Source organism: Desulfovibrio sp. (assembly GCA_016208105.1).
Lineage (GTDB): Bacteria > Desulfobacterota > Desulfovibrionia > Desulfovibrionales > Desulfovibrionaceae > Fundidesulfovibrio.
The window spans coordinates 1-57,671 of the sequence record JACQYS010000002.1 but is presented as its reverse complement, the minus strand read 5'-3'; the positions used below and the strand labels follow the sequence as shown (position 1 = coordinate 57,671).

Annotated in this window: 45 protein-coding genes, 1 tRNA gene and 2 pseudogenes (1 of these 48 running past the window's edge); 38 read left to right on the top strand and 10 right to left on the bottom strand. The window is 54.9% G+C overall.

All coding sequences use genetic code 11. From position 1 onward, the window contains the following. On the top strand, positions 1-641 hold the 3' portion of the coding sequence (locus HY795_01020; protein ID MBI4803796.1) for an IS4 family transposase. The gene continues 505 nt to the left of window position 1, outside the view; the window shows 641 of its 1,146 coding nt (coding positions 506-1,146); its start codon lies beyond the left edge, outside the window; the stop codon is at positions 639-641. A 200-nt stretch (positions 642-841) separates the two neighbouring features. Here the strand turns inward: HY795_01020 and HY795_01015 are convergent, their stop codons facing one another. The 4 genes from HY795_01015 to HY795_01000 all read right to left on the bottom strand — a co-directional run bounded on the left by HY795_01015 (position 842) and on the right by HY795_01000 (position 6,236). Beyond that, entirely contained in the window at positions 842-1,279 is a 438-nt protein-coding gene (locus HY795_01015) for a DUF3010 family protein (GenBank protein ID MBI4803795.1), read from the bottom strand. A 244-nt stretch (positions 1,280-1,523) separates the two neighbouring features. Beyond that, positions 1,524-3,557 carry a DEAD/DEAH box helicase family protein gene (locus HY795_01010; GenBank protein ID MBI4803794.1) on the bottom strand — a complete coding sequence of 678 codons (2,034 nt, stop codon included), beginning with the start codon at positions 3,555-3,557 and terminating at the stop codon, positions 1,524-1,526. Positions 3,558-3,642: 85 nt separating this feature from the next. Next, positions 3,643-5,907 (bottom strand): relaxase/mobilization nuclease domain-containing protein, encoded by a 2,265-nt coding sequence (locus HY795_01005; protein ID MBI4803793.1) that lies wholly within the window; start codon positions 5,905-5,907, stop codon positions 3,643-3,645. Continuing rightward, a complete protein-coding gene (locus HY795_01000; GenBank protein MBI4803792.1) occupies positions 5,904-6,236 on the bottom strand; it encodes a hypothetical protein in 333 nt (110 codons plus the stop codon). The genes HY795_01005 and HY795_01000 overlap by 4 nt, the downstream gene beginning before the upstream one ends. A 218-nt stretch (positions 6,237-6,454) precedes the next feature. On the opposite strand from HY795_01000, the gene HY795_00995 reads away from it, so the two are divergent. The 16 genes and pseudogenes from HY795_00995 to HY795_00920 all read left to right on the top strand — a co-directional run bounded on the left by HY795_00995 (position 6,455) and on the right by HY795_00920 (position 28,436). Further along, a complete protein-coding gene (locus HY795_00995; GenBank protein MBI4803791.1) occupies positions 6,455-6,676 on the top strand; it encodes a hypothetical protein in 222 nt (73 codons plus the stop codon). A gap of 175 nt (positions 6,677-6,851) precedes the next feature. After that, positions 6,852-7,055: a helix-turn-helix domain-containing protein gene (locus HY795_00990; protein MBI4803790.1), complete on the top strand. Its 204-nt coding sequence runs from the start codon at positions 6,852-6,854 to the stop codon at positions 7,053-7,055. Further along, positions 7,039-7,830: a hypothetical protein gene (locus HY795_00985; GenBank protein ID MBI4803789.1), complete on the top strand. Its 792-nt coding sequence runs from the start codon at positions 7,039-7,041 to the stop codon at positions 7,828-7,830. Before HY795_00990 ends, HY795_00985 begins: the two co-directional genes overlap by 17 nt. Further along, the gene (locus tag HY795_00980) at positions 7,817-8,368 is read left to right on the top strand and encodes a DUF1788 domain-containing protein (protein MBI4803788.1); all 552 of its coding nucleotides are present in this window, start codon (positions 7,817-7,819) and stop codon (positions 8,366-8,368) included. The genes HY795_00985 and HY795_00980 overlap by 14 nt, the downstream gene beginning before the upstream one ends. A 14-nt stretch (positions 8,369-8,382) precedes the next feature. Further along, positions 8,383-11,820, top strand: a complete 3,438-nt coding sequence (brxC, locus tag HY795_00975) for a BREX system P-loop protein BrxC (GenBank protein MBI4803787.1) — start codon at positions 8,383-8,385, stop codon at positions 11,818-11,820. Positions 11,821-11,828: 8 nt separating this feature from the next. Continuing rightward, on the top strand, positions 11,829-13,160 hold the full coding sequence (locus HY795_00970; protein MBI4803786.1) for an AAA family ATPase: 1,332 nt from the start codon (positions 11,829-11,831) through the stop codon (positions 13,158-13,160). Further along, positions 13,157-13,618, top strand: a complete 462-nt coding sequence (locus HY795_00965; GenBank protein MBI4803785.1) for a hypothetical protein — start codon at positions 13,157-13,159, stop codon at positions 13,616-13,618. Before HY795_00970 ends, HY795_00965 begins: the two co-directional genes overlap by 4 nt. A 3-nt stretch (positions 13,619-13,621) precedes the next feature. After that, positions 13,622-16,742: pseudogene (locus HY795_00960) on the top strand (N-6 DNA methylase). 142 nt (positions 16,743-16,884) lie between these two features. Continuing rightward, positions 16,885-17,775 (top strand): DDE-type integrase/transposase/recombinase, encoded by an 891-nt coding sequence (locus tag HY795_00955; protein ID MBI4803784.1) that lies wholly within the window; start codon positions 16,885-16,887, stop codon positions 17,773-17,775. Positions 17,776-17,818: 43 nt separating this feature from the next. Beyond that, positions 17,819-18,463 (top strand): annotated as a pseudogene (locus HY795_00950) (SAM-dependent DNA methyltransferase). Between the two features lies 1 nt (position 18,464). Beyond that, positions 18,465-21,287 (top strand): AAA family ATPase, encoded by a 2,823-nt coding sequence (locus HY795_00945; GenBank protein ID MBI4803783.1) that lies wholly within the window; start codon positions 18,465-18,467, stop codon positions 21,285-21,287. 8 nt (positions 21,288-21,295) lie between these two features. Continuing rightward, complete coding sequence (locus HY795_00940) at positions 21,296-23,092, top strand: DUF262 domain-containing protein (GenBank protein MBI4803782.1); 1,797 nt, start codon at positions 21,296-21,298, stop codon at positions 23,090-23,092. After that, complete coding sequence (pglZ, locus tag HY795_00935; GenBank protein ID MBI4803781.1) at positions 23,089-25,440, top strand: BREX-1 system phosphatase PglZ type B; 2,352 nt, start codon at positions 23,089-23,091, stop codon at positions 25,438-25,440. The genes HY795_00940 and pglZ overlap by 4 nt, the downstream gene beginning before the upstream one ends. Further along, positions 25,440-27,482, top strand: a complete 2,043-nt coding sequence (gene brxL / locus HY795_00930) for a BREX system Lon protease-like protein BrxL (GenBank protein ID MBI4803780.1) — start codon at positions 25,440-25,442, stop codon at positions 27,480-27,482. The genes pglZ and brxL overlap by 1 nt, the downstream gene beginning before the upstream one ends. Positions 27,483-27,744: 262 nt before the next feature. Then, positions 27,745-28,119 (top strand): hypothetical protein, encoded by a 375-nt coding sequence (locus HY795_00925; protein MBI4803779.1) that lies wholly within the window; start codon positions 27,745-27,747, stop codon positions 28,117-28,119. 47 nt (positions 28,120-28,166) lie between these two features. Further along, positions 28,167-28,436: a hypothetical protein gene (locus tag HY795_00920; GenBank protein MBI4803778.1), complete on the top strand. Its 270-nt coding sequence runs from the start codon at positions 28,167-28,169 to the stop codon at positions 28,434-28,436. On the opposite strand, the gene HY795_00915 is transcribed toward HY795_00920, so the two are convergent. Next, positions 28,423-29,649 carry a site-specific integrase gene (locus HY795_00915; GenBank protein ID MBI4803777.1) on the bottom strand — a complete coding sequence of 409 codons (1,227 nt, stop codon included), beginning with the start codon at positions 29,647-29,649 and terminating at the stop codon, positions 28,423-28,425. The genes HY795_00920 and HY795_00915 overlap by 14 nt on opposite strands. Before the next feature lie 337 nt (positions 29,650-29,986). On the opposite strand from HY795_00915, the gene HY795_00910 reads away from it, so the two are divergent. The 3 genes from HY795_00910 to HY795_00900 all read left to right on the top strand — a co-directional run bounded on the left by HY795_00910 (position 29,987) and on the right by HY795_00900 (position 34,648). Further along, positions 29,987-32,320 (top strand): PAS domain S-box protein, encoded by a 2,334-nt coding sequence (locus HY795_00910; protein ID MBI4803776.1) that lies wholly within the window; start codon positions 29,987-29,989, stop codon positions 32,318-32,320. A 166-nt stretch (positions 32,321-32,486) separates the two neighbouring features. After that, entirely contained in the window at positions 32,487-32,702 is a 216-nt protein-coding gene (locus HY795_00905; GenBank protein ID MBI4803775.1) for a hypothetical protein, read from the top strand. Between the two features lie 122 nt (positions 32,703-32,824). After that, positions 32,825-34,648: an ABC-F family ATP-binding cassette domain-containing protein gene (locus HY795_00900; protein MBI4803774.1), complete on the top strand. Its 1,824-nt coding sequence runs from the start codon at positions 32,825-32,827 to the stop codon at positions 34,646-34,648. Positions 34,649-34,672: 24 nt separating this feature from the next. On the opposite strand, the gene HY795_00895 is transcribed toward HY795_00900, so the two are convergent. Beyond that, positions 34,673-34,912 carry a hypothetical protein gene (locus HY795_00895; GenBank protein ID MBI4803773.1) on the bottom strand — a complete coding sequence of 80 codons (240 nt, stop codon included), beginning with the start codon at positions 34,910-34,912 and terminating at the stop codon, positions 34,673-34,675. A gap of 371 nt (positions 34,913-35,283) precedes the next feature. Between HY795_00895 and HY795_00890 the strand changes: the two genes are divergently transcribed. From HY795_00890 to HY795_00855, 8 genes are all read left to right on the top strand, one after another. Next, a complete protein-coding gene (locus tag HY795_00890; protein ID MBI4803772.1) occupies positions 35,284-37,098 on the top strand; it encodes a sensor histidine kinase in 1,815 nt (604 codons plus the stop codon). Between the two features lie 95 nt (positions 37,099-37,193). Then, positions 37,194-37,268, top strand: a tRNA-Val gene (locus HY795_00885). 56 nt (positions 37,269-37,324) lie between these two features. Beyond that, on the top strand, positions 37,325-39,262 hold the full coding sequence (gene thrS / locus HY795_00880; GenBank protein ID MBI4803771.1) for a threonine--tRNA ligase: 1,938 nt from the start codon (positions 37,325-37,327) through the stop codon (positions 39,260-39,262). Beyond that, the gene (locus HY795_00875) at positions 39,246-39,776 is read left to right on the top strand and encodes a translation initiation factor IF-3 (protein MBI4803770.1); all 531 of its coding nucleotides are present in this window, start codon (positions 39,246-39,248) and stop codon (positions 39,774-39,776) included. The genes thrS and HY795_00875 overlap by 17 nt, the downstream gene beginning before the upstream one ends. A gap of 79 nt (positions 39,777-39,855) precedes the next feature. After that, on the top strand, positions 39,856-40,053 hold the full coding sequence (gene rpmI / locus HY795_00870; GenBank protein MBI4803769.1) for a 50S ribosomal protein L35: 198 nt from the start codon (positions 39,856-39,858) through the stop codon (positions 40,051-40,053). Positions 40,054-40,248: 195 nt separating this feature from the next. Next, positions 40,249-40,605 carry a 50S ribosomal protein L20 gene (rplT, locus tag HY795_00865; protein ID MBI4803768.1) on the top strand — a complete coding sequence of 119 codons (357 nt, stop codon included), beginning with the start codon at positions 40,249-40,251 and terminating at the stop codon, positions 40,603-40,605. Next, a complete protein-coding gene (gene pheS, locus HY795_00860) occupies positions 40,602-41,651 on the top strand; it encodes a phenylalanine--tRNA ligase subunit alpha (protein ID MBI4803767.1) in 1,050 nt (349 codons plus the stop codon). The genes rplT and pheS overlap by 4 nt, the downstream gene beginning before the upstream one ends. Positions 41,652-41,718: 67 nt before the next feature. Continuing rightward, entirely contained in the window at positions 41,719-44,115 is a 2,397-nt protein-coding gene (locus HY795_00855; protein MBI4803766.1) for a phenylalanine--tRNA ligase subunit beta, read from the top strand. 163 nt (positions 44,116-44,278) lie between these two features. Here the strand turns inward: HY795_00855 and HY795_00850 are convergent, their stop codons facing one another. The 3 genes from HY795_00850 to HY795_00840 form a co-directional block, all read right to left on the bottom strand. Continuing rightward, the gene (locus tag HY795_00850; protein MBI4803765.1) at positions 44,279-46,090 is read right to left on the bottom strand and encodes a methyl-accepting chemotaxis protein; all 1,812 of its coding nucleotides are present in this window, start codon (positions 46,088-46,090) and stop codon (positions 44,279-44,281) included. A 69-nt stretch (positions 46,091-46,159) separates the two neighbouring features. Further along, positions 46,160-47,290, bottom strand: coding sequence for a hypothetical protein (locus HY795_00845; protein MBI4803764.1), 1,131 nt, complete (start codon positions 47,288-47,290; stop codon positions 46,160-46,162). 2 nt (positions 47,291-47,292) lie between these two features. Continuing rightward, the gene (locus HY795_00840; protein ID MBI4803763.1) at positions 47,293-48,681 is read right to left on the bottom strand and encodes an MBOAT family protein; all 1,389 of its coding nucleotides are present in this window, start codon (positions 48,679-48,681) and stop codon (positions 47,293-47,295) included. Positions 48,682-48,884: 203 nt separating this feature from the next. Between HY795_00840 and HY795_00835 the strand changes: the two genes are divergently transcribed. The 10 genes from HY795_00835 (at position 48,885) to HY795_00790 (ending at position 56,640) form a co-directional block, all read left to right on the top strand. Then, complete coding sequence (locus tag HY795_00835; GenBank protein ID MBI4803762.1) at positions 48,885-49,358, top strand: MerR family transcriptional regulator; 474 nt, start codon at positions 48,885-48,887, stop codon at positions 49,356-49,358. Positions 49,359-49,414: 56 nt separating this feature from the next. Then, positions 49,415-50,095, top strand: a complete 681-nt coding sequence (locus HY795_00830) for a FecR domain-containing protein (protein ID MBI4803761.1) — start codon at positions 49,415-49,417, stop codon at positions 50,093-50,095. 128 nt (positions 50,096-50,223) lie between these two features. Further along, positions 50,224-50,862: a hypothetical protein gene (locus HY795_00825; GenBank protein ID MBI4803760.1), complete on the top strand. Its 639-nt coding sequence runs from the start codon at positions 50,224-50,226 to the stop codon at positions 50,860-50,862. 112 nt (positions 50,863-50,974) lie between these two features. Then, positions 50,975-52,318, top strand: a complete 1,344-nt coding sequence (locus HY795_00820; GenBank protein ID MBI4803759.1) for a hypothetical protein — start codon at positions 50,975-50,977, stop codon at positions 52,316-52,318. 41 nt (positions 52,319-52,359) lie between these two features. Next, positions 52,360-53,121, top strand: a complete 762-nt coding sequence (locus HY795_00815) for a hypothetical protein (GenBank protein MBI4803758.1) — start codon at positions 52,360-52,362, stop codon at positions 53,119-53,121. Positions 53,122-53,132: 11 nt separating this feature from the next. After that, positions 53,133-53,774, top strand: coding sequence for a tetratricopeptide repeat protein (locus HY795_00810; protein ID MBI4803757.1), 642 nt, complete (start codon positions 53,133-53,135; stop codon positions 53,772-53,774). A 242-nt stretch (positions 53,775-54,016) separates the two neighbouring features. Then, complete coding sequence (locus HY795_00805) at positions 54,017-54,367, top strand: hypothetical protein (protein ID MBI4803756.1); 351 nt, start codon at positions 54,017-54,019, stop codon at positions 54,365-54,367. A gap of 47 nt (positions 54,368-54,414) precedes the next feature. Then, the gene (locus HY795_00800) at positions 54,415-54,657 is read left to right on the top strand and encodes a hypothetical protein (GenBank protein MBI4803755.1); all 243 of its coding nucleotides are present in this window, start codon (positions 54,415-54,417) and stop codon (positions 54,655-54,657) included. A gap of 11 nt (positions 54,658-54,668) precedes the next feature. Beyond that, positions 54,669-55,532 (top strand): hypothetical protein, encoded by an 864-nt coding sequence (locus tag HY795_00795; GenBank protein MBI4803754.1) that lies wholly within the window; start codon positions 54,669-54,671, stop codon positions 55,530-55,532. Positions 55,533-55,692: 160 nt separating this feature from the next. Further along, entirely contained in the window at positions 55,693-56,640 is a 948-nt protein-coding gene (locus HY795_00790) for an RluA family pseudouridine synthase (protein ID MBI4803753.1), read from the top strand. A gap of 59 nt (positions 56,641-56,699) precedes the next feature. Here the strand turns inward: HY795_00790 and HY795_00785 are convergent, their stop codons facing one another. Continuing rightward, positions 56,700-57,440, bottom strand: a complete 741-nt coding sequence (locus HY795_00785; protein ID MBI4803752.1) for an RNA methyltransferase — start codon at positions 57,438-57,440, stop codon at positions 56,700-56,702. Between the last annotated feature and the right edge of the window lie 231 nt (positions 57,441-57,671).

The following is a 57,671-nucleotide window of genomic DNA, read 5'->3' as shown; positions in this document are numbered from 1 at the left end:
CCAAAACCCACGAAAGCCGCATGGCCAAAAGTCTTTCATTGCCAAAGGGTTCCATCGTCACCTTCGATAAAGGCTATATCTGCTATTCCTGGTTTCGCATGTTGACCGCGAAGGGCATTTTCTTCGTAACCCGACTGAAGAGCAATGCTGCCTATAAGCTCGTTGATCGCCGCGCCGTAGACCGGAAAACCGGGGTCACGTCCGATCACATCATTGACGTGAGCAGCCGGGGAAAAACCACTCGTCTACGCAGAATCGGCTATCGCGATGCGAAAACCGGCAAACGGTACGAATTTTTGACCAACCATTTCCGCCTGTCCGCCAAGACAATTGCTGATATCTATAAAGAACGCTGGCAAATTGAAATATTCTTCCGCGAAGTCAAACAAAATCTGCATATTAAAAGCTTTGTCGGGCGCTCGGAGAATGCGGTGCACATCCAGATTTATACGGCCCTGACCGTGTATTTACTCCTGGCCTATCAGAAATTCCTGAGCAAGCTTGGGCTGTCGGTGCAACAACTCTTCGAGCTCATTTGCTTGAATCTGTTCGGCAAGGATTCTCTGGAAGAACTTCTGAATCCGCGAAGACGAAAAACTATAAACACCTATAGTTATAGCCTGTTAGCTATGGGTGCTTAACCGGACAACATTGGTTCAGATTTATAGTTGGCATTGATCTACAATTCCGGCCTCAACCAGCACACAGCACTTGTTCCAGCACCGCGTACATATCCGTCAGGGGGAGTTTCGGGTGCACGGCTTGTCGGGCTTTGCGATGGCGTCCAGCCTTTCGGCAAGGTCACGGATGTGGGCCTTCTGCTCTTCGGGCGTAGCGGGACTCAAGGCAACCCAATCAAACCTAAAAATGCAACCTCTCGCTTGTCTTTTGATTTGAATTTATGGTCAAAAATCGAATCTACAGTTTCATTTTCCTTTTTTTCAGCAGCCCTAATGCTTTGAGGCGCAATAAGCTTTACGGGAACCCCCTGTTCAGTCGATGCAAATTGGATTGCTGCTTCATTTTTTACTCGTTCTGGGGAAAGGGAACCTTTGGGAGGTTTTGTTGCTTTAACAACGTGTACCTCCTCTATTTTGCGTTCCTTGATTATGCTTTTAAATTCTTGCACAATTTCGACCAAACATTTGGACGGGTCAGCAGATTGCGGTATTTTATAGACTTCTTTGTTAACGGACTCTAAGTTGGGTGTTTTTCGATCTCCGCTAACAATAGCCATTGTAATCTCATCAACACCGGGTTTGACAGCCAATATGCGCATATGCCGCTCCTTCTATATCATTTTCAATTCATTAAGGTCTTTCTCAGTCTTATCGAGAATGGCTTTATAGCAGTCATCACAATATCTTTTTTGATTGGTATGCGCCCCACCAACTTTAGGAATATCAATACACTTTTCACCCTTTGATAATTCCCTTTTGCAGCGCTTGCACTCCGATTTTCGCAAAACTTCAACCCTTTTTGGCTTGCCATTTGAGCTGCCAATAAGGGATGGAACAGGTCCTTTAGGTTTGGCTTTCTTCGTAGTCAGACTTTGCTTTCCGAAGTCGTCTTGTGAGTGGCTTGATGATGTCATCAAGGTTCTCCAATATTGCTTTAAAATCTTCCACGGTTGCAGAATTGCGAGATTTCCCTAGCCGTTTATTGAATTCGACATTCACCATCATCAACGCAGATATATAGTTGTTTTTCCCTGTAAGCTTTAAGCTTGCATACTTACGGGGAATTTCCAGACCGTTCATGTCCAATTGAACATGATTGAGTAGAATTTTTGCAAGTCGTTGAGCTTGCTCATGGAGCCTTTTTTTGGCCTCTTCCCACTCTTTTTGTGGCTGTACGAGAAATGGCTCCGCAGGTGCAACTTTTGTGAGGCTCGGATTTTGGCTACTTTTTACAATGCCCTCTGCTTGAGATTCATCAAGACCCAAAAGCTTCAACCTTTCGCGAAGTTCCTCAATTATGTGTTGCTCCTCAACTGTTGTAAAATCTTCTTCCCAAATAGCATCAACAATTTCATTATGAACTACAACTTTTTCTCCAGCCCGTAACCGCGTTGAACCGTTTAAAACATCCCTCGAAACTTCTGGCTCTTCGCCACCAATGACTTTATCCCAAAAAGATTGATCGTCATTCTCAAACTGCTTAAATTCTTTAAGCCTTTGATCCAGATTCATGCCAAGGTGAGTGACTATGTGCCCCAGATTGTCTGGGTGTCCAGGATCATTTTGAACAATGACCCTCATTATCCTGCCTACAAACTGGATATAAGGCGCAAGGCTTCTAAATGGACGAAATATAGCTGCGACACTTAATTTTTGGTGATCAAATCCTTCGCCTAGCATTTGAACTTGAATAATACAATCAAGTGTCCCATTTCTCAGCGCTACCAGAATAGCATCCTGCTCATCCTGCTTTTGTTTGCTATGAATAACTTCCGCAGTAAAACCTCTCTCTATATATAGCGATCTAATTTCTTTTGCATGATTGATAGAACATGCGACAGCAATAAGTTGGTGTTGCGTTCCGCTCATTCTTAATTCTTCAAGCTTGCCCAAGCTGTTATCAACGATATGTTTGTTGCACAGTGGAGCCAAAGCAACCCCTCTACTAAACCAGTCATCCTCCTTAAGTTTCAATATTTCTTCTAATGTGTAAATTTTTCCACGTTCATCTTTAAATCCCAACTGAATTTCCGATGGGGCAACGTAACTTGCTTTAAGTCTTTTGACATAGCCTTTTAGCGAAGCACTCCTAAATGGGTATCTATATATAAGTTCTCCGCTCAATTCTTGCCTGTCACTCCTAAAAGGAGTTGCTGTCATCAGTATTATTTTAGCTTTTGGAAACCTATCAATGACCTTTTGCCAGCTTGCGGCAGCACTATGATGCGCTTCGTCAACAATGATCATATCAAAAAAATCATCACTAAATTGCGCTAACCATTTCTCAGAATTGGTCGCAAGTTGTTGGACATTTGTTATAACTATATGAGATTTTGTTGCAGTGCTTATATTTCCTGTGTCAAGGGTACATGCCAAAGGGCCTGCCAACATTTGTTCTGGAGCCAGAACTTTTGCTTTACGCCAAAAACACTTTTGGCGGTTGGTTACATCCATTGATTCATAAAGACCGTCTTTAATGGTCAAGTTGGGAGCAATTACTATGACTCGTCCACTTGCAATCCCTAGTGGAAGAATAGAAGCAAGGCCGGTTTTTCCGCAACCTACAGGAATCTGTATGATAGCTCTATTTTTACCGGATTTGAAAAAGTCATACGCTTGTAGGTATGCACTTTTTTGAGGCTCGCGAAGGAGATCATTTTCTTCAATGTTAAAGTCAATATTGGTAAAGAATGTTTCCACCGGCTGATTCGATCTGGCCCATGCATCAAGTTCTTGTTTTTCAAAAGCCCATTTTTTGCCGATTTTACTTGCTGGCATTCTACCCTCTTGCGCCATAGCATATAATAGAGTTTTGCCTATTTTAAGGTAGGAAGCTGTTTCTTCCACCGACAACCAATTCTTATTTTCGGGGTTCATCTTTTGTCCTTCATATGGTATCAAATGATACTAAACGATAGATAGAATCGGGAGTGATGTCAACCTCCAAATTTGACTCTTTGCTTTACCGCACCATTATGCTTGGCGTTTTCATCCTTGTCCATTCACATCCCTCAATCCTTTGCCAGTGCTCCAGATACCGCTCATTCTTCGCCAGAGCCAAGTCTCCGGCCACGCTGAAAGCATAAGCAGCAGTGCGTTCGGCATAGCGTTGCCAGGCGCGGCCCTCGTTTTTCTCTCTGATGGTGGGGGCGCATTGGCGCACGGCTTCGGCCACGGCCTGCTGGCTATGGCCGGTGGCCCGCAGACGCAAGGCAATCATGGCATCCACCCGTGACAAATCTTCCAGGGCAAGGTGCTGGCGGATATTCGCATAGTGCGCGTAGTAGGCAGCGACTGAATCTCCAGAACGTGCATGTGTGGTCACGGGGCGGGGGTGTGTCTGTGGCTGCCGGGCCTTTTCTGCGGCGGCATATTCACGCTCAATTTGTCTGGCCAGTTCCAAAGCCTTTGCGCATTCACGCTTTTCGGCCTTAAGCAGTCTTACCTTGGGAAAGGAGCCATCCTCGCGCCGGTGTTTGGGCTTCAAGTTGCCGAAGCCTGGTGCTCGATGCGGATGAATGCAGCCGGAGAGCTTTGGATCGCCATACAGCTTGTTGAGGCGCTCCGTGATCCGGTTGCCCACGTCTCGGTTGTGCGGGCTTTTCAGCTTGGGAATGGTGAGCACACATTGATAATTGCCCGGTGAACTTTCCAGCACCACAGCGGGCCGGAAGCCGTCCGCATAGAGCTTTTCCAGGCTCTCCCGCGTCATATCGTCAATAAGGATGTGATGTCTGTTCTCGGAAAGCGGTGTGTAATAGATATTTTCGCCGCGCTGCTGAAGCCGGAGCATTTCGGGCAGGTGTGCGGCCAACTCCTCTGGAGTGAAGCCTTGGGATGCTCCGTCCCTCTTGTCCAGAATGAAGACCTTTTTATCGCCATCTGGTTTCATGCGGATACAGGTCACACGGATGCGATCCGCATTCACAGCGGAAACATAGTGCTGGAGCTGTTCATGCACAGGTGTGGATGGAGCCGTGGTGGCCATATGCACGGGCAGCTCCGAGCGTTTGGATTCTATGCGGAACCTGTGCCGCCAGCGGTCGGCCTGCGTGTGCAGACCACGCCCGCGCAGCCAGGTTTCAAAGTGGGGTTTACCTTTGCCGGGCTTCTGCCTGCGTCCTGTTTGCTGCCTAAACTGACGCAACTCATCACGCTGTCGCATTTTCAGACGGTGCCGTTCGGCGTTGAGCACGGGCAGCCCGCGTTTGCCAAGGCCGCTTAAAATCTGCTTCCGTTCGCTGCTGTGACGGGCTTTCATAGCTTCAAGTTGCTGCTGTTTTTTTGCCTCATTCTGCTCCGAAACGGGCAAAGAAATATCTTTCTGATATTCTCGCCATTCTTCCAAACTTACCTCGCTTACTGGTTCGGGCTGCATTTTTTCCAGAGGCGGTGGGATTTCTGCTGGCATAAATTCCCCAAGCCTTTTGCACAGTTTGCTCATGCCGAAATCACGATCTATGGACGAAGCCTTCACCGCTTTTTCGCCCACAAAGACGATGGCTCCGGAGCCTTTCTTTTCAAAGCGCAGCCCTTTTTCAGCAAGTTTCTGATGTAGCTCCGGCCAAGAATTAGCATTTTTGATGATGTCATGCCCCCGTTCCTGAGCAATTCGTTGGGCTGATTTTTCGCCGGTGGCGTGTTCCACGGCCATTGCCTCTTGCCGAGGCTGGACTTTTTTAGGCCGTAAGTTTCGGGCAAGCTCGCCGCTTTCCAACACCGAGTAACGGGAATTTGCTTCGCTGGCCCAGCCCTGCTTGTGTTCCACCAGGGCGACAATTTTATGGGCTTCTTCTTTGTCGAACCCCTTGTGCGGTTGCACCACTTTACCGCTCACAGGATGCATGCGATTGACCGCGATGTGGACGTGATAATTTTCGGTGTTGTAATGCAAACCGTAGACGGTCTGGTGCTCGACAAGGCCCATGCGCTCCAGAAAAATATCCACCAGATCATCCACCTGGGCGCGGGTTGGCTGCTCGTGTTCCTGCCACGAAAATACCCAATGACTCACTGGCATTTTGCTGTGGACGCTCTCTTGGGCCAGCGCAATCATCTCCACTTTCTGGCCATTGTGCGTGGCGGCGAAAAAGTTTCTGCTCCCGGCGTGGGCGATTTTCTCTTGCGCATTGGTATTGTGCGGATAGCGGATATAATCCACCAGGTCGCCAATTTGCCAGACCTTGGGCTTATCCGTGTCGGTGTACTTCACCTTCTTGACGATCACGGTTTTGTGCTCCCCAACCTTTCAATAGCGCGGCCCAAAATCCGCAGTGTTTCTTCTTGCTCTTCCAGGTGCTCACGGCTGGCTCCTGCCTGCCGCAGTGTTTCAAAATGATGCTTGAGCAGGCCCCCGATGCGGCGCAATTCACGGACTGTGGTCATGTCCGTTTGCGCGACTATGTGAGTGGGTGGCCTGCCGCCAAAGCCGCGACGGCGGAGACATTCGGAAACCGAAAGCCCGGCCAGGCTGGCTTGTTCCTCAAGCTGTTTTGCTTCGCCTTCGGACACCCAGAGGGTGTATCGCTTATGGTATTTGCGCTCTGGCCTTGCCATGCCTTCTCCCTGCCTTTTGTCTTGAGAGCGTGAGAAGCCTGCGCCGAATGCGTTGCCTTTGGGAGTCCAGAGGGCGCAAGCCCTTTGGCAGGATAGTAGTTGGCGTCAGACAACTACCATCCTGCCACGAAGAACCCACAACAGGGAGTGGCGTAATGACAGGGATTGAATATTTGTGCTATGCTGTCGGGAAATTCCAAGAATGGAGGCAAACATCAATGGCAGTGAAGACCAGAATACCGATGGAAAAGATTATGGCGGTCAAAAAAAAGCTCCAGAAACTTCCTACAAAAGAGACGGGGAAAACCCGCGAGGAAGCTCTGGAAATACTGGCTGGTGATTTTCAGGAGGCTTTGAAGAAGGGCTATTCCGTGAAGGAAATACGCGAAATTTTGGGCGAAGAAGGGGTTACATTGGCGTTGTCGAAAGTGGCAAAGTAGGCATTTTAGAGCATTCCACCAATTTGGGCGTACACGGCTAGTATCTGTCATATCATGCTAAACACGGTTAAAATGGTATGGTGGTCTTGACTTTTTGCCTTGTCTTCAATAAAATTAGCGTAATACATTACAAACCACAGATGTCTACGAGTTAAGAAAGGGTGGAGTAAAAATCATGGAAGACAGATGGTTGTCTGTAGATGAAATCGGTGAATATTTAGGTGTTAAACGCGATACAATTTACAGATGGATCAGTGAAAAGAATATGCCTGCCCACAAAATAGGTCGTCTCTGGAAGTTCAAAAAAGGCGAAACCGATGAATGGGTGCGAACAGGTGGCGCAAACGATGCTAGTGCAGGACATGATGAAAAAAAATAACTATCTTTCCGCCTTGGGCTTCAATATGGGATTGGGGGGAGCCCATATTTCGCGCACGATGATGCTCGAAGAATTAAACATCTTGCTTGCACATACAAGTCGAATAGATGCAGAAAAAAAAGAATACCTCCACGCGATCATTGCTGAAAACTGCCTTGGGAAACGTTCGGCAAAAACCCGCACTCTTACTGGCAGATATCTTGTCGATTTGTACTCTCTTGACTATAAAAATATTCTTTTTAGAGCCCTGTTATATTTTTGGAATCGTGACACAGCTTCCAGACCATTACTGGCTTTGCTCTGTGCCTATGCTCGTGATCCGGTTTTGCGCGTTACTGCTCATCATATTTTGAATATTTCTGAAGGAACTGTGCTTGCTCGCGAATCACTAGAAGAGTTTATTGACGCACAAAAGCCAGGACGCTTTAGCAAGGCCACCTTGAAGTCCACCGCTCAAAACATCAATGCAACATGGACTAAATCGGGGCACCTGAATGGCCGTGCCAAAAAGGTGCGGGGGCGGGCTACTCCAACTGCCGCAAGCGTTTCGTATGCCATGTTTCTTGGCTACCTTACTGGTCTTCGGGGGCAAACCCTTATCCAATCCGAATATGGCAAACTTCTTGATTGCCCGCCTGGTAAAATTATTGAGCTGGCTGAAGAAGCTTCGCGCAAGGGCTGGATCGATCTCAAGCGGGTTGGTGAGATCATCGAAATCGGATTCCCCAAATTGATCAGCCAACATGAATTGGAGCTGCTCCATGAACAGGATTAAACGGCTGACACAATCCTACAGCAAATTTATCTCGATTCCGTGGCGAAACGATGCCGCCGCCGCACAGCGTGTGATTTTTTGTGTCTACAATGAAACTGAAGAACGCTGGCTTAGGGCCAAGATAGATGAATTTGAAATTGCCACCCGGCAGGCAGGTCATGAGTGGGGTATTTTTGACCTGACCGATACTTTTGCTGCCTGGTTGACTTCCCAGCGCTATGCCACCAGCTATTTTCAAAAGCCACACCTCTTACCGACTTTGTTACCCAAGTACCTCAGTTATATTGTTGCAGAATTTGATAGCTTCCTGCAAAAAAAAGCATTCGGCGCAGAATCTGTTATAGCACTGAAGGGTGTTGGTTCATTATTTGGATTTTTGAAAGTAAAAGATGTGGTAGATGCGTTGGCCCCATTGGTTTCAGGGCGTCTGCTGGTCTTCTTCCCCGGTAGTTTTGAAAACAACAACTACCGGCTGCTGGATGGCTATGACGGGTGGAATTATCTTGCGGTGCCCATAACTGCTGATAAGGAATTTTGAATAAAGGATAGCTGATGTACAATCACGACATTTACCAAAAAGACCCCGCCACCCGAAAGCTTGTCAATGAAGGTGTGGCCAGCGTTAATGATGAAACAACCAGTCATGCGCTCGCAGTGCTTCGTTATGAGCTGGAAACGTTTGTTTGCGATGGTCAGTACGAAAAAGGGATGTCGCATATCCTTGAAACCTATCTGAAAAATACCGACCAAGCGCAACAGCCGGGGGTATGGGTAAGCGGCTTTTTTGGGTCGGGTAAGTCCCACCTTGTAAAGATGCTTCGGGCTCTTTGGGTAGACACCACCTTTGCAGACGGGGCCACGGCTCGTGGCATTGCCAACCTGCCGCCGGGAATCAGCGATCTATTAAAAGAGCTTAGCACGCAAGCCAAACGGCATGGGGGCCTGCACGCCGCATCTGGAACCCTTGGCTCAGGAGCCAGCGGTAGTGTGCGGCTGGCACTTCTGCGTATTATTTTCAAATCTTCAGGGCTGCCAGAGCAATACTCTGTGGCGCGTTTTGTCATGTGGTTGCGTCAGGATGGTATTTATGAACAAGTGCGCAACCATGTAGAGCAAAATGGCTTTAACTGGCAAGAAGAGCTGGATAACTTCTATGTAGCAGAAGGACTTCACGCCGCTTTAATGCAGGCCAAGCCCAAACTTTTTGCTACGCCAGAATCTTGTGTGGAAACGCTGAACAACCTCTATCCCTATGTTCAGGATGTTTCGAGTGACGACATGCTCAAGGCCGTTCGCCAAGCCCTGACAAAGGATGGCAAATTTCCCTTGACCCTGATTGTGCTTGATGAAGTGCAACAGTTTATTGGGGGCAGTGCAGAACGCTCCATTGAAGTGCAGGAAATGGTTGAAGCCATTTGCCAGAATGTTGGTGGTAAAATTTTGTTTGTGGGCACGGGGCAAACAGCCCTTACCGGTGTTGCGCTTCTGGCCCGGTTACAGGGTCGTTTCACTGTGCGGGTTGAACTTTCAGACGCAGATGTGGATGCAGTTATCCGTCAGGTAATTCTGGCTAAGAAGCCAGAAGCCAAGCCGCAAATCGAACAAATTATGCAGACCAATCTGGGAGAAGTTTCACGGCATCTTGCAGGCACTACCATCGGGCACATGCAAGACGATATTCAGCACTTCTCACAAGACTATCCCATTTTGCCAGTGCGTCGCCGTTTTTGGGAAAACACACTTCGGGTTTTGGATCAGACTGGCACCGAAAGCCAGCTCCGCAACCAGCTCAGCATGATCCACAAGGTTATTCAAACCAACCTGAATGAACCCTTGGGGCATGTTGTACCGGCTGACTATCTTTATTTTGACTCTGCCGACAAATTGCTCCAGTCGCGTATATTGCCTCGCAAAGTGCATGAAAAAACCATCACCTGGAGTAAAGGCACAGACGACGAAAAACTTATGGCCCGTGCCTGCGGCCTGGTTTTTTTGATCAACAAACTTGGCAGCCAGAATCAGGAGCTTGGCATTAAAGCCACCATTGATACCCTGGCCGACCTGTTGGTAGAAAATCTTTCGCAAGGCAGTGGCGCGTTGCGCAGCAAGCTGCAAAGCCTCTTGGCACACTGCGAACTGCTTATGCGTGTGGGCGATGAATATCGCATACAGACTGAAGAAAGCACGGCGTGGAACGACGAATTTCTCAGCCAGCAAGCTGCCTTATCCAACGAAGCCCACCGAATTGACGCAGAACGTGAAGATCGTATCCGCAAAAAATTTGGCGATGTTGTGCGCAAGCTATCCTTGATGCACGGTAGTTCAAATGTTCCTCGCGACATTCACCCAGTCTTTGATACTCAGCTCCCAGCAGATGCCCATCAGCGTCTGTGTGTTTGGGTGCGTGATGGGTGGAGTACGGATGAAAACTCTGTGCGAGCAGATGCACGGCAGGCAGGCAATCAATCCCCCACAGTGTTTGTATTTATACCAAAACGCTCTGCTGATGACCTGCGCACCCATCTTATCAACTACAAAGCCGCCACAGCTACCCTAGACAAACGCGGCGTACCAAACACCCCCGAAGGCACAGAAGCGCGGGCGGCAATGGAAACCACCAAGCAAGGCGCGGAAGGTAAAATTCGTGAATTGCTTGATGAGGCATTCTCGGGTGCTCGCATCTTTCAGGCGGGCGGTAATGAGATGCTGGGCAACGACCTTCAGGAAATGGTGTTGGAGGCTGCCAGCAATTCGCTCCAAAGGCTGTACCCGCAGTTTCAAATTGCTGACCACCCGCAATGGGCAAAGGTATACGAAAAAGCCCAAAGGGGCGCACCCGATGCCCTGAAAGTCGTGGGTGATGAAGGCGAACCAGCCAGAAATCCTGTATGCAAAGCTATTCTTGGCTTTCTTGCGGCAGGAAAAAAGGGGGTTGATATACGCACCTGCTTTGAATCCTCGCCATATGGTTGGTCGCGTGATGCGGTGGATGGCGGCCTACAAGTGCTGCTGATTGCAGGGCTCATTCGGGCACAGGACGAGCGTGGGCAAACCCTTGACCCTAAAGAGCTGGAACGCAAGGCCGTGGGCAAGGCCTTCTTTAAGGTGGAGTCTGCCACCATTACCACAGCGCAGCGCATACAACTTCGTAAACTGTTCCAAAAGCTTGGCTTGACCGCCAAACAAGGTGAAGAACTTGCCTGCGTCCCGCAGTTTATGCAAAAGATGCTGGAGCTTGCGGAACAGGCTGGCGGGGATGCTCCCAAACCCCAGAGCCCGGATACAGCGTTTTTGGACGGAGTGCGCCTCACCGCAGGTAATGAACAACTTCTTGCCATCTATAACCTTCGTGACGAGCTTGCTCATAGTATCGACAACTGGACAGACTTGTCTGGGCGCATAACTTCGCGCTGGCAAAGCTGGCTGGCGCTGAAACAGCTTGCTGCTCATGCCACCAACCTGCCAGAAGCAGAAGTGATCGTGGCCCAGGTGCAAATTATCGAGAACAAGCGGCAATTATTGGACGATCCTGATGCCATAGCCCCACTTTGCGCCAGTTTGACGCAGCTTTTGCGTGAAGAACTGAACCACCTAGATAGCGAATACGCTTCTGGCCATGCCGCAGGCATGAAAAAGCTGGCAGATGATGCAAACTGGCAGCAGCTTGATCAAAATCAGCGTCACCAGCTTTTGACGGAACAAAGTCTGCAAGGAAACGCTCGCCCGACAGTTGCGGTGCAAACCACGGCAGATGTGCTGAATACGTTGCACTATTGCACGTTGAATATGTTTAAAGACAAAGTGGCGGCTATGCAGGGGCGTTTTGATAAAGTGCTTCAGGGCGCAGCGGAGCTGTGCGAACCGGAAGTGCAGTTTGTGCTGTTGCCGCGCCGCACCTTGAAAACGCCTGACGAAATTGACGCTTGGGCAGATGAAGCCAAGCAAGTAATGAAAGCAGCCCTGAATAACGGGCCTGTTGTGATAAAATAGGGGGGAGTATGATTTCTTCACTCACAATACGAAATTTTAAAAGCTATGAGGAAGCAAAACTTCCCCTATCGAGAATGACATTCTTAATAGGCCCCAACGCTTCGGGCAAGAGTAATGCCTTAGAGGCCTTACGGCTTTTGAATTGGTTGGCAAAAGGAAGTCGTCTGGATGACATCGAGCGCAATATCCTTGGTGCAGATACTCTTATTCGAGGGCAGGCATCAGATTTGTTTTTGGATAAAAACAAAAATTTGTCTTTCGACTGTGATATCCCGCTCGCAATGAGAAACCTCGGCCTGTCAAATAGTGACAATTTTCATATTGCTTTAGGCATTGTGGCTGAAAAGTTAACACTTACTGAAGAATCTTTGGGGCAGCCGTCTTCAAAGAACTGGCTTTACAGCGTTGATGGAATTCCTAACGTTTCAACAAATACTGTATATGTTATGTACGATAATTTTTTGCAGGGAGGAAATAAACCAAGGATTACATGCTCCAGTCAGCAGGCGATTTTTTATCAACTTGAAACACCTGGACGGTTTGAAGAAAAGCATAAAAAATCTCAGAAGCTCATTCCAACTGCGACTAAAAGAATTCGTGAGGCGTTACAAAATATTGTTTTTCTTGATCCTAATCCATCTACAATGAGATCATATTCATTTGCCAAAAATGATGATGAAATCAAAGAAAACGGTTCAAATGTTTCAAGTGTTCTATATCGTATTTGCAATCAAGGTGGCGCTGAAAAAGAAGAACTTCTAAAGTTTGTTTGTTCATTACCAGAGCAAGATATTACAGATATTTCTTTCATAAAGACAGAACGCAGCGATGTAATGGTGCGCTTGCATGAATCATTTGGTGGAAGAGAGCGTGTTGTAGACGCTCCGCTTTTATCAGATGGAACGTTGCGAGTTCTTTCTATCGCTGCAACACTGTTTAGTGCTCGTGATAATAGCCTTGTCATCATTGAAGAGGTTGACAATGGTGTACATCCAAGCCGAGCCGAAACATTAGTAAACCAAATTCTTCAAATTGCCTCAGCCCGTAACCTTCAAGTGCTCATAACCTCTCACAATCCCGCCTTGCTTGATGCTGTGCCTGATAAAGCTCTAGGCGATGTATTGTGCTGTTATCGCGATATAATAACAGGGTTTAGCAAGATAATGCGGTTAAAAGATTTGGATCGCTATCCTATTCTTGTGGCACAAGGTTCGTTGGGGCAGCTTGCAACAAAGCGCATTTTGGAGCGTTTTTTAAAGGACAATACTACTTCGCAAGAACGCAAAGCTGCGGCCCTGTCTTGGTTGGACGATTTAAAGCAAGAGGGGGCTACCCAATGAGTGCGGTATGCCTTATTGACACCACTATTTTTGCAGAAATATTGAATATCCCCGGCATGACACGTTGCCGTGATGAAATATTTGAATCTCTTCAGCAAAAAATAGCTGCTAATGAATCCTTATTTCTGCCAATGGCGACCATTTTTGAAACAGGCAATCATATCGCTCAAAATGGTGATGGAACACAACGCCGCAAGTGCGCGGAGCTTTTTGTAGAACAGGTACAAAAAGCTCTTGATGGAACAATTCCATTTACTCCACTCAGCTTTCCCACAAGTGAAGATATGCAAAAATGGTTGGCGGATTTTCCTGATTCGGCCATGCGCAAGTCAGGAATAGGCGATTTATCCATCATTCACGAATGGAATCGTCAGTGCGCGCTTAATCATGGCCGAAGGGTGTATATTTGGTCACTTGACGAACATCTTTCCGGCCATGACCAACCTGCAAGGATTTAGCCCATGCCCACCCTCGACAGAACTCTCCGCAGCCGTTTGGAGCGCACCATCAGGGAAGCGCGTGTCATGGCGGAAACAGCAGCCCGTGCCGCGCTGGGGCAGCTTGGCGTGGACGAGCAAACCGTGCCCGCGCATCTTGCCGAGCCGCAACGCGAGTTGCGCCGCCGTTTGCGGGCGCATGGCAGGCAGCTTGGGGATGCCCTCAATGGCGGCCCTGTGCAAAGCATGGAGCGGCTGGTGGAAGAGGTAGCCTACGAGCACTGGCACCGTATGCTCTTTGCCCGCTTTCTGGCCGAGAACAATCTGTTGATGTACCCAGACCCCGATGATCCGGTGGCGGTTACGTTGGAAGAATGCGAAGACCTGGCCGCCGATGAAGGCGCAGCTAACGGTTGGGAGCTGGCCGCCCGCTTTGCTGCCCGCATGTTGCCACAAATTTTTCGGTTGGACTCTCCCGTATTCCATCTGGCTCTGCCCCCTGAGCACCAACAGGGGCTGGAACGCCTGCTGGCGGCCTTGCCGCAAGAAGTGTTCTCCGCTTCTGACAGCTTGGGCTGGGTGTACCAGTTCTGGCAGGCAGACAACAAAGAGCGCATCAACAGCGCAGAAGTCAAAATAGGCGCACGCGAATTGCCCGCCGTGACCCAGCTCTTCACAGAGCCGTACATGGTGAGTTTTTTGTTGGACAATAGCTTGGGGGCATGGTGGGCCGCCAAGCGTTTGAGTGCCGAAGACCTGAAAAGCGCCGCAAGCGAGGAAGAATTGCGCCAAAAGGCCGCCATTCCCGGTGTACCCTTGGAATATCTGCGCTTTGTCAAACAAGATGATGGGCCAGATGAGGGGCCAGATAAGGGGCAGGATGGGGGCGGCTGGGCATTGGCAGCGGGCAGCTTTGAAGACTGGCCCAACACTCTGGCAGAACTCAAATTGCTCGACCCCTGCTGCGGCTCCGGGCATTTTTTAGTGGCTGCCTTTTTGATGCTGGTGCCCATGCGGCGGGAATTGGAGTCCCTGACCACAGAGCAGGCCATAGACGCTGTGCTGCGGGACAATATTCACGGTCTGGAACTGGATCAACGCTGTGTGGAACTGGCGGCCTTTGCGCTGGCCTTTGCCGCGTGGACATATTGTAACCCCGATCCAGCCACTACCTTTGGCTTTGACGGCTCAGGTTTTGCGGGGTGGGATCAGGGCACCTGGGCAGCAAAAGCGGGCTATAGGCCTTTGCCTGCCCTGAATCTGGCTTGTTCAGGCCTGCATGTCACTGCGGACAAAGCCTTGTGGACGGGCCTTGCCAAGCCCAATACCAGACTGCGCAATGCGCTGGACTTGCTCTATGATGAATTTCGGCAGGCCCCGGTGCTGGGTTCGCTGCTTAACCCTTCTGCATCCATTGCCGCAAGCCTTGTGGACATGTCCGAACTTCAGCCAGCCTTGCAGCAAAGCCTGCAAGGGGAAGACGGCACAGAGTACGAAGCCGCCGTGGCCGCACAAGGCCTTGCCAGTGCCGCCGCCTTGCTGGGCAAGCACTATACCCTTGTCATTACCAATGTGCCCTATCTGGCCCGTGGCAAACAGGGGGATATCTTAAGTGAGTTTTGTGAAAATCACTACCCCGAAGCCAAGAATGATCTTGCCACCGTCTTTCTGGAACGCTGTTTGGGCTTGTGCACCACGGGCGGCACGGCCAGCATTGTGTTGCCACAAAACTGGCTGTTTTTGACCCGCTACAAGAAATTTCGCGAAAAGCTGCTCAAACAGCATGTATGGCATATGGTGGCGCGTTTGGGGCCGAAAGGCTTTCAAACGCCCATGTGGGACTTCAACGTTCAGCTTATTACCCTCAGCCGTGGCAAAGCCTCCATGCCTGTGGGGGGCCTCATGGGTGAAAAGCCCAAGGCCCACTTTTTACGCGGGCTGGATGTTGCCGAAGCCCCCACCGCGCAGGACAAGGCCGATGCCCTGCGCGTAGAAGCTGTGCAGACCGTTGAGCAGGCGAAGCAGTTGGAGAACCCGGATGCACGGGTAGCACTGGGGGAAAGTTCAGGGGGAAATTTATTAGAGTTCATTGCCTATAGTTATGAAGGACTGACAACAGGCGATATTGATCAGTTTGTAAAAAAAAATTGGGAAAACCAAAGAAATCTAGAATGGGCTGCATATATTCAAAATGCTAATACGACTACACACTATCAAGGTAGAACTGATATTATTCATTGGGGAAAAGATGGAGCGGTGATAGCTAATTTTCAGGGTTCATATATAAAAGGTAAGAATGCTTGGGGGAAAAATGGATTGCGCATTACACAAATGAATAGTCTCCCAATTACAATTCATTTATTCAGGGGAAGTCTTTGGTAAAAATGCTGCAACCATCATCCCCCACAACCCCGCGCACCTCCCCGCCATTTGGTGTTTTTGTTCCTCCCCAGAATACAATATTTCCGTGCGCAGGATAGACCAAAAGCTTAACGTCACCAATGCTACCCTTGTCAAAGTCCCCTTTGACCTTGACCACTGGACAGCCGTTGCCGCCGAAAAATACCCCCACGGCCTGCCTAAGCCCTATACCGATGACCCCACCCAGTGGATTTTTCACGGGCACCCCTGTGGCTCGGTAGTTTGGGATGAATACGCCAAATGGACAGCCCACGGCCCGCTGCGCCAAGACGCCACGGTGCTGCATGTGGCTGTGACCCGCTTGCTCGGCTATCGCTGGCCCGCTGAACTGGATGAAAACATGGAACTGTCCGAAGAACAGCGCCAGTGGGTAGAGGGGTGCGAAGCTCTTTTGCCCCATGCTGATGCTGACGGCATTGTGTGCATTCCCCCGGTGCGCGGAGAAGCTGCTGCCGCCGACCGCCTGCTGGATTTGCTGGTGGTGGATTGCCCTAGGGTTTTCTTGGACACCAACTTGGACGTATGGATCGGACGTCCTGGAGGTGTCAGATGGGCAACGAATCGACAGGTCGGAAGCGGTATTGGGCCAAGCACAAGGCGCAGGTCGTACTCAGGCTTCTTCGCGGTGAGGACCTCGAATTCGTCAGCCGGGATCTTGGCGTCACGGCGGCGGAACTTAGCGAGTGGCGGGACACGTTTCTCGAAGGCGGGGAATCCGGGTTGAAACCTCGTCCCGTCAGGGAAAGCGTCGAGGTGGATCGACTCCAGTCCAAGATCGGCGAGCAGGCCATGGAGATCGAATTGTTGCGGGAGAAGATCGCCCGCATGGAGCAGAACCGCCCTTTGGCCCACAGGCGGTCGAGGAAGTGAGCCGAATCTCTTCCGCCTCCACAGGCAAGCCTTTCGGCGTGGCCAGGGTCTGCCGCATCTGGGACGTAGCCCGCTCAACGGTGTACTGGCGACGCCAGCCATCACGCCCGGAGCCCATTCGTCGCGGTCCTTGTGGATTTCACACCGACGGCGAGCTGGTGAGCGAGATCAAGGGCGTCCTCACGGAGAGTCCGTTCACCGGCGAAGGCTACCGGAAGATCTGGGCCATGCTGCGCGACAAAGACATCCGGACCTCCAAGGAGCGCACACTCCGTCTGATGCGCCAAAACGGCCTGCTGGCGCACAAGCGTCCTGGCAGACCGCACGGTCCCAGGGCCCACACCGGCACGATCAGAACGCAACGCGTGGACGAGATGTGGGGCACGGACATGACCACGACCATGACCCTCTCGGAAGGCAACGCCTCGATATTTTTCGCCATCGACCACTGCTCGCTGGAGTTGGTCGGAATCCACGCCGCCAAGCGAGGGACCAGGCTTGAAGCTCTGGAGCCAATCCGGCAAGGCGTGCGCCGCAATTTCGGCGCGTTCGGCAAGGATGTGGCGGCCGGACTGACACTGCGCCATGACCACGGCAGCCAGTTCATTTCGGAGGACTTCCAACAGGAGATCGCCTTCCTGGGAATCAAGGACTCGCCGTCCTACGTGCGCGAGCCCCAAGGCAACGGCATCGCCGAACGGTTCGTGCGAATCCTCAAGGAAAACCTGCTCTGGGTGCGGGGCTTTCAGACCGTCGAGGACCTCCGCCAAGGCCTTCTGGCCTTCAAGGAAACCTACAACACCCGCTGGAGGGTCGGGAGGCACGGCTACAGGACGCCCGAGCAGTACCGGGAGATACTCCTCTCAGCCCTTGCCAGGGCGGCTTGAATTAGACGGAAAATTGTCCAAGAAACCCTGGACCGCTACAGTGGCCGCATACGGGCCAGAGTGGACAAACGCAACGCTTGCCACCTTGCTTGCCAATGCTGACCACGCGGGCAAAACGCTGGAAACCTGGCTGCGCGAAAAGTTCTTTACCCAGCACTGCAAGCTCTTTCAGCATCGCCCCTTCATCTGGCATATCTGGGACGGCCTGCGCGACGGCTTTTCCGCTTTGGTCAACTACCATAAGCTGGATTACAAAAATCTGGAAACCCTCACCTACACCTATGTGGGCGACTGGATAAGCCGCCAGAAGCAAGATATGCAAAACGGCATTGACGGTGCGGGCGAACGCCTTGCCGCTGCCGAATCCCTCAAGAAAAAGCTGGAGCTGATCCTTGCGGGTGAAGCTCCCCATGACATCTTTGTCCGCTGGAAAGCGCTGGATAGACAGCCCATCGGCTGGAACCCGGACATCAATGACGGCGTGCGCCTGAACATTCGCCCCTTCCTCACCGTGCCTGACGTGGGTAAAAAAGGCGCGGGCATCCTGCGCGACAAACCCAATATCAAATGGGACAAAGATAGGGGCAAAGACGTGGAATCCGCCCCCTGGTATCACCTGTTCAATGGCGACCGGATTAACGACCACCACCTGACTCTGGCGGAAAAACAAGCCGCAAGGGGGGCGTAGAATGACTTCCTGCTATAAAGGAATGCGTTGGTTAAAATGTGATCTGCACATGCAAACACCTGCAGATGCACGGCACTGGGCCGGAGACCGACTCGAAGCCGGACAAGAGGCTGCCGCAGCGAAGGCTTTTGCGAAGGCCTGTTATGAAAAACGTCTGGATGTGGTGGGCATTACTGACCACAACTTTCTGAGCAAGGACTTCATTCCACATCTCCAGGCAGCGTTCAATGAGATTGAGCGGGAATTCAGCCACAAGATCACCTTGTTCCCAGGGTTTGAGTTCGAGGCGGCTGGCGTTGGCAGGGGCGTTCATGTTCTTTGTCTTTTCGACCCTTGGGCGGACCAGGCTCGGGTGGACTCGATTCTTACGGAATGTGGCGTGAGCTACCCGAGAATAAGCGCCACCGGTCAGCTCGAAAAATCAGACAAAAATTTGAAAGAGATCTTACGCATCACCCAAGACAAGTATGGCGGAATAGTCATCATGCCGCATGCAACAAGTAATGACGGCATTTTCGACGACGATTCGATAGCGGAATGGTTGCAACAGGATCAATTCACGAATCCTGATCTGCTTGCAGTAGAAGTGCCAAAGCCTGTTCACTTGATGAACGCTGGATATCGGCGGCTTCTGCGCTCTGGAGACGATTGCCAGCCAGACTGGAAGCGCATTCGTCCCATTGCTACACTTATGTCCTCGGACAACAAGAAGTTAGTCGATTGCGATGAGCATCGGAAGCCGACTCCTAACAGCATTGGCTACCGGTACTCCTGGTTCAAAATGTCCGAGCCCTCCATCGAATCACTTCGCCAGGCATTCCTCGACCATGAATCCCGCATTATTCTGCCGGAAGATGTTACAATAGATACGCACCCCGCACAGCGCGTTCGTCAGGCGACAATCAAGTCAATCTCAATCAAGAACGTAGCGTTCCTGGCCGACCAGCAAGTGCATTTTTCCCCCAACATGAACTGTGTGATCGGTGGTCGGGGCAGCGGGAAATCCACTCTGCTTGAGTACCTGAGAATCATCTTGGGTAAGGATAAATCCAAAGATATTGACGATGATACTAAAGAGCGGATCAAGCGTGTACGTGAGACGCTGAACGAACCACGCGCAGAAGTCGAAGTGTGCTGGGTCAGCGCAGATGGCGTTGAAGATCGTATCGTTTGGCAAAACGGCAGCCCAACCGTGCAGGGGCGCGAGCTGGCCGATCCTGAAACCTTTTTCAATAGCTTGCCTCTTCGCTTTTACAGCCAACAACAGCTCAACCGGCTGACCGAGTCGAAAACCGACGACGGAAGCGTTCGGCAGGCTCAACGTCTGCTGGAGCTGGTCGACGGATTCACCAAAAACGAACTGGATGAACTGGCGGATCGAGAGCACAAGCTCAAACTGCAAATCCATGACGCTTTTTCCAAACTCCGCAAGTCCAAGACAATCGAAAAGGATTACAAGCGGCTCCAGCAAGAGCATCAAGAACTGGACCGACAGTGGAAGGCACGCAGTGAGATTCAAGAGGATGCTCGGCGGCATCAACTTCTCAAGGCCGAGGCCCGTTATCTCGAAGGGCTTGCAGGAACCCCTGGCAAGCAGTTTACAGACGTTGCCACCTTGGCCGAGACAATCGCCGCATCGCACGTAGCATTTCAGGTTACAGATTCAGTTCACGCGGCCTGGTTTAAGCAATTCGACCATAAGGTAAAGGCCGCGAAGGATTCGCTAGCCCGGACTATTCGTGATGCCATTGAACGATTCGAAGCTACTGTCGATGATCTTAAAACCAGCGATTCGTCATGGAATGCAATCCGGGAAGAATTGGATCAGGCCGACGCTAAGTTCAGTGAAGCTTGTGCGGCTAAAGGTCTGACGACGGATGATGTTGGTCATCTTCAGGAAATCGACCAATCACGTACCAAGAAACAACGGGAGATTGATGCAGCTGGGGCTGAAATTCAGCGGCTAAAAGAAACTGCGGGAGACACTGGCCTGTTCATACAGCAGTTACATCAAATCTGGAGAGAGCAATTCCAGAAGCGCGTTGAAGCCGCTGAACGAGCCAATGAACTCGCTGTGCTGAACGAAGGCAGGCAGCGGTTTATCGAGGTTTCAGCAAAATACCAGCAGGATCATAAAAATTTCCGGGAGCTCTGGCAGAGTTTTGCGCCCTCTGATGGGCGGACGCGGCTAGGGAAAAATTGGGAAAGCTGTGGAGAAACCCTCTATACGCTTTTTGCCGAACAGGGCAATTCCGAGTCCCCTTGGCAAATTCTGGAAGAGCGTTTGTCAGTAGAACAAGGTTCGGCAGGGCCAGATTTTGGGTCGAACAGCCAAGAGCTGTTCCAACACATTCAAGACAATCTTGAACGTTGGGAAAAGCTCCGTTGCTCTCGGGTACAAGACACCGTGGACTTGAAACTGTTTCGAGCGGATGGTTCGAAGGCAGGTAGTATTGCCGAAGGCTCCCTCTCTGACGGTCAGCGGAACACCGCCGCCCTCGCACTGTTACTGGCACAGGAAGGAGGGCCGCTGGTTATAGATCAGCCCGAAGATGAGTTGGACTCTAACTTTGTGTTTCGGGAATTGATTCCCATGCTACGCAAAGTGAAATCGAAGCGCCAACTCATTATGGCAACGCACAACGCCAATCTGCCAGTGAACGGAGATGCCGAGTTGGTCTACGCCTTCGAAGCCCGAGACGGCAAAGGTGAAACACTTGCTTGCGGGGGGCTTGATCAGGCGTCTGTAACCAAGGCTGTTCTCGACATTATGGAAGGGACGGAAGAAGCATTTCGCCGTAGACGTGAGAAATACCATTTTTGAGGCGTTAGATGATTAAATCCGTAAATAACTATCCAGTCTCACAGCTCTTCGATATTGAAGCGGGCGTGGTCTACGCCATCCCACGCTACCAGCGTGAATACACCTGGGGTAAAAATCAGTGGGAAAACCTGTTCGACGATGTACTTGAGAACGATCCGAGCTATTTCCTTGGCTCGATTATCTGCATCAACCAATCGACCGATGTGCTCTCAATCCAGAAACTTGAGCTGGTTGACGGACAACAGCGCTTGACGACGCTTTCATTGCTCTTTGCTGCTGTTTATCATGCCCTAAAAAGCCATGAAACCGACTTGGATGATGAACAGCGGGTTGAGCTAATTAATTTGAAGCGCAAGTTGGTTCTTAAAAAAGGGGACGATCAGATTCGTCTGATTCCGCAGATTCAAAACAATAACAACCAAGATTATCGCGCTGTTCTCGCCGATATCGGGGTCATCAGTGAATGTGATGTCCCCGCCTACGCTGGCAACCGTAAGATCTTTCGGGCCTATCGGTATTTCCAGGATCGCATAGATGAAATGGCCAACGGCCGTAGCAACCGACTGGGAACCATTATGGAATTCTTGGATAAGGTCAGTCATGCGTGCCTGGTCAAGATTGAGGTGGCGAGTCACGCTGATGCTTACACCCTGTTCGAGTCGTTAAACAATCGAGGCATGCCGCTTACAGCCATCGACCTCATCAAGAACAAACTACTTGCTCGTCTGGAATCCATCGAGCCAGGCAAGGTAGATCACTATTTCGGGCACTGGAGTCGTCTCTTGGGCTACCTCGGTGACGACTACGCCATCCAGGAACGCTTCTTCCGCCAGTATTACAACGCCTTCAAGGATCAACTCAAAGCAATCCACCAGGTCCCGGTCGCCACTCGATCCAACCTGATTCATATCTATGAAAAGTTCATCAACCATGACGCGAAGGATTGTCTGCAGAAGATCAGTGCCGCTGGGCGTCTCTATTCGCTGATACTTTCTCGCAACCAGGATGACGCCCCCAATAGTCTCGAGAAGCCGCTCAAGGATTTGGAGCGGATTCAGGGTGCCCCGTCGTATTTGCTGATGTTATATTTGCTTGTGCGAAAGGATGAGCTTGAGCTTGCTAATGCCCACCTGAAATCCATAGTTGAACTACTTGTCCGCTTTTTTGTTCGTCGTAATTTGACCGATACACCTCCAACCCGGGATCTGACTCGGCTGTTCATGACTGTGATCGACAAGATCAGTGGGCTGCGTGCTGATGCGATTCCCCAATCCATTGAGCAGCAACTGGTGGCCGTCTCTGCAACGGATGAGATATTCCAGCGCAAGCTGGAAGGGCCGATTTATGAAGAAAATTCAGGAGTAACCCGGTTCATTCTTTGCGCACTCGCCGAGCAATCTATGACCAAAGAGAGCTGGGTTGATCTGTGGCGTTTTGAAAATAAGCAATTCGTGTGGACCATCGAGCATATTTTTCCGCAAGGAGAAAACATCCCTCAGTCTTGGATAACCATGATTGCCGATGGCGATGAGGTAAAAGCAAAGGAAATTCAACAAACGCATGTTCACAAATTGGGCAACCTGACAATTTCCGGATTTAACAGTGCGCTTGGCAACAAGAGCTTTGAGGACAAGCGAGACCGTGTAGACCGGCTAGGTCGTGCTGTTGGCTATAAAAACGGACTCAAGCTTAATAAGGACTTGGCTGCTGCTACAGGCTGGAGCGTTGGTCAAATCACTGCGCGAACAAAAAAGTTCGTTCAGCAAACAACTCAACTCTTCAAGCTACAAGGGGGTGAAGCATGAGAGTGCTTGTTCATCTCCTAAAAACGGTTCGCGCTGCTGCCACCTTCAATCCAGAAGTACAGGTCGCCCCTGTGTGCATTCTGTGGCCAGACCGTGAAAGACAGTGGGAATCCGTGCTTCCTGTTCTCCAAGCATCGCTGCCAGAGCTTATGGTTCTTGGCGATTACGCCCCAGAACAGCGCACCGGGCCTGCCATCTGGCTGCGTTGCGCCCTAGCCGGGCATATTGACGCCACACTGCTACCAGAAGGCAAGACACCAATACTTTATTTGCCCGGTGTGAGTCGTCAGGATTTACGTGCCGTGGAAAGCTGCCCTGACCACCTGAAGCCCTTGGCCGAATTGCAATACCGTGGTGTCATTTGGTCACAGATAAATGCCAAAGATTGGACAATCCTGGCCTATTTGAAATCCGATCAAGGCGGACTGGGGCTTGATGTAGCCCAAGATAATGATGCCAAACAGGCGATGCAGTTGGTGCTTTCCAGGCTTCTTGAAGAGGATGTCAAACTACTTAAGGGCAAGCGCCTGGACAAAGATTACTTTAATACCTTGCTTACGGGCGGCGACCCTGTTCGTGATGTGCTGCAATGGCTTGACCAAGGCGATGTGTTCCGGGCAAAGCGCAGTGACCACGAATGGAAGGCTTTTAATGAAGTATGCAAGTCAGGGCTTGCCTTTATCCCTCAAAACGAAGGCATCCTCGCTGGCTGTGTCAAACTGGCAAACCATCAAGGCCCTTGGCTTGCGGTTTGGGAGCGCTTTTGTGAGGCTCCACAGCGTTATCCCGGTATTCCACAGAACATTCGCAAATGCAGTCCCCCCAGTGACACCATTTTCTGGCATTCAGGCACGGACACCTTTGATGGGTGGCCACAATGGAATGATGAGCAGGAAAAAGCATTGCGGCACGAATGTTTAGCCTTTGCTCATTTACCTGCTCATGAAGCCCGTGCAAAAATTGGAGAGCTTGAAAAACGGCATGGCCGCAGGCGCACTTTGGTATGGGCCGAATTGGGTGAAGCTCCACTGGCCAAAGCTTTGGAACATCTGGCTGATGTTGCCGACAAAATGTCCATAAGCCTTGCGGCTGGAACGGTGCATGACCTCATAACCGGCTACATGCAAGTTGGCTGGCGTGTGGATGATGGTGTGCTGCGAGCCTTGGCACAGGTGAGAAATGCAGCAGATATGGAGGCCGTGACTGCGGTTGTCCGTTCAATCTACCTGCCCTGGGCTGAAGCATCTGCTAGGCATCTTCAAAAAGTGGTGGATGGTTCATCCTATCCTGGTGGAACGCATAAAACGGCAAAAGCTCCAAAGCCCAAAGCAGGCGACTGCATAGTTTTCGTTGATGGACTTCGCTTTGATGCAGCAAAAAGATTAGCAAAGGTGCTGCTAAAACATGGGTTGCATGTTGCGGAAGAGCCACTATGGGCGGCACTGCCCAGTGTCACTGCTACGGGAAAGGCTGCTGTCAGCCCAGTAGGTGCAAGTATCTGCGGGGCAAATGATAATTCAGATTTTGAACCAAGTGTCGCTGGGACAGGACAATCTTTGAAGGGCGGGCATCATCTGAAAAAACTGCTTTGCGATGCGGGGTGGGCGGTTCTTGAACACTCCATGAGCGGTAACGGTCAAGGCAAAGCCTGGTGTGAGTATGGGGATATTGACCACGAAGGCCATAATCGCGGCTCCAAGCTGGCAAGACACCTAGATGACCTGATAGGCGAGATAAAAAACCGCGTGGTGGAGCTTTTTGCAGCAGGATGGACGCAGGTGCATGTGGTCACGGATCACGGTTGGCTACTCATGCCTGGCGGCTTGCCCAAAATAGATTTGCCCGGATTTTTGACCGAAAATAAGTGGGGGCGTTGTGCATCGCTAAAGCCTGGGGCCGCCTGCGAAGAAAGGCTATACCCGTGGTACTGGAACCCCGAACAACAGTTTGCGCTTGCGGACGGTGTGAGTTGCTTTAAAAAGGGCGAAGAGTATACGCACGGCGGGCTAAGCCTTCAAGAATGCCTGACACTCCAGTTGGTAGTGACCTCACCTTCATCTGTGCCTACGGCGGCCATACGCATTACTGACGTGGTATGGAAGGGAATGCGTTGCACTGTGGTCGTTGATGGTAATGTTTCAACAGTTTTGTTTGATATACGATTGCAGGCTGGCAATGAAGCTTCAAGCATCGTTCTGGGGATAAAACCTCTCAGGGACGATGGTACAGCCTCTGTGGTTGTTGAGGACGAGGATATGGCAGGACGGCAGGCTTTTATTGTGCTCCTTGATGAAAATGGTGCTTTAGCTGCGCAGTCTGCCACGGTGATTGGAGGAGGTGCCGTATAATGGAAATGGATCATATTGATAACATCGCGGCATCACAACTGGACGGGTATCTTGTACGCAAAGACCTTGTGCGAATATTTAGCCGTCAATTTCCCGTGCCAACCTATGTTGTGGAGTTTTTGCTCGGTCGATACTGTGCCAGCACAAGTCAGGATGAAATCAATGAAGGCTTGGAGATAGTTCAAAGGCAACTTCAATCACGCACGGTGAAGGCAGGCGAGGAAGAACTGTTTAAAGCCAAGGCCAGAGAAAATGGTGAGGTAAAGCTCATCGACCTTATCACTGCAAGGCTTGACGCCAAAACGGACTCTTATGTGGCCACGCTCCCCAGTTTGCGCTTGTCTGATGTGCGTATCAGCCCCGAATTGGTCAATACCCATGAACGGATGCTGACTGGCGGGTTTTATGCAGAAATCAGCCTGAGCTATGATGCGGCTATAGCGCAAGAAAGCAAGGGCAGACCTTTTGGCATAGAGTCACTGCGGGAAATCCAGCTTTCAAAACGAGATGTTCTTGATGCCTTGGCCGAAGCACGAAAGGCTTTTTCCACTGCGGAATGGAAATGTTTTCTGCTTCGCTCCATTGGCATTGAGCCAGAGCACCTCTCTGAAAGACAATGCAATGCCTTGCTTCTGCGTATGGTTCCTTTTGTGGAGCGCAACTACAACCTAGTTGAGCTTGGCCCAAGAGGCACAGGCAAGAGCCACTTGTTTCAACAAGTCTCACCCTATGCGCACTTAATTTCCGGTGGCAAAGCCACTGTGGCCAGGATGTTTGTCAATAACGCATCGGGCCAAAGAGGTTTGGTGTGTCAGTACGATGTGGTGTGCTTTGATGAAGTTTCCGGGGTTTCGTTTGACCAGAAAGATGGCGTGAACATCATGAAGGGCTACATGGAGTCTGGGGAGTTTAGCCGAGGCAAAGAAAGCATCCGAGCCGATGGCAGCATTGTCTTGGTGGGTAACTTCGACGTGGATGTGGAGCATCAGCAGCGTATCGGGCATTTATTTGGGCCTATGCCCCCAGAAATGCGCGATGATACGGCCTTTATGGATCGTATTCATGCTTTTTTGCCGGGTTGGGATGTACCCAAGATAAATAAAGAGCTTTTAACCGACCACTTTGGGCTTGTAAGCGACTTTTTGTCAGAGTGCTGGAGCCAGCTTCGTAATCAAAGCCGAATCAGCGTACTACAGGGCAAGGTATTTTTTGGAGGAGCTCTTTCTGGCCGCGATACAAATGCGGTCAACAAAACTGTAAGTGGTCTTATAAAACTGCTCAGTCCTGGAAATGATGAAATTTCTGAAGAGGATATGGAATGGGCCGTGCGGGTTGCGCTGGAATCAAGAAGAAGAGTAAAGGAACAACAAAAACGCATTGGCTCAGTCGAGTTTCGGAACACGCATTTCAGTTATGTATTGGGTACAGAAGGTATAGAAAAATTTGTTTCTACTCCAGAACTTCACGTTGAGAATAGCATTGGCACAGATCCACTTGAACCAGGACAGGTATGGACTATGTCTCCAGGTGGAAATGGCGAGCACCCAGGGCTTTATCGTGTAGAAGTCAATGAAGGGCCTGGGTCTGGGGTTAAAATCCTCAATAAACCTGTGCCGCCTGCTTTTAAAGAAAGCATGGGGTATGCTGAACAAAATTTGTACACTAGAGCTATGCAATTAGTTGGCGACAAAGACCCCAGACAACATGAATTTACAACACAGCTCAGGGCCTTTGATGCTTCAAAATCTGGTGCAAAGATTGGCGTGGCATCGCTTATTGCGTTATGCACCGCTTTGCTTAAGAAAAGTGTTCGTGCTGGCCTTATTGTCGTTGGTGAGATTAACCTTGGCGGATCAATCGAGACTATACATAATGCTGTTTCCATTGTCGAAATTGCAATTGAAAAAGGTGCATCAGTGATATTGATGCCAGTATCATCACGTAAGCAACTTTTTGATCTGTCAGATGATATGGCCACAAAAATCGACGTCCAGTTTTATTCAGACGCCAGGGACTCTATTATCAAGGCCATAGCTGATTGATGTGTAAACTGTATTGTTGCGCTTAGAGAAGTTTCTGGCACATATATAATACATAAAAGGTCTTGCTGTTAAAATAATAACGGTATGACCTTTTTTATTTTTATAACTCTTTAGTGAGAATGTTATGCCGATTTAAAATACCTGTCAAAAAGCCACTGTTTACAAAAATACCTCCGTGCTAATGCCTGTAAGTATGTATTTTATAGACACAAATGCACGGAGGCAAAGATGAAAAAATTGACTCAGACAGAGCGGCGTATTGTTGAGCTTCTTGCCCACGGGGTACGGCCTAAAAGAAATTGCGCAAATTCTCTCTGTCTCTTACGGCACAGTTCGTTGGCATCTTGAAAATTTACGGGCAGGCTTTTTGGTGCACACTACACGCGAGCTACTGCTAAAAATCAATGCGCCTCAATCTACTGAGGCAGCGCAGTCAGCAAATTTGAAGCTGTCGCCGCGTGGAAGGCAAGTGTTAGAGTTATTCATGCACAGCTTTACGTATCAGCAAATTTCATTGCAATTAGGTATGAGTGTAAGTGGCGTTCGCAGGCATTGTGAAAAAATGCTATGGAAAAATGGATGTGAATCTATGATTGAGCTGATTGCAAAGTATAAGAGACATAGTGAGCATGAGTAAGTCTAACTTGATCTGCACTCTGAAAACTAACAAACGCAGAGGTAGTCATGACACAGACTGCTTTACGACCAGAAGACGAGTTTCGTCAGTTGTTGCTGTCCAAACTTCCGCCAACCATAGCCCGCAAGGATGTAGAGCGTCAGCTTGGTGGCATAATAACGCCCAAAACACTTGCCAATGCTGATTCCTCTGGTGACGGCCCCTTGGGAGCTTTTCAGGTGGGCCGGAATGTGGTGTACCCCACTGAATCCCTTGTGAACTGGCTGATAGGTACGATGGGCGTTTCAAGACTCAAGAACAATATCAAAGAGCTTTAGGGGGCTTCAAGTTATGGACTGCGGATCGGGTGGCATCGGGTATCAAATGCGCATAGCGCATGGTCATAGTAATGGTTCTATGCCGCATCAGACGTTGGATACGGTATATGTCTTCGCCATTACACGCCAGCCAGCTAGCAAAGGTATGCCGAAGGCTGTGAAATACGATTCGCCTGGCCCTATCATCCTGCTTGATGCCGTCATTAAGACCAATGGAGTCTGCAAGTGCCCTGAACGCATGGGACAGGTTTGTGCGCATTTCACTGCCTATGACCGGCGGAAAGACCAGGCCCATAGACGATTCTTGCTTTTCGCTTTTGCGGCGCTCCTTAAAAATTTTCAGTGCAGCATCGTTCAAGGGCACTTTGCCTCCCGGCTTGCGGTGCGCTTCATCACGCACGGTGAGCATGGCATGAACCAAGTCCACATCCGGCCATTCAAGGCGTTGAAGCTCACCAAGGCGCAGGCCAGTGTTCAGCGAGAGGACAATGCAGTCGTGCAAGTCCTGGTTTGGCAACTTCTTGGCAGTGCTCACCAAAGCTTTTGCCTCCTTGGCAGTCAAAAAACGCTCACGAGAATTTTTGATAGGAGGAATCTTGACGCCACGGACAGGGCTTTGCCCGGTGAAGATTGTTGTTCCTTCCAGCTTCATGAGGCTGGCCTGAGTGAAGGTGTAACTGATGATGCTACGATACTGCTTTATGGTGGACGGGGCAGCACCGGAGTCCATCAGGCCGTCAACAATAGCCTGAATGTCTTCCCGCGTGATGGCAGACAGGGGTTTTGCGCCAATGGCAGGCTTGATGATTTTATTGAAGCGCTGTTCGTCCGTGAGCCAGCTCCTTTTTGTTCGCCTGGCCTCAGCCATGTAGTACCTTTCAAAGAAATCTTGAAAGGACATGTTGGCGGCATATTCCTCAGACGCCTCTTTTGCAGCGACGGCACGTTCGTCAGCGGCCTGTTTTCGCATTTCGGCAAGGCTTTGAGGCCCCTTGCCCACTTTCTTGTTCTCCTTGATGCCAGACAATACCTTATGCGCTTTTTCTGCATTCCATTGTTCAGTGGCCCAGCCCATGCCCTCCTCAATGGTGCGCCCATCTTTTTTATAACGAATGGAAAAATAGCGGTCAGGTTGTCCGTTGCGCTGCTTGCGAGTAGAGTGTTCGTAGTAGCGAACGCCGGGGTACTGTGTCTTGATTTTGGGCTTTTTCATGCCCCCACTATGCCCCCACTTTTGGGGGAAATCAAGGGCACTCAGGGGAACATTAGTTTAGCATATCATACTGAAATTACTATCCCTAGGAATTTTAGGGAACTTTGCAATCAGATTCAGGGTCTAGTGGGGGCAACTCCGTGGAGGTTCGAGTCCTCTCTTCGGCACCACATTTTGGAGGCCTCTGGTGAAAACCAGAGGCCTCGCTCTTTTGGCGCCTCCTGGACGAACCGACCGTCCTGAAGTACTCGCTTTCCGGAAACTATATCACGGTAGCGCGTGTCACCAGGTGAGATGATAAGACAAGCCGTCTGCGTTCTTTTTGATGTGGGGGCCCATGTTCTGGATTAAGCCCATTCGTCGCGCCTGGTTGCGCTACGCCTTGGCAGTACTGCTCGTTCTCGTCGCGGCAGCCATCCGGATGTGGTTCATGGGGGGCCTTGGCGAGCGCGCTCCTTTCGTCACATTCCTTGCCGCCGTCATACTGGCGGCCTTGTTCGGTGGATTCCCCGCCGGACTGGTTGCAACTCTCCTTTCCGCTTGTTTCGCGGCCATGATACAATCTTCGGGCCAGCCAGTATTTGCGCTGACGCCGGACGAGTTGCGATATTTGTCGCTCGCTGTCTTCACTTTCGTGGGAATCTCAATCTCATGGGCATTCAAGGAGTCCCAACGCACCCGGATTCGCGCCAGCGAGGCGGATGCCCTGAGCGTTCTCGCCACAGAGATGGAAGAAGCCAACAACGCCTTAAGGAAAAACCGGGCCATTCTTTCCAGTACGATAGAAAGCCTCCCTTTCGACTTCTTGGCCCTTGGCCGCGATGGCCGTTATTTCCTGATGAATTCCAACGCCAAGCGCAACTGGGGTGATGTCACAGGCAAGCGCCCGGATGAACTCACTGTTTCCGCGGAAATCCTCGCGACCTGGCAAGAATGCTACACGCGCGCCCTAACGGGCGAGATCGTTCACAAAGAGACCGCTTTCCACCGTTTTGGGGAGGACATCACCACCGAGTGCGTGGTCGCGCCCATCTGGGAGGGGCGCCATATCATTGGCGCGCTTGGACTGAACATAGACATTACCGAACGAAAAAGAATCGAGAAGACTCTCAAGGAAAACGAAGAACGGTGGCGAATGTACGTTGAAACGGCCTCCGAAGGTGTTTTCACCATGGATGCCGAAACGCGGATCACCTATGCGAACCGGCGCCTCGCACAGATGCTTGGCGGCAAGCCCGAAGATATCATCGGCACGTACGTGGCTGATTACATATTCCCCGAAGACCTCCCGGATGTGCAAAAGAGAGTGCAAACCCGACGCGCTGGATTTCCTGAACGCTACGAACGTCGCCTGAAACGAAAGGATGGCAGTGAAATCTGGACGCTCCTGTCCGCCATCCCGCTCCAGGGAAAGGATGGCTCGTTCCAAGGTTCGTTCGCAATGTTCATCGACATCACCGACCGGAAGCTGGCCGAAGAGACCTTGAGGAAAAGCGAAGCCGAGTTGCGCCGCTTAAACGAGGAAGCGCAGGCCGCCAGCCGCGCAAAAAGCGAGTTCCTGGCCAACATGAGCCATGAGATACGCACCCCCCTGAGCGCGATTCTCGGGCTGACCGAACTCAGCCAACGTGTAAAGGACCCTGCAAAAGTCTCGGCAAACCTGGGAATGATCGCCGAGTCGGCAAAAACCCTGTTGGATATAGTTGGCGACGTTCTGGATCTCTCCCGAGTGGAAGCTGGAAAGCTTTCGCTTGTTGTCAAACCCTTTGATCTTCGCCAGGCACTTGAAAAATCGCTTGCCCCTTACCGGCTCGTTTTCAAGGACAAAAACCTGTCCTTGAGTCTCAACATCCCCGAGGCCGTGCCCACCGAACTCATGGGAGACCCCGTTCGCCTTGGCCAGGTGCTCGCGAACCTCATCGGCAATGCCGTGAAGTTCACCCAGCAGGGGGCAGTCACCGTGTCTGTGGACGTCTCGGGCAGGCCCTCCCAGGAGCTTGTGGAGCTCCACTTCCGGGTCTCCGATACCGGCATCGGCATCGCGCCGGAACTGTGCGAAGTCATATTTGAGAGCTTCCGCCAGGCCGACTCCTCTTTTTCGAAATCCTACCAGGGCGTTGGGCTGGGGCTGGCAATCTGCCGCGAACTTACAGCGCTTATGGGCGGCAGAATCTGGGTGGAGAGCACCCCGGGCAGCGGAAGCACCTTCCATTTCACCGGGGTTTTCCCTTTGGCCGAGGCCCCTGTTTCCGTTGAAGAAACTTCCTCATTGGATACGGTCTCCGTCGGCACTTTGCGTGTTCTGGTGGTGGAGGACAATCCCGTGAACCGCCGGGTGTTCACTCACTACCTGTCCTCAATGGGACATGTTGTCACTACCGCTTCCGATGGCCAGGAGGCCCTTTCAGAGCTCGGCTCCGCCGAATACGACATCGTGTTTTTGGACGTCCAAATGCCCAAGCTCGACGGAATAGAAGTGGTGCGCCGGCTCAGGGCTGGCGAATGCGGGCAGCGTGCGGCGACTTTGCCGGTGGTGGCCCTGACCGCCTATGCCATGGCCAGCGACCGGGAACGGTTTCTTCAGGCCGGCATGACGGGATATCTTTCCAAGCCAGTGAGCATGGAGGCTCTACAGACGGCCATATCCAAATACGCCACATCGTCCGGCTAGAAAGTGTAAGTTCGACCGGATACTCAAACGCCCTGACATCGCGCTGCCAGCCCTCCAGCCTGAGTGGACACACTCATGAGAAGCTGCACGCTCCAGGTATCAGCCACACGCGAGGGGCCGTGGGCTTCCAAGAATCCCACAACACCCTCGTGCTAAAGAGGAGAATATGAACCTCAACACCCTGATGGATTACCGCGTCCTCATACCGCTCGCGCTGATACTCGGCTTCGCACCGTTTTATCCGCAGCCGCACATCGTGGAAAAGATACGCATGCTTTTCGCCGGGGACCTCAAAAAGCCCATCGATATCTTCGATCTCTTTTGGCATGCATGGCCCTTCGCGCTGCTGGGATACAAGATATTTCGCGACCTCACCAAATAGCCCGCAGACACAGCACCGGCCATATTCCCCCAGGTTTCACCCTGGGCGGAGGCTTATCGCTTCCGGCCAGACAGTCGTACGCTTTGACGCACCCGGGACGATGCTCTATTGGCTTCTTCGCCATGAGCACCATCGTCTCCCTGCGCGAGGCATTCAAGTCCTTCGGGGCCAGAACGCTTTTCGCCAACATATCCTTAAGCCTGTCTCAGGGTGAACGCATCGGCCTGATCGGCGCCAATGGTTCGGGCAAGTCAACCTTGCTGAGAATTCTGGCCGGGCTCGAAAAGCCGGACTCAGGCGAACTCACCCTGCGCCGCCAGGCCAGGCTGGCCTACCTTGCCCAGGAGGACGCGTTCCCACCGGGAAAAACCGTTGAGGAAGTCGTGGCCGAGCCGCTGTTGCCCTTGCTCGGGACGGGGCTCCCTGAATCCGAACTCTACACCAGGGTCGGAGCCTGCTTGAGCAAGACTGGCTTTTTGGACCATGCCCAACCTGCGGACAGCCTCTCGGGCGGCTGGAACAAGCGCCTGGCACTGGCCAGGGCCCTGGTTCAAGAACCTGACCTCCTGCTGCTGGACGAACCCACCAACCACCTTGATCTGGAATCCATCCTCTGGCTGGAGAAACTTCTGGCAGGAGCACGCTTCGGCTATGTGGTGGTCAGCCACGACCGGTACTTTCTGGAAAACGTCACCCAGCGGACCATTGAACTCGACCGGGCCTATCCCGAAGGCTATTTGAGCGTGGACGGCCCATACAGCACGTTCCTGGAAAAACGTGAGGATTTCCTTTCCGCCCAGGCCGGACAGGAGCGGGTCCTGGCCTCCAAGGTTCGCCGCGAGGTTGAATGGCTTCGCCGCGGTCCGAAAGCCCGCACCACCAAAGCCAAGGCCCGCATCGAGGAAGCCGGCCGTTTAGTGAAGGAGCTCGCGGAAACCAAAGAAAGGAATTCGCTGACCGGACGGGTCGGGATCGATTTCACGGGTTCATCCCGTCAGACCAAGCGCCTGGCCGTGGCCGAAGAGTTGGGGATGTCCCTGGGCGGCAAAACCCTGTTCAAGAACCTGGATTTCGTCTTGTCCCCAGGGTTGCGTCTGGGCCTGGTCGGGGCCAACGGCAGCGGCAAGACTACCCTGCTGCGCCTCTTGGCCAAGGAGGCCACCCCGGACCACGGCAGCGTGAAATACGCCCCGGCCCTCCAAGTGGCCGTTTTCGACCAGAACAGGGAACAGCTCGACAAGGCCATGAGCCTGCGTACCGCCTTCGCACCCCACGGCGACTCCGTGTTCTACCGGGACAGGCCCATCCACGTGGCATCGTGGGCCAAGCGTTTCCTCTTCAGGCCCGAGCAGCTTGACCTTCCCCTGGGCCTGCTCTCGGGAGGCGAGCAGGCGCGAGTGCTCATCGCCCGGTTGATGCTGCGCCCGGCGGACGTCCTGTTGCTCGATGAACCCACCAACGACCTTGACATACCCACCCTGGAGGTTCTGGAAGAGAGCCTGTCGGACTTCACAGGGGCAGTGGTTCTCATCACCCACGACCGCTACCTGCTGGACACGGTTTCCACCATTCTGCTGGGACTTGACGGCAAGGGGGGGGCGGAAACATACGCCGACTACGCTCAGTGGGAGGCTGCCCGCCAGGAGATGGAGCGGGCGGAGTCCCAGGATGCGTGTTCAGCGAAATCCACCCCGCAGGTACGGGCCCAGGCCACAGGCAAGGCAAAGAAGCTCACCTACAAAGAGCAGCGCGAATGGGACGGGATGGAAGAAGCTATCGCCCGAGCCGAAGAACTTTTGGAATCACGCCAGAAAGATCTTGAAGACCCCTCCGTGGCCTCTGATCACGATGAACTCCAGAAGCGCCTTGCCCTTATGGAAGAGGCCAAGGCAGCCGTGGATTCATTTTACTCCAGGTGGGCTGAGCTGGAAGAGAAGCAGAGTTGACGATGAAAATCGTCTGCTCCCGGATCAGTTCTTCTTGTAGCCTTTAGCCTTCATGCATTTATCCAGGAGTTCCTCGATGCGTGCCTGGCGGTCGCCCCCTTTGGCGACGTTGCCCGTGGCCCTCGCGGCTTCCCAATCGCAATCGGAAAAATCCCGTTCCATCTGCGCCTGAGTGCGTTCAGGGCTTTCATACATCGGTTTGGCGCTGCACCCAAAGACGGACGCGACCGCAAAGGCAAAGACAAGAAGTATCACTGAACGCATGCTTCCCCCAACGGCTCACAGCCACGTGAGCGCCAAGACGTAAAATGCCATTCCCGCCAATGCGAAAACCGCGTCGGCTTTGTTCATGTAGCGCTCCATGCCATTTTTCAATCACCTACTCCGTCCGGGCCCGGCTATCAAGACCGGTTGCCGTTCCTCGGTCTCAAACATATCGCCCCGGAGACAATTGCACCAGAACCTCTTCGTACCGCATCTACTCGACACCGGTGACTAATCGATCGAATCGCGCACCATATTTTTAATCCGGGCGAACGTACTAATTGCGCCAGAAGAAAAGCAAGAGGCGTAAAACGTTGCTCCCAACGTCTGTCTAGGATAGATTCGACTGAACTCTCATCCTGGACGCCGCAATGACCCGCAAGTTCGTCATACTGGCCACAGCCGCCCTTATTGTCCTGGGGGTCGTCATGTGGCAGCTGGGGCTGAGGGCCCAGAACGAACTTCAGACCATTACCACAGACCAATTCAACAGGCAGCAGCTCATCCTGGCCCAGAAGGTCGCCCAGGACATCGAGCAGCATTTCACCCTGCTACGCACCAGCCTTCTCGAACTGACCACCATCTGGCGAAAGCATCCCACATTCATGGGCTCACCAGAGAGAGCCCTGCCCGCATTCCAGGAAATTCTGCAATCGAACGAGGTGCTGGCCATAGGCTACGCCCCCCCGGGAAGCGGGACCGTCACACTCTATAATGAAGACGGTGTCATGCCAGGCCCCTTGGTTTTGGATTACGGGCCGTTTCTTAATTGGGCCAGAAAAGCGGACCTCAAGCAGAACATCCTGGTTGGCATGTGCGAATCCCCTGAAGTTGGCCCTTTCGCGGGCAAGACCATCGTTCGCATGGCGGCCAGGCATTGGCCCAGCGAGACAGGGTTTGACCAGCCAGGTGTCGTCTTCCTTGTTGTCGACGCCTTGTCCGTTGCCAGACGCTACGCCCACGACGTCCGCTCCGGGCAGACCGGCTACGCCTGGGTACTGGACCAGCGAGGGGTGTTTCTCGACCACTTTGTGGAGGACTTCATTGCCAAGGACGCTTTCGCGGCGCGAAAAGCTCGCGACCCGAAAGTAAACTTCGAGCGCGTCGATTCGATCATGCGCGACCAGATTCTCGCTGGGAAAGAGGGCGTGGACTGGTATGTTTCCGGCTGGCACAGGGGGAGCTGGGGCGAGGTGAAGAAGCTTATCGCGTTCACACCGGCCAAGCTCGCCCCGGAGCAGGTTCCCTCTGTGATATGGGGTGTGGCTGTGGTCGCGCCTGTTGAAGAGGTGGAGGGCATCATTGGCAGGGCCGCTCTGCGGGAGATGTTCATGGTGGCCGCCTTCCAGGTGGTGGTGTTCATGGGCCTGGCCATCACCATGTATTTCGCCTTCCGCTGGTCCTCCACCTTGAAAGCCGAGGTGGAAGTGCGCACGGCTGAGCTTCGTGAAGCTCGCGACAAGATCAGGCAGAACCTGCAGGAGCTCTTGCAAACTCAGGAGAAGCTCATCCGTTCGGAGCGGTTCGCGGCCGTGGGCGAGGCAGCCGCGCACATCTCCCACGAGATAAAAAATCCTCTCATGCTGATCGGCGGTTTCGCGCGCCAGGTGCGCCGCACCCTGCCCAAGGAGGGTAAAGAGGCCGAAAAACTGGCCCTGATCGAGGAAGAGGCCAAGCGCCTTGAAACCATGCTGGAGGAGGTCCGGGATTTCACGCGCCCTGCGGCACCCAAGATGACCGGACAGGATTTGAACGCGACCGTCTGGGACACGGTCATGCTCCTGGAAACGAACCTGGCCGCACGGGGCGTGACACTCAGGACCAACCTGGATGTGAACCTGCCGCCTGCTGTTCACGATCCATCGCAGATCCGTCAGGTGCTCATCAATCTGGTCAAGAACGCCGCCGAAGCCATGCCTGGCGGCGGGCTTGTTGTGGTGGCAACCAGGCTGAACCGCTCCATGATCGAAGTGGAGGTGCGCGACGACGGCCCGGGCATCGCCCCGGACCAGGCCAAACTGGTCTTCAATCCGTTCTACACCACCAAGGAGCGAGGCACGGGCCTCGGGTTGCCGGTATGCGACCGCATCGTGCACGACCACGGCGGGGACATTCGCCTGGACGCCGCCGAGGGCAAGGGTTGCTCCTTCGTCATCAGCCTGCCTGTGGAGAGAAGAGCAGCCTGAGCTTCCCTCTTCCTTCAATCAGTTCCGAAAAGCAAAAATCATCGCTTGACACCTTTTTCCTCCGGGCTTAAACATCCTCTTCCTTTTGACAGAGTAGGACCGTAGCTCAGGGGGAGAGCACTTGCTTGACACGCAAGGGGTCGGGAGTTCAAATCTCCCCGGTCCTACCACGTGACCCGGAAGGGAGGCGCAGCCTCCCTTTTTTTGACGTGCAGGGAGCACAGGCGTGAACGTTCGCGTTGGTGATCAAATCGTTGAGGCCATGGCCGGTCAGCCGGTTGGGGAAGTGCTTGCCAAGGCCCTTTCCGGAAAGGCTTTCAAAAACACTGTTGTGGCTCGCTGCGGCGAGGCGCTGCTGGATTTGTCCGCTCCTTTGCCCGCCGACTGCACCGAAATATCTCCCTTAGCCGCGGACAGCCCCGAGGGAGTGGATGTCATCCGCCACTCCACCGCCCACGTGCTTGCCGAGGCCGTGAAGAAGCTGTTCCCCTCCGCCCAGGTCACCATCGGCCCGGCCATCGAGAACGGCTTCTACTACGACTTCGCCTTCGAGCGGCCCTTCACTCCCGAGGACCTGGAAGCAATCCAGGCCGAGATGGAGAAGATCGCCTCCGCCGACCATCCCTTCGCCTGCCGCACCGTGGCCAAGCCCGAAGCCGAGCAGGTGTTCAAGGGCATGGGCGAGGAATATAAGCTGGAGGTCCTGGCGGACATCCCTGCGGACACCGTCTCGCTCTACACCCAGGGGAACTTCACGGACCTGTGCCGGGGGCCGCATGTGCCCTCAACCCGGTTTCTCAAGGCCTTCAAGCTCACCCACGTTGCCGGAGCCTACTGGCGCGGCGACGAAAAGCGCCCCATGCTCTCGCGCATCTACGGTGCGGCCTTCGCCGACCCCAAGGAGCTCAAGAGCTACCTGCACCGCTTGGAAGAGGCCAAGAAGCGCGACCATCGCCGCCTGGGCACCCAGCTCGACCTGTTCAGCTTTTCCGAAGAGGCCGGGGCCGGCATGGTCATCTGGCATCCCAAGGGGGCACTGGTGCGCACCATCCTGGAGGATTTCGAGCGCAAGGAGCACCTGAGGCGCGGGTACAACATCGTGCAGGGTCCGCAGCTTTTGAAGCGCGACCTTTGGGAGCGCTCCGGGCACTACGAGAACTACCGGGAAAACATGTATTTCACCGAGATCGACGAGCAGGCCTACGGCGTGAAGCCCATGAACTGCCTGTCGCACATGCTCATCTACAAGTCGCGCCTGCGCTCCTACCGGGATCTGCCCTTGCGCTACTTCGAACTGGGCGTGGTGCACCGCCATGAGAAGTCCGGCGTGCTGCACGGCCTTTTGCGCGTGCGCCAGTTCACCCAGGACGACGCCCACATCATCTGCCGCCCGGATCAGCTCCAGGACGAAATCATAAGCATCATCAATTTCGTCAAGGACGTGGTGGACCTCTTCGGCTTCGAATTCGAGGCCCAGCTCTCCACCCGGCCGGAAAAATCCATCGGCTCGGACGAGGCATGGGAACTGGCCACAACGGCGCTGGCCCAGGCCATGCAGGCCATCGACATGCCCTTCACCATCAACGAGGGCGACGGCGCTTTCTACGGCCCCAAGATTGACATCAAACTCAAGGATGCCTTAGACCGCCGTTGGCAATGCGCCACCATACAGTGCGATTTCACCTTGCCTGAGCGCTTCGATCTGGCTTACACGGGCCAGGATGGCGAACGGCACAGGCCGGTGATGCTGCACCGCGTCGTTTTGGGCGCTGTTGAACGGTTCCTCGGAGTGCTCATCGAGCACACTTCGGGGGCCTTTCCTACTTGGCTTTCACCGGTGCAGGCGAGGATACTCACCGTCACCGACGCCCACGACGCCCACGCGGCCTTGGTGCTTCAGCGCCTGCGCGACGCCGGCATCCGAGCCGAAGCGGACACGCGCAACGAGAAGCTCGGGTACAAGGTGCGCGAGGCCCAATTGGAGAAAATCCCCTACATGCTCGTCATCGGGGACCAGGAGCTGGAACAGGGGGGGGTGAATGTTCGCCTCCGCTCTGGAGAGAATTTAGGACTAAAGGGAGTGGACGAGGTCGCCGGGTTGATTCTGGACGACTGCCAAGCCCCATTCAAACGAGGAGGAATGCGCTATAACTTCTGCCAGTGACACCGCCCGCTGCAATCATCAGATCCGCGCCCGCGAGGTGCGGGTGATCGCCGACGATGGCTCGCAACTGGGGATCATACCCACGAGCGAGGCCCTGCGCCTAGCCCAGGAAAAAGGATTGGACCTGGTCGAGGTGGCCGCCGCCGCCGATCCCCCTGTGTGCCGGATCATGGACTATGGCAAGTTCAAGTACCAGCAGCAGAAGAAGCAACAGGAAGCCCGGAAGAAAGCCACTGTTATCCTCGTCAAGGAAATCAAGGTCCGGCCCAAGACTGACGAGCATGACTACCAGACCAAGCTGAAGCACATCCGCCGCTTCCTGGAAGACGGCGACCGCTGCAAAGTGGCTGTATTCTTCCGCGGACGCGAAGTGGTTCACAAGGACCGCGGCGCGAGGATCCTGGAACGCATCGTGGTCGACCTGGGCGATCTGGCAAAGGTGGAGCAGGAACCCCGGTTCGAGGGACGCATCATGAACATGATGCTGGCCCCCACTGTAAAGAAGAAGCCATAGCGCACACCATATTTGCAAGCAAAGGCTTGCGGCCCGTCCCGGTGTGAACCTGGACGGGCGGTATTTTCAGGAGGACGACATGCCTAAAATGAAGACCAACAAGAGCGCGGCCAAGCGCTTCACCACCACCGGCACCGGCAAGTTCCGCCGTCGCCAACAGAACAAGCGCCACATCCTGACCAAGAAGAGCGCCAAGCGCAAACGCGCCTTGTCGTCTTCCCTCATCGTGGATTCGGCCAATGAAGGCGCCGTGAGCCGCCTGCTGCCTTACGCCTAGGCAGCCAAGCTTTTTGCTAAGTCGGGGCTTCGCCCCGGCCCCCACCAGGGGGATGATCCCCCTGGACCCCGCAATTGGGGACGGGTTTACGGGGTGAACGCGTAGCCCGCTAAAAGTTTTTGAAGGAGAGCCCGAGAGGAAACTTTTCTCGAAAAGTTTCCTCTCGGACCTTCCTCTTACTAGGAGGACCTACTCATGCGCGTCAAACGCGGACAGGCTGCTCACAAGCGGCACAAAAAGTATTTGAAGTTGGCCAAGGGCTTCGTCGGCGCCCGTTCGGTGCTCTACGAGACCGCCCGCGAGAACGTCGAACGCGCCATGGCGTACGCCTACCGCGACCGCAAGGTGAAGAAGCGCGAGTTCCGCAAGCTGTGGATCATGCGCATCAACGCCGGCGCCCGCGAGAACGGCATGAGCTACGGCAAGTTCATCCATGGTCTGGCCCTGGCCGGCGTGGAGCTGGACCGCAAGGTTCTGGCCGACATGGCCGTTCGCGAAAAGGCCGGTTTCGCCAAGCTGGTCGAGATGGCTAAAGCCAAGGTTTCCGCGTGAGTCTTGGCCAGGCTCTCATAGAGGAATTGACCGCCCTGGCCGGGGAAGCTGCAAACACCCTCGGCCAGGCACCCTCTTTCGAGAATCTGGAAGAACTGCGCGTCGCCTACCTTGGCCGCAAGGGCCGCCTGGCCCAGATCATGGCCAAACTCCCCGGCCTTACGCCTGAAGAGAAGCGCGAGGCCGGCCAGACTGCCAATACCGTGAAGGAGGAGCTGACGGGCCGCTACACTCTGCGCCTGGAAGCCCTCAAACGTGCCCAGGACGAAGCCATGCTCGCGGGGTTCGATCCCGCTTTGCCTGGCAGATCGAGCCATGTGGGCGGCCTGCACCCGTTGAGCATCGTCACCGAGGAAATCTGCCAGGCTTTTTCCGGCATGGGTTTCGAGGTGGTCACCGGCCCTGAGATCGAAACCGACTTCTACAACTTCGAGGCCCTCAACTTCCCTCCCGAGCACCCCGCCCGGGACATGCAGGATACGCTCTACATAGCGGACAACATCCTGCTGCGCACCCACACGTCTCCCCTGCAGGTACGCACCCTTCTTTCCCGCAAGCCGCCCGTGGCCGCCATCGCCCCGGGCAAGGTCTACCGCCGCGACTCGGATCTCACCCACTCCCCCATGTTCCACCAGATCGAAGGTTTTCTCGTGGACAAGGGAGTGACCATGGCGGACCTTCGGGGCACGCTCACTTTTTTCGTACACAGGATTTTCGGACCTGAAACCCTGGTCCGGTTCCGCCCGAGCTTCTTCCCATTCACCGAACCCAGCGCCGAGGTCGATATCTCCTGCGTCATGTGCGAGGGCAAGGGACACATAAACGGCGAGACCTGCCGGGTGTGCAAGTCCACGGGTTGGGTCGAGATTCTGGGCTGCGGCATGATCGACCCCAACGTGCTTACGGCCGTGGACATCGACCCGGAAGTATACTCCGGATTCGCCTTCGGCATGGGCGTGGAACGCGTTACCATGCTCAAGTACGGCGTCGGGGACCTGCGGCTCTTTTTCGAAAACGATATCCGGTTCCTGGGCCAGTTCGCCTAGCCACCGGACAGACGCTTTCACGAGGGGCCTGGAGGGCTATGCGCTCCGGACTCCGGAGGCTTTCCACATGCTTCTCTCTCTCAATTGGCTTCGCGAGTTCGTCCCTTACGAGGGTCCCATCGACACCCTGGCCGACCGGCTGACCATGCTCGGCCTCGAAGTGGAAGGCATAAGCCGCCCTTTCGCTGCCTGCACCGACGTGGTGGTGGGCCATGTCATCACCCGCGAACAACACCCGGACGCGGACAAGCTCTCCCTGTGCACAGTTGACGTGGGCGAAACCGCCCCGCTCCAGATCGTTTGCGGCGCAGCCAATGTCGCTGCCGGGCAATACGTGCCCGTGGCCAAGATAGGCACCTTGCTTCCCGGCGGACTTGCCATAAAAAAGAGCAAGATCCGCGGAGTGGAATCCTTCGGGATGATCTGCTCCGAAACGGAACTCGGCCTGGCCGAGAAGAGCGACGGAATACTCGTTCTTGAAGGCACGCCCGCTCCGGGCAAGACACTGGCCAGCGCCATGGGCCTGGACGACGTGGTGCTGGAGATCGGTATCACCCCCAACCGGGCTGATTGCCTCTCCATTTTGGGCCTGGCCCGGGAAGCGGCAATGGCTTTCGGCCTGCCCCTGACGCTGCCCAAGGTGCACATCAAAGAGGACGGCCCGGACGCTTCCTCTCTGGTTTCCATTCGCATCCCTGAGCCCGACTTGTGCCCCGTGTACCGGGCGCGCGTCATACGCGGCGTGGAAATCAAGCCCTCACCCGCCTGGATGCGTTACCGCCTCACCGCAATGGGCCAGCGGCCTGTGAACAACATCGTGGACGTCACCAACTACGTGATGCTCGAACTTGGGCAGCCCCTGCATGCGTTCGACAAAGCTCTGTTGGCCGGGGACTTCATCGAAATAAAACGCGCTTCCGAGGGAATGCGTTTTACCACCCTGGACGGGCAGGAACGCCTTCTCACCGCACGCGATCTGCTCATCTGCGATTCGGCCAAAGCCGTGGCTCTGGCGGGGGTCATGGGCGGCGAAAATACGGAGATATCGACGCGTTCCACCGAAGTGCTCCTGGAATGCGCCGTGTTCAATCCGGCCAGCATCCGAAAGACCGCCCGCCGTTTGGGGCTTTCCAGCGAATCCTCCTACCGCTTCGAGCGCGGTGTGGACCAGCCCGGTTCACTGTACGCCATGAACCGCGCAGCAGCCCTCATGGCCCTGGTTTCCGATGGCCGCGTCCTCCCTGGCATAGCCGGAGCTGAACCCAAACCCTGGGTTTCCACTCCCATATCCTTCCGCCCGGCCAAGGCCGTGAGCCTCTTGGGCATCGACCTTTCCGGCGATTTCTGCCGCAAGACCTTCCAGGGCCTGGGCTGCGACGTGCAGACCAAGTCCACTGATGCCTGGACGATCACTCCCCCTCCTGCCAGGCTCGACCTCGAGCGCGAGGTGGACCTCATAGAGGAAGTGGCCAGGGTCTACGGCATGGACCGCATCCCCGCGGCCATGCCAAAGATGCTGAAGTCCCTTGACGTGCCGGACAAGCTGGGAGCCGAAGTACCCTTTTTGCGCCGTCTGAAGACCTGGGCCTGCGGTGCCGGGCTCCGCGAAACCGTCAACTATTCTTTTGTGGGCCAGCATGAACTGGATCTTCTCGGCCTGCCCGGCGAGGGGCGCGTTCCCGTGGCCAATCCTCTGTCCGAGGACCAGAACGTCATGCGTACGGCACTCGCACCCGGACTTCTCAAGGCCGTCCGCCACAACCTGAACCAAGGCAACACTACCCTGCGCCTGTTCGAGGTGGCCAAGGCATTTACGGCGGACCCGGCCAGCGAGACCACCGTGCGGGAAGCCCACCGCCTGGGCCTCGCTCTGTACGGAGCCCGTTTCGGCGCGTTCCCCTGGCCCGAGGAAAAGGCGGATTATTCGGACCTCAAAGGTATGGTGGAAAATCTGCTCGACTCCCTTGGCCTGCCAGAAGCCCAGTATGCGGTTGAAAAGGACCACCCCTGGCTCTCTCCCTGCGTGCGCGTAACTGCCGCCGGTCGAGCGCTTGGTGTCATGGGCCGCATCCTGCCTGACATCGCCGAGAGCTTCGAAGCCAAGAATGACCTGTGGGTTGCCGAATTAGACGCCGAGGCACTCATGAACCTGCACCAGCACCGTTCGACGCGCTATGCCGGGCTCCCCAAGTTCCCGCCATCCCGCCGGGACATGACCCTTGTCATGCCCGTCTCTCTCTCTGTGGCGGACGTGTTGGCCGCCATCAGCACCCACAAGTCCGGCATTTTTGAGGATGTTTCGGTCTGCGATCTCTTCGAGCCCGAAGGGGAAAGCGTCAGGAACGTGACCTTCCGTGTCACCTACCGGCATCCCGAACGCACCCTCACGGACAAAGACGTGGACAAGAACCACGCCGGTCTGTGCGAAGCTCTGACCAAGTCGTTGCCAGTGCGTTTCCAGTAACGTCTCAAGAATCACTTTCTGATCTATGGATCTAAGACGCGAGGCGGGCTCCCCGGATAAACTGGGAGCCCGCCTCGATGTTTGCAGGGGGAGTCATCACCTGCCGGAAGGGTATGAAATTGCGGATTAAGCGCCCACTCTGGAAAGAATCCGCCTGGACTCTCTACGCCCCCAAAGCTTTCTGTCTGCGCCCTGCAAGCGTGCTGGATTGCCCCCCCGCTCCGCCTTCGGACTTTAATTCGTCAATGAGGCGGCTGAGTACCTGGGCCTGACCGGCAAGTTCGGTGACGGCCTGGGCGGATTGGCGCATGGCGTCGGACGTTTCGCTGGAAATCCGGCTGATGTCCTCGATGGCGCGATTGATCTCCTCGCTGGCGGCGGACTGCTGCTCGGAAGCAGTTGCGATTGATCGGACCTGGTCTGTGGAGAGGTCCACAAGTCCGACAATGGAGGTCAATGCTTCCCCGGACTTGCCGGCAAGTCCGGTCGCCTTTTCTATCTGGTCAACGGTGCGCTCAACGTTGGCTACGTTCTTTCTCGTACCGTCCTGAATGTCGCTTATGGCTATTCCCACTTCCTTGGTGGCGGACATGGTCTTTTCGGCCAGCTTGCGCACCTCGTCGGCAACCACCGCGAATCCGCGTCCAGCTTCGCCAGCGCGGGCCGCTTCGATGGCTGCGTTCAAGGCAAGAAGGTTGGTCTGGTCCGCGATGTCGGAAATCACGTTCATAATCCTGCCGATGGAATCGGCCTGGGCGCCCAGGGTGGCCATGTCTGTCTTGAGTTCCAGGGCCTGGCGTTCCACCTGGCCGATTTCGCGTACTACCTCGCCCACCACTGCCGAGCCTTCCTGGGCCTTGCTCTTGGCCTGCTCGGACGTTTCCGCGGCTTGGGAAGCGTTTCTGGCGACTTCGAGCACCGTCGCGTTCATTTCTTCCATGGAAGTGGCTGTCTCGCCCACCCGGCCCGACTGTTCCTCAGCACCCCGGCTTGACTGTTCCACCTGGGCCGCCAGTTGCTCCGATGCGGAGGAAATGATTGCCGCCACGTCCTCCAGCTTGGCCGCGGCCTGAAGCATGCCGTCGGCCTTGGCCTGTTCGGCCTGCTTCTTGGCTTCTTCCGCTACCTGTGTGGCTTCTTCCGCGGCTTTGGCCTGCTTGGCTGCATCCGTAGATTTTGCATCGGCTTCGGCAATCTTTTCTTTCAAGGTGGTCACCATTTTGATGAGCACGGCATACACGCCGCCAGTGCCGCTCACGGGCTTGAAGCGCACGTCCAGGTTGCCGGCTGCGATTTCCGTGGCCACGGACTGGAGATAGCCCGGGTCTTCACCCAGTTGCCCCAAAACATTCCTCGATGTGAAGAAAGCCAAGGTCAGCCCGGCTGAAACTGCCAAGGCGAGGGCCAGCAGAAGCTTGAGTTTGCCAGAACTGAATGCTTCCTGCGCCATGGATGCGCTCCGCTCGCCACCCTTGGTGTTGATGGAGATGAGCTTGTTCAACTCGGTAATGGTTTCTTGGATGAATTTTGCGGATTCACCTGCAGCGAGTTCCCCCGCCTTGTCCCTGTTCATCCATGCCATTTTCTGTATTTTTGCACTCTCAGCGATGTAGCCCTTCCACAAGCTTTTCAACTTATCGAATTCATTCCGTTCTTCAACTTGGTCTGCTGTGATGAGCTTATCGTACTCGGATAAAGATTTGTCGAGGGCCGAGAGCGTATCCCGCATGAGCTCTTCGTATCTGCGCATTTGCTTTTCCTCGGAGGAGACGACGAGGAGAAGCTCATAGCGCCGGTAAGTCTGCATCGCATCATTCACCTGCCCCAGCCGGACGATGCTCGGCAGCCAGTCCTCAGCAAGAAGTGACGTTTCTGCATGGATGGCAGCCATCTGTTGGACAGCATAGAATCCGATGCCAGCCACCAAGAAAACTATGACGCCGAAACCACCGTACAACTTTGTGGAAAGTTTCATGAAAAGGCTCCTGAGGTAAAAATAGTGAACGCCATATTCTTACATACAGGAATCCGTGGAATGCAAGTCTTATGGCTCAATAGAATCAGGGAACCCAAAGAGGGCGTGCTGATAGCGCTCCACTGCCTCGTAGATGACCACATCCGGCTTTTCGGCTTCTACGATGTGCGGCTGGAACCTGTGCTCCCAGAGAAACACGCTGCGCTGGAACCGCTCAGCCAAGTACGGCCAGGCGGCAGAGGAGAAGGAGTCGCGGAAGATGACGGCCTTGGGCAGGCTCGTATCCCCGGTTTCCCGGATGATCATGTCCCGGCCTGAAAGAGTGGCCGGGTTCTTGTACCCCTTGGGCTCAGCCGGTTTGGCCCGATTGGGAGAGAGCGGGATCATATCGATTGACTGCTCGGTCAGGCTGTTCTCCAAAAGGAGCATGGCGGACAGGTCGCCCCCAGGAGTGGTCGATTCCTCCACCCGATAGTCTTGGGCGCGCAGAGGAGGCATGGCGGGAAACTGCTCACGCAGGGCATCCACGATGGCTGCGGAGCCCATCAAGGCCCCCCACCCGTTCCAGTGGGTGTCTGTTTTCCAATATGCCCGGCGTGTCGCCTTTGCCTCAATGAGTGCTTTGCGCAGGTCCAAAAACGGAATGCCAGCTTGTTTCAGGGCCTCGCCCAACTGGTCCAGACGGGTGACCGGGTTCATCTTATGGAAAGAAGGGGGCATGAACTCGCCGTAGACCGCGCCCTTGTTCGGGGCCACCACCAGGAGCATGGTCGCTCCCCGCTTGGCCAGCCAGTCTCGGCGTTTGGTGAGCGCCTCCACGGCCTTGGTCAGTTCCTCCGGCGAGTAGAGGTCCACCCCCAGCCAGTCCTCCAGGTCCATCTCCATGTTCACGAAAAGCCAGCCGTCCTGGCCCAGGATGACGTTCTTGGAGGGCGATTGGTCAAACACTGCCAGCTTGATCAGGTTTCCCGAGCGGATCATCCAGTCGCGGAACGGAAATGTCTCGCCGTAGGCCTTGCCCAGCTGCTTGGCGAACCCCTTGAAGTCGGTCGTTGCCATGCTCAAAGGCGGCAGAGGGGTCTTGAGGCGGTTCTCCTGAGCCTCTGGCCCTTCAGACACCCCCAGGAAGGAAAGCCCCTGGGGTAGAACCAGCGGGGCCAGGAGCAGCGCGATGCATAGTACGGTGGTCAGGCGGTGCATGATCAGAACTGGGCGTAGATGAAGGGTGAATGGGAGCCAGCCGCCAGTTGCATGAGCGCCAGAGCCAGAAAGACCGGGGCCGCAATCTGGCCCGCCACTCTTCCCGCCCTGCCCAACCGTTCGGCCAGCCAGGGAACCGTGGGGATGCATCCGACCAGACCCACGGCCAGAAGGGTCATGTATTCCCGGGTCATGCGCACCATCCAGGTATATTCGAAACCGCTGGAATTAAGCCCGGCCAGAGCCTGAAGATAGGCCACAGCCTGGGTGAAGTCCGATGCTCTGAAGAAAACCCAGCCTATGCCCACGGCCAGCAGTCCGTACACGTGCCGAAGCGGCCTGGGCAGCCTGTCCAGGGCCTTCCCCACAGCCGTGCGCTCCATGGCCAAAAACACTCCGTGCCACAACCCCCAGACCACGAAGCTCCAGCTGGCCCCGTGCCACAACCCGCAGAGCACGAACACGATGAGCAGGTTGCGCTGGATTTTCCAGGGGGCCACCCGGCCTCCGCCCAGGGGGATGTACAGGTAGTCCCGGAACCAGGAGGAGAGCGTCATGTGCCAGCGCCGCCAGAATTCGCGAACGGACTGGCTGACATAGGGGTAGTTGAAGTTCTCAGGCAATTTGTAGCCGAACATCCGCCCAATGCCCACGGCCATGTCCGTGTACCCGGAAAAATCGAAGTAGAGCTGCAGGGAATAGCTCACCAGCCCTAGCCAGGCTGTGCCCATATCCAGGCGGCCGGCCGGCTCGCCAAAGGCGGCGTCTGCCATGGGCCCCATTGCCCCGGCAATGAGCACCTTCTTGGCCAGCCCAATGCCCATGCGGATCAGGCCTTCGCGAACATCCTCCAGCGAGGGCCGCCCCGGCTGACCTCCATCCGGGAACATGTCCCGCCAGCGGGCAATGGGGCCAGCCGTAATCTTCGGAAAAAAGGCCATGAACAGGCCAAAACTGATGATGTTCCTCTCGGCCTTGCCCTGTCCCCGGCCAATGTCCACCAGGTAGGCTATGGCCGAGAACGTGAAGAAGGACACTCCGAGCGGCATGGAAGCCGGTGCCACGGCCTTCAGGAAACCAAGGCCGGGTATCTGGGCCATGAGGAAGGTGAGGTACTTCGACCAAGCCAGCAAAACGAGGTTCGCTGCCACGCCCAGTGCCAGGACGTTGTGCCTGGAGGAACCGGACGCTCGCTCGATGGCCAAGCCCATGAGCATGTTGAAGGCTATGGAGAGGGCGAAGACCGGCAGGGATGTGGGGTCGCTCAGTGAATAAAAAAGAATGCTGGCGGCCAGGAGCAGGATGTTGCGCGAACCGGCAGGGCACAGAACGAACAGTCCGAGCAGGACGGGCAAAAAGGCCAGGAGAAAAAGCGGCGAATCAACAGGCATGGAGAACGATAGACCGCCAACCCCTTGATTTCAAGTCAATTGCGTGAGCTTCAACAGAGTGGGGCATGCTTTCCTGGGCCGTTCCTATTCATGGGTGGCTGGAAGGCAAAGATAGCTGAATGTCATGCAGGAGAGCAGCGGCTTGACGATGGGTATCATGCGAACAGGATCAAAAAAAGCTCAAGGATTGCCTTCACTCTTTCATGTTGCTACACGGTTTCAAAGCAAAGGAATCAGGCGGAAACGCTCGGATTCTTTCTCTTCCCTACAACACCCCTCGGCCGTCGCACTTTCCTTCTCGCTGTGGCCGACCCGGGCGAAACCCTGCCTGCCCCAACCGGAGGCGGCGAGGACTGCCGGTGAGCGGCGAAAAACCGAAGAAGACATACAAGATCGGGCAGATAGCCGGGCTACTCGGTCTTAAGCCATTCGTTCTGCGCTTCTGGGAAACGGAGTTTCCGGCGCTTGAACCTATCCGCACGCCCAAAGGCCAGCGCGTCTACACCGAGGCTCACCTGCGCCTGCTCAAAACCATCCAGCGGCTTCTCCACGAAGAAGGCATGACTCTTGAAGGAGCCCGCCGGAAGCTGGCTGAGCGTGAACGCGGGAATCAACTGAAAACCCTTGTGGAACGTGAACTTCTTGCAATCCGCTCCCTGCTCGACCCAAAGGACTGAAGATGAAAGGCCAACGATATTTCGTAATTTTTATGACACTCATCTTGGCGGCTGCGGTGGCATTTGCCGACAATCCCAAACCGGCGGGCACTGTGGACGACTTGGCCGGACAGGCCGAAGCCAAGACGGGACAGGACGGGCCGCGCAAGCTGGCCAAGGGGTCGCCCGTGTTTGCCCAGGACGTGATCAGCACCCCCACGGCCAAGGACAAGGCCCGCATCGCCTTTGCGGACGGTTCCGCCCTGGAGATCGGACCCGAGTCCATGGTCGCGCTCAAGGACTTTTCCTTTGACGAGGCCAACAAGAATAATTCCAAGCAGGTCATCTCCATGGGCAAGGGGATTTTCCGGTTCGTCACCGGCAAGGTGGTGGCCCAGAACCCGGACAACCTGAAAATCGAGAGCCCGCTCTCGGTCATCGGTATCCGGGGAACCACCACGGACCACTGGATTCAGACCAAGCAGAAGAACGTCGGCGGCAAGCTGGTCACGGATATCGAAGCGGAACTCCACGCCCTGCGCGAAACCAAGCCAGGGAACGAAGTGGTTGTCAAAAGCGAGACCGAGACTTTGGTGCTGAAGAAACCCGGCGATGTGGCCTGGGTGCGCCCCAAGCTGCCCGGAAGCGTGCGCCCGCTCACGGACGAGGAGAAGCAAAGCTTCGGCTCTTCAGCCACGAAGCGAGAAAACTTCGACCCGGCGCCGCCGCGCAGAGGGCTGCCCGGAGGCGGAGGTTGATCCGGACATGAGCCTGACTACACGCTTTTGAGACGTACCGGAGTCCCCCGACTCCACCAGCGGGAAACCCCGCAGAGCCATCGCGAATGGCTCCACCGGTAAAACCCGGCAAACGATGAGGTGACACCATGAGACTGTTCTTAACGCTCGCTATGGCGGTGTTGCTGCCCGCGCAGGCCTTCGCCTTCAGCTTCTCGGAAGAAGCCGGCAAGGAAGCGGCCGCGAAGCAGGCAAAGCAGTCCAGCATAGCCTCCATGCTCTCCGAGCCGTGCCGCAAGAGCATCAAGGGCCAGACCATCGCCCTCATGATCGCCGAAAAGCAGCAAGGTTTGCAGAACGTCAACGCGTCCAACCAGGGCGTTCTTTTCGAGGCTCTCTATTCCAGGCTGCGGGCTATCGGGTTGAACACCATCCCTCAACAGTCCATCACCGCGCGTATCGCCCGGGCCGAAGCCGAAGCCATATTGAACAACGACCCGGACGCGGCCATGGCCGCATCGAAAAAGCTCGGGGCGGGCTTCATCCTGCGTGGCATCATCTCGGCGCGCAGCGGAGCCAACAAGATGGTGCGCGCCAATGATGTGAACGTGGACATCATGCTCACCCTGTCCGACGGTTCCGGCAGGACCATCTCTTCGGTCAGGGCCTCCGGGCAATCCTGGGCTGGTTCCGACATCACCGGGGCGGCGCTCTCCGTGCTCGACGACCAGGCCGATGAGCTCGTGGCCAAACTGTACTCCGATTTCTGTGCCAGAAAGGCGAAATGACTCTTCACAGGTGAGGCAATTCATTTTATTTAACAAGAATACTCGTTTCCCAAGTGAAGGCCTAAGCCGCCTGCCCGCGGGCAAACGACACCCAAAAATCGAGAGGAACACAATGAGAGCTTTCATGCTCGCCGTCCTCATGCTGTGCGCGTTTTGCCCGGCTGTCCAAGCCCAGGAGGGCAAGACCATCACCGTCACGGCCGAAGGCCTGGCAGACCCCAATGCCGACACCTACAAGCGCGACAAAGGCCTCATGATCGAGGACCTGCGAGCGGACGCCAAGCGCCAGGTCATTGAAAAGGCCGTGGGCTCCTACATGGAGACCTCGACGCTGATGCAGAACTACACCCTGGTGCACGACAAGGTGCTGTCTCGCTCCCAAGGCATAATAAAGCGCATCGTCAAGGAATCCCAGCCGTGGGTGGGCGAAGACGGCTTCGCGCATCTTCTGGTGACCGCGGAAGTATACGTGGGCGAGGTCAAGGATGTGCTCTCCCAGATGGGCAAGCAGGAACGGGTGAGCCTCATCAAGGATTATGGCAACCCCCGCATTGCGGTGGCCATCAACATCCGAGACGCCGAGCGCGGCGTGGACATCAAGCCCGAACGCTCCGAAGTGGCCGAGAACATCTTGAAGGAGCGGGTCAAGGGCTTCGGCTACAGGGTGTGGTCCGCATCCCAGCCAGGCCAGACTGGTGCCGCGCCCGCGGCCGACTTCACCATCTCAGGCGAAGCCAAGTTCAAGACCGTGTCCGCCAAGCTTCAGGCCTCTGGACTCACGGTAACCAAGTACGTGCTCACCTCCTGGAGCGTGAAGTGCGTGGACAACCACACTGGCGAAGAGATTTATTTCAACAACAAGGTGCCCCAGAAGCAGAGCTGGCCGGACGAGGACCAGGCCATCAAAGAGATCGGCCAGCTCATCGGCTCCGAGTTCTCCAAGGAGTTCTTTGAAGAGCACCTCCAGGCTCCGGCCGCCATGTATCAGCTGACGGTGCAGGGGCTGCCCAGCTTCGAGGCCGGACAGATGCTCCGCAAGGAGTTCATCGGCCTGCGTTCGGTGTTGAACGTCGATCTGCGCAATTTCGACCGGGCCGGGGGCTCGCTTTTTGAAATCGAGTTCGCGGGTGGCCGGGCCAATTTCAACCAGTTCCTGCAGTCGGCCATCCTGGCCCCGCTCAACCAGAAGCTCGGCAGGGACGCCCTGACCCTGGAATCCGCCCACGGAGCCGTGGTCACGGTCAGCTACAAGTCCCAGGCCGACATCGTGAACACTTTGCAAAAAGCCCCTCCGGCCGGCCTTGTTCAAGCCGCTCCAGAGAGGCTCAAGGATGTTGTAAAAAGCGAAGAGACGCTCAAGAAGGTGGCCGAATTATCACCGGAAACGGCCAGGAAGCTCACGGAGGAAGGCGGTGCTAAGCCTGCTTCCGGGGTTGACGCGATGAAAAACTTTTAAGGCAAGGTGGTAGTTCGACACCTGGAGGGAGGGAACCCGACATGACCTATCGCGCATTTGCAGTTCTGATCGTTCTTGCCCTGCTGGCGGGCTGCCAGTCCGCTTCGAAAGAAGCCAACCAGCAGGCCGACCAGGAAATGTACCAGCCCGTGGTTTATGCAAACCAGGGCAAGCCTGGTCCGCAACTGGTGGTCATTCCCGGAGCGGTCAAGTCCATGAACGCCACCTTTACGCAGAAATACGGCCCCAACAACATCGCCGATTTCGCTGAGATCGAACTTAGCAAGGACAACTTCCAGGTGCTCGAACGCCAAGATCTCGGCTCCATGATCCAGGAGATCGAGGTGGCCGCCAACATGGGCGACGCAAACACCCTGAAGAAGTTCAAGAAAGGCAAGATGCAGGCCACCAACTGGCTTGTGCGCTTCGACGTGATCCGCGCCGAGCCTGTGGCCCAGGCCGAACGCAAGTTCGACGGCACCTACCTGGGCATCATCGCCGGCTCCGCCGTGGGTTCCGCCAGCAACAGCTGGGTTGCCGGCACTGCCACCGGCGCCGGAGTGGGCTCCGTTCACGCCCAGGAAGCCAGCGGCGTGTGGATCGTGGGCATGCGCTACAAGGTGCTCGACGCCAATACCGGCGAACAGAAGGCCACCGGGTACTACGAGGACAAGATGGAAATCTCCTCCAAGGGCGGCGGCGCTCTGGGAGTCAGCTCCTCTTCCACCAAAATCCAAACCCTGGACAGCCTGGTCCAGCGCCTCATTCAGCGCTGCGTGGCTGACATCGACAAGCTGAAATAGAGAGGACACACATGAGAAAGTCCCTTGCACTTTTTATTCTGCTCCTGACCCTGGTGGGTCTGGGCTGCGCCAAGAAGGCCCCGCCCCCACCCCCCGAACCCACGGCCCAGGAATATTTCGACTCCGGGTTGCGTGCCTACAAGACGGAAAGCTTCCAGCAGGCAGCGCAGTACTTTGAGATGGCCGCAGGCAAGAGCCCCAGCATGCAGGACGCCCACTACTATCTTGGCCTGTCCTACTGGAAGCTCAACATGCTGGGCAATGCCAAGAAAAGTTTCGTGGAAGTGCTCAACTTAAATCCCGGGCATCTGTACGCGCGCGAGTCCCTGGGCATTCTCCTGTACAGGGAGGCCAACTTCGCCGAGGCCAAGCGCAACCTGGAGGCAGCCAAGAACCTGGCTTCCATCAACCCGGAGGTCTACTTGGCCCTGGGCCGCATCTATGTCATGGAATCGAACTGCCCCGAGGCGCTTGAAGCCTTCCAACGGGGCCTGAACGTGGACTCGGCCAATCTTGCCCTCAAGAGCGAGCTCGACCAGGCCAAGAAGACCTGCGGCAAGCCTGGAAAGGCCACACCCAAACGCAAGGTGCAAGGCGCACCGATGGAATCGCTGCAGGGCGGGGCTGCTCCGCTCGCCCCTGGCCAGTTCTAGAAACGAATACATCCGCACCGTTTGCGGCTTCCGGCAATAAGAACCGGGAGCCGCAAGCGGAGCTTGCCACACGGCAGGACGCGGACGGACCGTAAACGGATACCCCAATGGCACGACAGTTTTTTTCAAGATACCGCCTTCGCAATTGTTGCACCCGTTGTTCAATCGCTCTTCTGGCCGTGGTTGCGATTGCATGGAGCCTTTGTGCTCAGCCGGCCAATGCCCAGGGCAACAAGGCTCTGATGGAAGATTGGGCTCGCAAGAAGCAGCAGACCAAGGACGAAGTGTACAAGGAGCTCAAACGCCAGGGAGCCGTTCCCCACAACGGCACCATAACGTTTGAGGCCACTGTGAAGCCAGACCCGAGAAAACCCGACGCCGCCAAGGTGCGGATCGACTCCGTGGTGGTCAAAGACACCCCTGCCGGGCAAAGACCCCAGACGTCCGACCCGGTGTTCGGGCCCCGGGACCCCGGGACCGGTCCGGTCCGCGAATCCGGCACCATACAGACGGGCACCACCATGCGCGAAACCATTACCGTTACGAATGGTGTGCCTGACTACAAAGCGGCTCCTAAGGGGACCAAGCCGTAGGCACGGGCCTTGCTTTCCTGTGTGAAAGAGTACTGAGAGAGCCACGCATGACGAAATTTCGTTACTTTATCATTATTCTGGCACTAGCTGTCCCGGCCAGAACGTGGGCATCGCCGCTCGAGGGCGTCTTTGCCCCGCGCGAGCTGCCGCGGCTCACCTATGCCTCTTTGCCTGTGCCCGTCCCGATGCGTGCACCCGCAGTCCCTTCCGAATCCACCCTGGAGCCGGCCCCGGCCGCCAAGGCCCCGGAACCCACGTTTTGGGAACGGCTCAAAAGCCTGTTCGAATAAAGGAGACCACAATGCGCCGAGCCACAGTTCTGCTCCTGGCCCTGTTCCTGGCCCTCTCCGGCCAGGCCATGGCCCAGGGAAACAAGCAGCTCATGAGCGAAAAGATGGCCGTCCAGGACATGAAACGGATGATCATCGAGACGATCATCGGGTACAAAGTGAAAAGCCAGGGTGAATTCGGGCTCACCGAGGACGCCCAGTACAAGGCCGACGTGAAGGCCCAGGCCGTGATCAAGGACATCAAGGTCAAGCAGGTCATCTACGACAAGACCAAGGACATCGCCCTGGCCGTGGGCTACATCGACTTGAACGGCGATATCATAAACGTGCTCGGAGAAAAGCTCTCCTTCAAGGACGTACGCGTGGAAGGCTTTGGTTTCGGCACCATGACCGAGACATCGAGGCCTCCCCTGAGGGCTCTTCGCGCCGCAATGATCAATGCCTATGACGAAATGGGCGCGGCCCTGGTTGGCGAAAAGATCTTTTCCCGCTCAACCGCGGAAAACGGCGTCCTCGCCCGTGACTCCAACAAGTCCCGGATAGCAGCGGCAGTGTACGGCGCCTACATCCCCAATCCCCGCATAGACGACGCCAACAGGGGCTGGGGCTGGGACGCAAGCGGCATGGCCTTTGTCCGTCTGGAGATGGATGCCCGCAAGGTGCGTGATCTTCTGGGCAATCTGCTGGTCTACAAGGAAGAGAACATCATCTCCGTGATCGGCCGCGGAGCACAGGTGGACGAGCTGTCCACGCCCCAGAACCAGGGCGGCAAGGTGGACCTCACCAGGGACCCTGGAGCCAAGACCCAGTATATGGAATTGGGCGTCCCCGGCTCGCAGCCGCCTCAGGACATGACCGGCAAACCCGCGCAATAGCGTGGACAAAGGGGGAGGCGAATGCCTCCCCCTTTTTTCTTGCCTATTCCTCGCCCTCTTTTCTGTAATTCTATTGCCTTGAAGGATACTCCACACGGGAGCTTGACCCTGGCGAGACGGCACGACATACCTCCGAGCGGAGGGCGACGTGTCCGGTCCCATGCATCTCATTGTTTCTCATGCCGAGGCAGGCCAAAAGCTCCTGCAGTACCTCTCCCGGGTATTGGGCAAGGACGTGCCCGGCTCGGTCTTCATGCGCTGGATTCGCACCGGCCAAATCCGAGTGGACGGGAAAAGGGTTAAACCTTTTGACCGGCTGGCTAAGGGTCAGACCGTCCGTCTGCCGCCTTTTGCCGAGGTTCCCCAGGGGCGGACCGACAGGGTTGGGTCTCTCGACGTATACTTTCAAGATCCCGCGCCGCTTGATCTCGTCATACTGGCGGAAACAGAAGACTGGCTGGTTATCGCCAAGCCAACTGGCCTGCCGGTTCACCCTGGCAGCGGTTGGACGGATTCTGTGCAGACCCGCCTTGCCAAGGCCTATGCCGCGGCACCCTTCGTTCCCTCCATAGCACATCGTCTGGACCGCGATACCTCTGGTGTGCTTCTGGTCGCCAAGACCCACTGGGCCTTGACCCATGCGCACGAAGCCTTCAAGAGCAGGCGGGCCGTAAAAGAATATCTGTGCTGGGTGAGGGGCCGGTGGACCCTCTCCGCGCAGGGAGAACCCGCAGAGTTCACCGACCACCTGGAAAAAGCTGGCCCTGTTGGACGCGAAAAAATGGTGCCCAGCAACAGAATGGGGAAAGGCAAATTGAACTCGGAGGGAGAGGTCAAAGAGACAGGCAAGGAGGCCAGATTGCAGGCCCTGCCGCTTGTCATTGAAGCGGAGAGGACGCTTCTCAAGGTACGGTTATTCACCGGACGCACGCATCAAATACGGACCCAGCTCGCCTCGCGGGGCCACCCAATTGTCGGCGATGCAAAGTACGGGGGAGGCCCTCCCCCCATGTACCTGCATGCCTGGCGCCTGTCTCTCGCGGACCAGACCTTCGTCTGTCCCGCTCCATGGGCTGGGGAGTGGGCCGCCGGGACCCCGCCTGAATAAACATCTGGTTCCACAAGCCTTGGCTCCCGGCAGGCCGGGAAAATCACTCCGCTGCGTCTCTACGCTTTGATAAGAGACTGCCTGGCCATCTGACCGAGCACGATGGCTCCGGCCTGAGCCACGTTCAAGGATTCGAAGTTGCCGGGCATAGGGATGAACAGGCTTTGATCGCAACGCTTGGCCACTCCCGGCCGGACCCCTTTTTCCTCTCCGCCCAGCACCAGCACCAGGGGGAAATCGAATGTTGCGGTGAACACATTTCGCCCCTCAGGGCCGGCCTCGGCCTTGCAGATGGTGAACCCCGCCTCGGCGCATTCTTCCAGGTCCCGGGAAAGATTCACACAGTGATGTACCGGCAGGCGCTCCAGTGCACCGGCGGACGCTTTTGACGCGGCCCCACCCAAGCGTGCACCGTGATGCTTGGGCACTATGAGCCCTCCGCCGCCGAGTGCAAGGAGTGTCCTGGCCAAGCTTCCAACATTGCCTGGGTCCTGCACTTGGTCTAAGGCAAGAACGACCGGCAATGGTGCTCTTCTTGCGCCGTGAAGCAGTTCTTCCAATGAAATGAACGCCCTGGCTGCGACAAAGGCCGCGACTCCCTGCCTGCAACCAGGGACGCTACGGCTGAGAGCGTCTTCAGGGAGGAATCTGAAACGCACACCATGCGCCTTGCATGCATCAATCAGTTCTTTTATGTCCTGCCCCTTGAGCCCTTGCCGGAGGAGCACCTGTTCGATGCTGCCAGGATCCCTGCCCACCAGTTCCAGAACTGGTTTACGCCCCGTTACGACGTTATCCATGTTCTTTCTTGACGTTGTATCGTATTTGTCGTGCATTGTTGCAACAATCTCCGTTCAGTTACAGTATCATTTATAGGAAACGTTACATAACTTTACGTGGCTATTGCCTTCGCTCCGCAATTTCCATACTTTATAGAAAGAATCTAGACTGTTGAGGAGGCTCGCCATGGCCAAACCTTACCACGATATGGACCTGATTACATTCCAGCGCCGGTTCGGAACCGAAAAGGC

Bases quoted from the DNA above. Each gene is read 5' to 3' on its own strand.
- brxL (MBI4803780.1), top strand. From the start codon at position 25,440: ATGGAAATGGATCATATTGATAACATCGCGGCATCACAACTGGACGGG.
- pglZ (MBI4803781.1), top strand. From the start codon at position 23,089: ATGAGAGTGCTTGTTCATCTCCTAAAAACGGTTCGCGCTGCTGCCACC.
- HY795_00915 (MBI4803777.1), bottom strand. From the start codon at position 29,649: ATGAAAAAGCCCAAAATCAAGACACAGTACCCCGGCGTTCGCTACTAC.
- HY795_00970 (MBI4803786.1), top strand. From the start codon at position 11,829: ATGATTTCTTCACTCACAATACGAAATTTTAAAAGCTATGAGGAAGCA.
- HY795_00785 (MBI4803752.1), bottom strand. From the start codon at position 57,440: ATGGATAACGTCGTAACGGGGCGTAAACCAGTTCTGGAACTGGTGGGC.
- HY795_00840 (MBI4803763.1), bottom strand. From the start codon at position 48,681: ATGCCTGTTGATTCGCCGCTTTTTCTCCTGGCCTTTTTGCCCGTCCTG.
- HY795_00835 (MBI4803762.1), top strand. From the start codon at position 48,885: ATGTTGCTACACGGTTTCAAAGCAAAGGAATCAGGCGGAAACGCTCGG.
- HY795_00895 (MBI4803773.1), bottom strand. From the start codon at position 34,912: ATGCGTTCAGTGATACTTCTTGTCTTTGCCTTTGCGGTCGCGTCCGTC.
- HY795_01000 (MBI4803792.1), bottom strand. From the start codon at position 6,236: ATGGCAAGGCCAGAGCGCAAATACCATAAGCGATACACCCTCTGGGTG.
- HY795_00825 (MBI4803760.1), top strand. From the start codon at position 50,224: ATGAGACTGTTCTTAACGCTCGCTATGGCGGTGTTGCTGCCCGCGCAG.
- HY795_00905 (MBI4803775.1), top strand. From the start codon at position 32,487: ATGAACCTCAACACCCTGATGGATTACCGCGTCCTCATACCGCTCGCG.
- HY795_00995 (MBI4803791.1), top strand. From the start codon at position 6,455: ATGGCAGTGAAGACCAGAATACCGATGGAAAAGATTATGGCGGTCAAA.
- HY795_00940 (MBI4803782.1), top strand. From the start codon at position 21,296: ATGATTAAATCCGTAAATAACTATCCAGTCTCACAGCTCTTCGATATT.
- HY795_00900 (MBI4803774.1), top strand. From the start codon at position 32,825: ATGAGCACCATCGTCTCCCTGCGCGAGGCATTCAAGTCCTTCGGGGCC.
- brxC (MBI4803787.1), top strand. From the start codon at position 8,383: ATGTACAATCACGACATTTACCAAAAAGACCCCGCCACCCGAAAGCTT.
- HY795_01010 (MBI4803794.1), bottom strand. From the start codon at position 3,557: ATGAACCCCGAAAATAAGAATTGGTTGTCGGTGGAAGAAACAGCTTCC.
- HY795_00965 (MBI4803785.1), top strand. From the start codon at position 13,157: ATGAGTGCGGTATGCCTTATTGACACCACTATTTTTGCAGAAATATTG.
- HY795_00800 (MBI4803755.1), top strand. From the start codon at position 54,415: ATGACGAAATTTCGTTACTTTATCATTATTCTGGCACTAGCTGTCCCG.
- HY795_00990 (MBI4803790.1), top strand. From the start codon at position 6,852: ATGGAAGACAGATGGTTGTCTGTAGATGAAATCGGTGAATATTTAGGT.
- HY795_00920 (MBI4803778.1), top strand. From the start codon at position 28,167: ATGACACAGACTGCTTTACGACCAGAAGACGAGTTTCGTCAGTTGTTG.
- HY795_00795 (MBI4803754.1), top strand. From the start codon at position 54,669: ATGCGCCGAGCCACAGTTCTGCTCCTGGCCCTGTTCCTGGCCCTCTCC.
- HY795_00850 (MBI4803765.1), bottom strand. From the start codon at position 46,090: ATGAAACTTTCCACAAAGTTGTACGGTGGTTTCGGCGTCATAGTTTTC.
- HY795_00810 (MBI4803757.1), top strand. From the start codon at position 53,133: ATGAGAAAGTCCCTTGCACTTTTTATTCTGCTCCTGACCCTGGTGGGT.
- HY795_00855 (MBI4803766.1), top strand. From the start codon at position 41,719: ATGCTTCTCTCTCTCAATTGGCTTCGCGAGTTCGTCCCTTACGAGGGT.
- HY795_00805 (MBI4803756.1), top strand. From the start codon at position 54,017: ATGGAAGATTGGGCTCGCAAGAAGCAGCAGACCAAGGACGAAGTGTAC.
- HY795_00980 (MBI4803788.1), top strand. From the start codon at position 7,817: ATGAACAGGATTAAACGGCTGACACAATCCTACAGCAAATTTATCTCG.
- HY795_00890 (MBI4803772.1), top strand. From the start codon at position 35,284: ATGACCCGCAAGTTCGTCATACTGGCCACAGCCGCCCTTATTGTCCTG.
- HY795_00845 (MBI4803764.1), bottom strand. From the start codon at position 47,290: ATGCACCGCCTGACCACCGTACTATGCATCGCGCTGCTCCTGGCCCCG.
- HY795_01015 (MBI4803795.1), bottom strand. From the start codon at position 1,279: ATGCGCATATTGGCTGTCAAACCCGGTGTTGATGAGATTACAATGGCT.
- HY795_00790 (MBI4803753.1), top strand. From the start codon at position 55,693: ATGCATCTCATTGTTTCTCATGCCGAGGCAGGCCAAAAGCTCCTGCAG.
- HY795_00985 (MBI4803789.1), top strand. From the start codon at position 7,039: ATGATGAAAAAAAATAACTATCTTTCCGCCTTGGGCTTCAATATGGGA.
- HY795_00820 (MBI4803759.1), top strand. From the start codon at position 50,975: ATGAGAGCTTTCATGCTCGCCGTCCTCATGCTGTGCGCGTTTTGCCCG.
- HY795_00945 (MBI4803783.1), top strand. From the start codon at position 18,465: ATGACTTCCTGCTATAAAGGAATGCGTTGGTTAAAATGTGATCTGCAC.
- rpmI (MBI4803769.1), top strand. From the start codon at position 39,856: ATGCCTAAAATGAAGACCAACAAGAGCGCGGCCAAGCGCTTCACCACC.
- rplT (MBI4803768.1), top strand. From the start codon at position 40,249: ATGCGCGTCAAACGCGGACAGGCTGCTCACAAGCGGCACAAAAAGTAT.
- HY795_00910 (MBI4803776.1), top strand. From the start codon at position 29,987: ATGTTCTGGATTAAGCCCATTCGTCGCGCCTGGTTGCGCTACGCCTTG.
- HY795_00815 (MBI4803758.1), top strand. From the start codon at position 52,360: ATGACCTATCGCGCATTTGCAGTTCTGATCGTTCTTGCCCTGCTGGCG.